Here is a 57,671-nt window from a genome sequence, read left to right on the forward strand (position 1 = left end):
CACAGCCTACCCTCTGAGCGGGTAACCGCCCAGATGCCGCAGACCGGGACCCCACCGGACGGGGACTACTCCACGTAGCCGCGTGCGGAGTAGCGGGTACCGCGCTCGGGACGCTCGGGGCGGTCCCGGTGTCCGGAGCGGTCACCATGGCCGACAGCACCGGCGCCTCGGCGGAGTGCGGCACGGTCCTTGGACACGCTCCGCAGGGTCGCGGACAGCGATTCCTCGAACTCGGCGAGCTTCGTGTCGACGAAGGCATCACACTCGCTGCGCAGCCGGTTGGAGTCGGCGTGCGCGGAGTCGATGATCCGGTGAGCCTCTTCGTTCGCCCGGCGGACCACCTCGGAGTCGCTGACCAGGCGGTGCTGTTCCGCGAGGCCCTCGTCGACGCTGCGCTGGTACGTCTCGTTTCCTTTGGCCACGAGACGTTCCGCCTCGGCATTGGCGCGGTCGACAGTCGCTTCCGCCTCGCGTTGCGCATCGCTCACTAGGCGCTCGGCTTCCTCCTCGGCGCGGGCGACAAGGAGGTTTGCGTGGTTCTCCGCGTCGGCGACCATGGCATCGGCGTCCGTGCGTGCCGTGGAGACGAGCGCGGAGGCTTCATTCTCCGCTTCGGTGACCAGGAACTCTGCCTGCTCTTCGGCACCGCGGATCAGCTCATCACGCTTGTCCAGGACATCCTGGGCGTCGTCGACCTCCTGCGGCAGGGCCTCACGCAGGTCGTCGAGGAGCCGGAGCACCTCCGTCCGGGGCACGAGACAGTTCGAGGACATCGGCACGCCGTAAGCCTGCTCCACGGTGGCGTTGAGCTCGTCAAGGGATTCAAATACGCGGTACATGCCCCTTACGGTACCCAACAATCGTCGCCGTGGCGTGAGGACACAGTACGAATTCTGCAGCCCGGACAGTCGCAGACGCACGACGACCCTGTTCCCGGGTCTTCCCACCATCACTGGCGGGTCGGGGAACAGGGTCGTCGTGGTGATCACGCGCGTGATCTTGACGGAGGGCCGTGGACTAGATGATGCCCTGGGCGATCATCGCGTCGGCGACCTTCTTGAAGCCAGCGATGTTGGCGCCGATGACATAGTCGCCCTCGTGGCCGTACTCCCTAGCGGTCTCGTCGCAGAGACGGAAGATGTTGCTCATGATCTCATGCAGACGCTTGTCGGTGTACTCGAAGGTCCAGGAGTCGCGGCAGGCGTTCTGCTGCATCTCCAGTGCGGAGGTGGCGACGCCACCGGCGTTGGCGGCCTTACCGGGGCCGAAGTGGACACCGCGCTCACGGTAGACCTCGACGGCGTCCGCGGTGGAGGGCATGTTGGCGCCCTCGGCGACGAACTTGCAGCCGTTGTCGGCGAGCTTGATGGCGTGCTCGCCGTCCAGCTCGTTCTGGGTGGCACAGGGTAGGGCAACGTCGCACGGGAGATCCCAGATGGAGCCGTCGGTGTGCAGGGTCGCGCCCTCGACCTCGTCAACATAAGCGGAGATCCGCTCGCGGCGGGTTTCCTTGACGTCCTTCAGCTTGGCGACATCGACACCGTTGGGGGTCTCGACCCAGCCGGAGGAATCGGAGAAGGCGATGACGGTCGCGCCGAGTTCCTGAGCCTTCTCGATGGCGTAGATGGCAACGTTTCCGGAACCGGAGACGATGACCTTCTTGCCATCGAAGGACTCACCGTGTGCGGCGAGCATCTCCTTGGTGAAGTACACCAGGCCGTAGCCCGTGGCCTCGGTGCGGACGAGCGACCCGCCCCAGTTCAGTCCCTTGCCGGTGAGGACACCGGACTCGTGCTGGTTGGCGAGGCGACGGTACTGACCGAAGAGGTAGCCGATCTCCCGGCCGCCAACCCCGATGTCACCGGCGGGGACATCGCGGTACTCCCCGATGTGGCGGTGCAGCTCAGTCATGAAGGACTGGCAGAAGCGCATGATCTCGGCGTCGGACTTGCCCTTGGGGTCGAAGTCGGAGCCGCCCTTGCCGCCGCCGATGGGCAGACCGGTCAGGGAGTTCTTGAAGATCTGCTCGAAGCCAAGGAACTTGATGATTCCGACGTTGACCGACGGGTGGAACCGCAGGCCGCCCTTGTATGGGCCGAGCGCCGAGTTGAACTGGACACGGAAACCGCGGTTGACGCGCACCTTGCCCTCGTCATCGGTCCACGGCACACGGAAGATGAGCTGACGCTCGGGCTCGCAGAGCCGCTCGATGAGGCCTTCTGCGGCGTAGTGCGGATCCTTCTCCAGGATGATCTTCAGGGAGTCGAGGACCTCGGCGACAGCCTGGTGGAACTCAGCCTCGCCGGGGTTTCGGTTGAGCACCGTGTTGTAGTACTGGGAAACCTGTTCGTCAACGTTCATGTGGCTATATTCCTTGTCTCCGCGACCCGGTTACGACAGGGGACGGGCGGTGCCGTCCCAAAACCGGCGTCCCCCGTCCCACGCTGGGGCGGGTCGGGGCTATCCGGGACCCCGTGGGCCGCGGTGCTGCGACGGGGTTTACTCCAGTCTTGACTGGCAATACCTGTCATGCAACTCAAAATTGTGTGTCATAGATCACAGCTTCCCTGTTATGTGGCACACCCTGCAGTTTTCCGAGGTTCGTCTGTAACACGACGGTCCCAATTCCGGTCCCAAGTGGCACCGGACCGCACGAAATCTCCCCCTCCCCACCCCCGGCCTGCCAATCGACCAACAGGTATTTGACGAGAGCCACCACGGTGGGGTTGTACGGCATGAGCATGTGCCCGCCGAGATTCTCCGGACAAAGGTCCTGCAGCACGATGTTCCGTACCCGCTCCCCATGGATCGGCTGCAGGTCTGACCGCCACATCATCTCATCGAACCGCGTGGACACCGTCACATACGCGGGACCGGGGACCGTCTCCCCCGCAGCGTTGAAATCCATCAGGAACCGCGAGCCGACGAGGAGATCCTGCAGCGACGGGGAGAACACTGCATCCCGGAAGGGCTGCGGGACCGTTTGTACCAGACCAGTCAGGCCGTCCGGCCCACCACCACGGGTGGGAGAAGCCAGTCCGATCCAGGTCGCGGTGTATTTGCCGCCGTCAATGACGTTCGTCCAGTAACGCGCGACGGTCGCCCCCTGCGAGAACCCGATCAGAGACACCTCCCGGGCGCCGGAGGATCGGAGCGCTGCGGTGACCGTGGCATCCAGCTCGGCCGCCGACTCCGCGATCGTCCGCCACCCGAACCCATCATCCGGCCCCGGGCCACGTCCATAATCCATGCCGTAGACGCACCACCCGTCATCGGCCAGTTCCGCACCGAGCAACGAATAGTCCGCGTAGAGCGTCGAGTCCGTACCGTGGACGAGGACGACGGCCCGTTCCCGCCCCGGGGACACCCGGCACCCGGGGTCATTGACGCCCTCCGGCACCAGCGGCGGATAACCCATCGTCCGTTCCACCACCCGGGCTCCGGCGAGATCCATGTTCCGTGGCCCGGTGACTCCGTTACCGCCGAAGGACGCTGCGGGCGCCACCGCGCTTCCGACTACTCCACCCACTACACTGACTACACCGGCGATCAGTGCCGCGGTGGCCATCCTTGACCCGGTTGACCCCCATCTGATTCCCATAGCCCCACAGTAGCGTCCGGATACGCCGGACCGGACTGATCCGAAGAGGTAGACAACGTCGTGACCGCACCGAACACACCTGACGCCAGAACCTCGGGCCCCACCGTGGTCCTCGCACCCGACTCCTTCAAGGGCACTGCAACCGGGCCCCAGGCCGCAGAATGGATCGGCGCCGGATTCACCGAGGTCTGTCCCGACGCCGAGATCATCCTCGTTCCGATGGCCGACGGAGGTGAGGGCACCGCATCCTGCTTCAGCGGCGAGGTGTGCACGCTCCCGACGGTCACCGCCGCCGGTCGGCTCACCGAGGCCTCCTACGTCTTCGACGCCACCGGCGGCGGAACGGGCGTCCCGCAGGCCTACATCGACGTCGCCGCCGCATCCGGGCTTCCCGCGGTCGCCGACACACCGGTCCCCGGAACCGGTGACACCTTCGGAACGGGAGTTCTCATCGCGGATGCGGTCTCCCGCGGCGCGGCCCACATCGTCCTCGGGCTCGGTGGGTCCGCGACCGTCGACGGCGGAACGGGAATTCTCATCGCCCTCGGAGCACAGCCCCTCGACGCCACGGGACGGGCGCTGCCTCAGGGGGGCGAGCACCTAGCGGAGCTGGCGGACATCGACACCGCGCAGCTGAACGTGCGGGCCGCGGCTGCCGAATGGACCCTCCTCGCCGATGTCACCGCCCCCGTCACCGGCGCCGAGGGAGCCGCCGCGGTCTTCGGCCCGCAGAAAGGCGCGGATCCGGAGCTGATCAGACGCCTGGACGCCGGGCTGGACCACTTCTGTTCCTTCGCCGGGATCGACCCGCGCACACCCGGCTACGGCGCCTCAGGGGCAGTGCCCGTGGGCCTGCACTGGCTGAGTTCCGTCGTCACCGGCGGGGCACCACGCCTCCACCTGCGACCGGGGGCGCGCACCGTCGCAGAGGCGGTCGGGTTGCCCAACTTCGCAGCCGACGCCGATCTCGTCGTGACCGGCGAGGGCAGAGTCGACGGACAGAGTTTCACCGGGAAGGTCGTGGGCACTGTTCTCGACATCGCGCGCACAGCCGGGGTCCCGGCTGCTGTCGTCGCCGGGGAGATCCGGACAGAACTACCCGACGGGGTGATCGGCATCGAGCTCAGTCCACGCGGCGACGCCGCTGCTCCGCACCGGACCGAGACCCAGCTGCGTGAGGCCGGGCGGCGCTTGGCGGAACGTCACCTCGAAACCTGCACCGCCCAGGGATAGGTCGCGGGCAGTTCATACAGAGCCTCCTGTTCCAGCAGCACTCGATCCCGCGGCAGAACCGCGGGCGGCGTCAACAGCCGGGACAGCGTCATCGCCAGCTGGTTCACGGATCCGCGAACCCCGGCCAACTCGATCCGGTAGCGGCACACCGAGGCATCGGCCATCTCGACGTCCGCATGTTCCACACGGTAGATCCTCCGGAGTTCCACCTCCAGATCCGGATTCACGCGCGGGGACGCATCGAAGACGACGTCGGCGGCCTCGATGTCACCGGCCTCGACGAGTTCGTCGGTCGCACGGCTGAAGCGCTCGGACAAGCCTGCGGCCTCGATGTCGGGAACCAGGCAATCAAAAACTATCGTGGGCATGCCGCCACACTAGCGAATAATCTGGAGAATTATGAGCCCCTATTTTTCCACCCGACAGACGCCGCTCACGACAATGGCCGACGGGACGATCAAGCAGGTCAACCCGTTCACCGGCACGGAGGTGTGGACGGTCCCCGGACGCGGAAACCGGCCCCTGTCAGTTCCCGCGACCACCACGACCCCCCTCGTGGAGATCGACACCGACCGCCACTGCGCGTTCTGCCCCGGCAACCTGCTGCTGACTCCCCCAGAGAAGGCACGCATGGTACGTACCGGGGGTATGCACACGGGGCACAATTCCGGCAACGACGGGTGGGAGATCATCACCGGTCTGCTCCCCCACCAGCTGCACGACACCACCGCCGAGTTCCGCCGCGTGCCCAACCTCTTCGAGATCGTCTCCTACGACTATTGGCGGGCGAACTACGGATTCATCATGGATTCCGCGACGTCCGCACGCATGGCCGCTTACATCGCGGACGCCGAGGGCCGGGAACACGTGCGCCGGACCGTCGAGACCAGGCTCCGCGCATCAGGTGTCCTCGCCGCGGACGAGGTCGCCGATCTCACGGAATCCGACCTCCTCGAACGGGCCGGCGGTTTCTTCGCAGGAGGACACGACGTCATCATCGCCCGTAACCACTTCGCACCCGGAGCCACCGACTCCGGCCAGCTCGCGTCCTCCGGAACGCTCAGCCCCGAGGAACACGCCGCGCTGATCCGCTTCACCATCGCATCCACCGCAGATCTCTACGCCCGGAACCGTTACACGCCGTACGTGGCGGTATTCCAGAACTGGCTCAAACCCGCGGGAGCCTCGTTCGACCACCTGCACAAGCAGCTCGTCGCCATCGACGAGCGCGGGGTCCAGGCGGACACGGAGATCGCGCAGCTGCGTGCCAACCCGAACATGTACAACGAGTTGGCGGTGGACTACGCCGCCTACCATAACCTGACCATCGCCGAGAACGACCACGCGATCTGCTTCGCGGGAATCGGACACCGGTACCCGACGCTGGAGATCTACTCGAAGTCCGCCACACCGGAGCCCTGGCTGCAGTCCGACGAGGAGGTCCGGGCGATGAGCGACCTCATCCACGCCTGTCACGCCGCCGCCGGCCCCGGCGTCCCGTGCAACGAGGAGTGGCACCACAAGCCCATAGACCTGGATATGCCGATGCCGTGGCGCGTCGTTATCAAGTGGCGGGTGTCTACCCTCGCGGGATTCGAGGGCGGCACGAAAATCTACCTCAACACTATTTCTCCCCAGTCGATCAGGGACCGGATGGTGGCGGCGATGTATCGCCTGCGCGATGACGGCGCCATCGCTCCGGGCCTCAGGATCGCCACCGAGTGCCGGCTGGAACGCAACAGTCTCCGGTACAACCCCTTCCTCAGCAGGCACTGAACGAGCCCCACCCACCAGCCGGTAGGCAGCGGATATCATTCGCGAGCTGCATCCCGGTGTCGCCGGAAGTCCGGTACGGACGGTAAAACATACCGCTCCGGACCCGTTCTTCCGGTATATCTGGACTACTGGGTACCGTCACGATATTCGGCACGGTACCCCCCTAGTGACCATTTCCGGTATCCGGCCCAACCCGGGATGACCGTTCCCTGTTCCCACGGGAATCGTCACCTGTTCCCGGAACCAACGAAAACTTCGATAGGAGTACTCCACACATGGCGGAGAATACGGAGACAGATTTCCCTACCACCACCGCAGCGCCGGCCTCGGTCGCGGCGCTCCTCGCGGCCCACGGTAGTGACCTGTCCTGGCAGCGTGACTTCTACCGAGAGATGCACGCCCATCCCGAGCTCTCCGGACACGAGAAGGAGACCGCCGAACGCATCGCCACCCAACTGACTCGCTTCGACGCGGAAGTGACCACCCACATCGGCGGCTACGGTATCGTCGCCGTCTTCACGAACGGCGAGGGGCCCTGTGTGCTCATGCGCGCGGACTTCGACGGGCTCCCCGTCAAGGAGGAGACCGGTGTCGAGTTCGCCTCGACCGACATCCACACGCAGGACAACGGCTACGTCAGCCCGGTGATGCACGCATGCGGACACGACATGCATACCACGGCTCTGCTGGGTACCTGTCAGGTCCTCGACGAGCACCGCGACGCGTGGCGCGGTACCTTCATCGCCTTGTTCCAGCCCGCGGAGGAGAACTCCAACGGTGCGATCGCCATGGTCAACGACGGGCTCATGGAGATCATCCCCCGCCCCCAGGTGTGCCTGGGACAGCACATCGTCCCGGGTCCCGCAGGCACAGTCATGTCGATGCCCGGTGCAGCTCTGGCCGCCTGCGACACGATCACGGTGACGATCCACGGCCGCAGTGCACACGGTTCCATGCCGCACAACTCAATCGACCCGACGTTCATCGCGGCGATGGTCGTGGTGCGACTCCAGGGCATCGTCGGCCGGGAGGTCTCCCCGGAAGATTTCGCGGTGATCACCGTGGGCACGTTGAGTTCCGGACACTCGAACAACACGATTCCGGAAACTGCGACGCTGGTGCTCAACTGCCGGTTCTACGACAACGACGTGAAGCACCGGGTGCACCGGGCCATCGAGCGGGTGGTGCGCGCCGAGTGTATGGCGAGCGGATGCGAGCGGGAACCTGAGTTCGCCTACTCGGCGCACGGAGACCTCACCGATAACGATCCGGCGGTGTTCCGGCGTGTCCGGGCGACCTTCGACGCGGTGTTCGGTGCAGATTCCGTCGACGCCCGACGGTGGACGGCTTCCGAAGACTTCTGCGATATCCCGAACGCGTTCAAGGTCCCCTACCTGTTCTGGACGGTCGGTGCGACCCCCCGTGAACAGTGGGCCGCTGCGGCCGCCGCGGGCCGGATCAACCAGGACATCCCGACGAACCACTCCGGCACGTTCCTGCCCGACTACGCCCCCACGGTCGACGCCTCAACCCGGGCCGCCGCGGCGGCAGTACTGAGTTATCTCGGACGCTGACCGATAGCGGGCACAACACAGAACGGCGCCCCACGACCTTCTCCGGTTCATCCGGACAGGGCCGTGGGGCGCCGTCGCCTGTACCGCGCGTATGCACTCACCTGCGGCACGGCGGGTCGATCAAGCGTGGTAGGTGATCCGACCAAGTTCCGCGGGGCTGACGAGCAGCGGGTGGGAAGGGATCACACGGGCAGTGAAGCCGACGTCCCCGGGCCGATCGCTGGGCAGCGTGACGGTGTACCCGCCATCCGCGGGCGCCATGTCGAACACCTCGGTGGGCTCGAGTGTATCGACCGGCGTGCGGTGCCCCTTCACCAGCTGCACGGTCACGTCCTCCGGCGTCAGGCCACCGAGATCGGCGGAGACGGTGAACGTCATCGGGTCACCGGCCAGGACCTTACCCTCCGACTGCGCGGGAACACCGTTGACCCTGAGATCGCGCAGCTGGACGGAGTTCCAGTTCCCACGGACTCGCTCCATCCAGTCGACGAACGCCGCAGCGTCGCCGTCGTTCGCCATGATGAGGCGGGCGGAAGCGTCGGCCGGACGGTAGTACCCCTCCGTGTAGTCCCTGACCATGCGGAAGGAGGTGACCATCGGGGACAGGGTGGTCAGCGAGCGGCGGACCATCTCAAGCCAGCGACGCGGGATGCCCTCGTCGTCACGGTCGTAGAACAGCGGGGCGATCTCGTACTCGAGCAGGTCGTAGAGGGCCTGGGCCTCGAGGTTGTCCCGGTAGTCGAAGTCCTGGGTGTGCACCGTCGGGATCGTCCAGCCGTAGCCCTCCTGCGGCATCTCGTCCCACCAGCCGTCGGACACCGACAGGGTGAGGCAACCATTCATGACGGCCTTCATTCCGGAGGTACCGGAGGCCTCCTGCGGGCGGACCGGGTTGTTCAGCCAGATGTCCGCACCGGAGATCAGGTAGCCTGCGAGTCCGATGTCGTAGTCGGGCAGGAAGATGAACTTGTCCCGCAGCCCCGCGTCATCAGCGAACTGGATGACCTGCTGCATGAGCTGCTTGCCGCCCTCGTCGTGTGGGTGTGCCTTGCCTGCGATGACGAACTGGACGGGACGCTCCGGGTTCGTCAGGATCCGCCGCAGCCGTTCCGGGTTGCGGAGCATCAAGGTGAGCCGCTTGTAGGTGGACACGCGACGCGCGAAACCGACGGTGAGAACCTCGGGGTCGAGGACATTGCGGGTCCAGTACAGCTGGGCTTCCTGCTGCCCACGGATCAGGCAGGAGGAGTGGACGGCTTCCCGGGCGACGGCGACGAGATCGTGACGCAGGCCGTTGCGCGCGGACCACAGCTCTTCGTCACTCACCGCGTCCGGGTGTTCCCAGACGTCGGTGGAGGTGAGATCGGCCTCGCCGGATATCTTCGCGATGATCTCCGCCATCTCGGGCTTGACCCAGGTCGGGAGGTGGACGCCGTTGGTCACGGAACCGATCGGCACCTCGTCGCCGTGCCAGCCCGGATAGAGGGAGGCGAACATCCCGCGGGAGACCTCACCGTGCAGCTTCGCCACGCCGTTCGCGTGCTGCGACAGCCGCAAGCCGAGGTGCGCCATGTTGAACAATCCTGGGGTCGCTTCCGCACCGAGCTCCAGCGCTCGATCTATCGGGACACCCGGGCACAGGTGCCGGGAGGGATCCTGTCCGTCACCGAGGTAGCGGCGCACGAGATCGATGGAGAATCGGTCGATACCAGCCGGAACCGGAGTGTGGGTGGTGAAGATGTTAGCCGCCCGGACCTGAGCGAGAGCGGCGTCGAAGGACTGACCCTCCTCCATGCGTTCCCGGATCCGCTCGAGGCCCAGGAATCCGGCGTGGCCCTCGTTGAGGTGCGCGACGCGGGGGCGTTCGAGCCCACGGGCATCGCAGAAGACGTTGACGGCGCGGATTCCGCCGACACCGAGTACGAGTTCCTGCTTGATCCGATGCTCGCTGTCGCCGCCGTAGAGGCGGTCGGTGACTTCCTGCATTCCGGGCGGGTTGTCGTCGATGTTCGTGTCCAACAGCAGTAGCGGGATCCGCCCCACATGGGCGATCCACAGAGCGATGACGATGTCGCGACCATCGGGGTAGGCGACGGTCACCTTGATCTGTTCACCGTCGGCGTCCGTGACCCGCTCGATGGGCAGGTCCTCGGGGTTGTGGTACTCGTAGCGCTCCTGCTGCCAGCCGTCGGCGGACAATGACTGAGTGAAGTAGCCGAAGGAGTACAGCAGGCCGACGCCGATCAGAGGCACGCCGAGGTCGGAGGCAGACTTCATGTGGTCTCCCGCGAGAACACCGAGACCGCCCGAATAGATGGGCAGTGAGGGGTGGATGCCGAACTCCATAGAGAAGTAGGCCGCCACGGGGTCAGTGGACGTCGAGGATGCTTCGGCGGAGTGGGTCTTCTGGTACCAGAAGTCACCGCCCAGGTAGTTGTCGAGGTCCTCGACCTCGGCCTTCATCTGTTCGATGAAGGCCTTGTCGGCGGCGAGTTCCTGCAACCGGGAGTGGCTCACACGGTGCAGCATCATCTTGGGGTTCTCCCCCAGTTCCTCCCAGAGGAGGGGATCGATGGACTCGAAGAGCTCGCGCGTGGAATCGCGCCAGGACCAGCGCAGATTCAGTGCGAGACGACGCAGGGGCAGCAGCGCCGTCGGGGTGTTGTGGGATATATGGACGTTTCCTGATGAAATCACTTGGTCAACCTTACGTTAGCGTTCGCGTTTCCATGCACGACCGGGGGGCGAGGGTGTACCCGGTGTGCTTTTTCCACCCCTTGTGACAACGAGAACCCGGCTCGCGGTCCGCGGGCCGGGTTCTCGTAGTTGAGCAGAGATGGCTTTCGATCGGTCAGGATTTGGTGACGGCGTTCTCGCCGAGCAGGTGAACCTGGATCATGTTGGTGTTGCCGCGGATTCCGGGCGGGGTTCCCGCGACAACGACCATCACGTCGTCACGCTTGTACTCGGGCATCGCCAGGAGAGCCTTGTCAACCTCCCGCATCATGCCGTCGGTGTCCTCGACCTGCGGGCAGAGGAATGTCTCAGCGCCCCAGGTAAGTGCCAGCTGCGAGCGGACAGCCGGGTCCGGGGTGAACACCAGCAGCGGCAGCTGCGAATGGAGCCGGGCGACCCGTTTGGCGGTGTCACCGGAGGATGTGAACGCCACGAGGGCCTTTGCGTTGAGGCGTTCGGCGATGTCGCGGGCGGAGTAGCTGATCACGCCGCGTTTGGTGCGCGGAATGTGGCTGAGCGGCGGGACGCTGCCCGCAGATTCCGCAGTCCGCACGATCCGGGCCATGGTGCGCACGGTGTTCTGCGGATCGCGGCCGACGGAGGTCTCACCGGAGAGCATGACGGCGTCCGCACCGTCGAGGACGGCGTTGGCGACGTCGGAGGCTTCTGCGCGGGTTGGACGAGAGTTCTCGATCATGGAATCGAGCATCTGGGTGGCCACGATGACGGGCTTGGCGTTCTCGCGGGCGATCTGGATGGCACGCTTCTGCATAAGCGGCACCTCCTCCAGCGGTACCTCGACGCCGAGGTCACCGCGGGCGACCATGATCGCGTCGAAGGCGAGAATGATGGATTCAAGGGCGTCGATCGCCTCGGGCTTCTCGAGCTTCGCGATGACGGGTACGCGGCGTCCGATCTCGTCCATCACCTCGTGCACGAGCTCGATGTCGGCCGGGGAACGCACGAAGGAAAGCGCGATGAAGTCGACACCGAGTTTCAGCGCGAACTTGAGGTCCGCGATGTCCTTCTCGGAGAGCGCCGGGACGGAGATGTCCATGCCGGGCAGCGAGACACCCTTGTTGTTGGACACCTCACCGCCCTCGATGACCTCGCAGACGACGTCGTTGCCGTCGACCTCGACGCAGACGAGTCCGACCTTGCCGTCATCCACCAGGAGCCGGTCACCCGGCTGGGCATCATTGGCAAGGTTCTTGTAGGTGGTGGATACGCGGTCGTGTGTGCCGACCACATCGTCGACCGTGATGCGCACGGTTTCGCCGGTTGCCCACATCTGCGGGCCGTCAGCGAAGCGGCCGAGACGGATCTTCGGCCCCTGTAGGTCAGCGAGGATACCGATGGCGCGCCCGGAGGCGTCGGTCGCTTCGCGAACCCACTTGTAGTTCTGTTCATGGTCTGGGTAATCGCCGTGCGAGAAGTTGAGGCGGGCGACATTCATGCCAGCTTCAACCAGGGATTCGATCCCTTCTTTGCTCGCGACAGCAGGTCCGAGGGTGCATACAATCTTGGTTCTTCTATCCACGTCCCCGACTGTAGTCCCCCGTGTCCGAAAACGTCGCCGGTGGAAGCCTGTTGGTCACCTCCTTCGCACGTCACCGACTGTCTGTGAGGCCCAACACAGCACCCTGTGGACCCGCCCGATACTCTCCCAACCAGGCACAAACAGACACGTTCGGGCGCAAACAGTCGGCAATGGCGGGCTGTCACCCGATGCCCGCGATACTGCTCACACCGCGTCGCCAGGGCGAAAAATTCATCGTGTCGTTGCTGGTCCGTCACCCTCCGGCATGAATCCCGACACACGGGAGCCGCCGCTCCGGTCGTCGGTGCCCGTGCCGCCGATGCCGGTCACCGAGTCGACCCGGCCAGCGTCGGTCTCCGCCACACGGGATCCGTCTCCTCTTGGATCAACAATCTCCGGATCCTCGCGTCTGCCCCGCAGCAACAGCAGGAACAGGACTCCACCGATAAAGAGCAAGGTCGACGTCACGGTGTTCACCCGGAACCCGAGAATGTGGTTGGCCGGATCCGACCGCATGAGCTCAACCCAGAACCGACCCGCTGCATACGCGGCGACGTAGAGCGCGAACACCCGCCCGTGTCCCATCCGGAAGCGTCGGTCCGCCCAGAGCAACAGTACGACCACCCCGAGGTTCCACAGCAGCTCGTACAGGAACGTCGGATGCACCACAGTGAGTACCTCCCCCGTGGAACGCCCGGTGAGGGGGGCAACGGCACCGGTTTCGTCGACCCGGCGGTAGATCTCAAGTCCCCACGGAACATCGGTCGGGCGCCCGTAGAGCTCCTGGTTGAACCAGTTTCCGAGCCTACCGACAGCCTGGGCGAGAATGATGCCCGGGGCCGCGGCATCTGCCAGCGGGGCGAAGGGCAGACCCTTGCGCCGCATCATGATCCAGACGCCAAGCGCACCGAGCGTGACCGCCCCCATGATCCCGAGGCCGCCATTGGTGACCATGAACACCTCGAGCGGGTCGCAGTCGGAGCAAAAGTAGGAGTCGTAGTCGGTGATGACGTGGTAGAGCCTGCCTCCGATGATCCCGAGGATGACGGAGACGACCGCGGCGTCCATGACGATCTCGGGGTTGCCACCCCTCGCCGCGTAGCGAGCACGCGTGACGAAGATGGCGGCGACGATGCCTGCGACGATGCACAGTGCGTAGGCCCTGATCGGGAGGAATCCGAGGTACCAGACACCCTGTGGCGGTGAGGGGATAGTGGCGAGAAGTGTGGTGGACATGAGATGAGAACCTGTCTGCCGGTGCGGTGACTGTGGCGACGGGTCACTACCGGGTGGACCGGTTCCCGTCGAACTGACCAGCCCAGTGTGCCCTACTGGGACCCGACCGCCCAAGAAGAACGGGGCACACCCCTGTGGGTGCGCCCCGTTCACGGCCGATCATCCGTCCGTCACTAGCCTGGTTACCGGGCTACTGCTCCGGCGTTTCCTGTCCGGGGAATCCCGGATCCGGAATCTCCGGAGCCTGACCCTCCGAGGCCTCCCCCGCGTTCTCGACGTCCGACATTCCCGGAGCCTGCTCCGGCGCCGCCGCATCCTGCCGGGCGATGAGTTCCTCGACGGTCGCATTGTTCGGCGGCGGCACCATCCGGACCGCGCGGGACGACGCGGTGCCAGACTCGAGTGCCGCACTGATCAGGGCGTAGAAGCTGTCCTCACTGGGGTTTTCAGCCATCTCCGCCGCGGCATCCGCCGCCGCGCGGTAGGTCTCGGCGAGCTTCGGGCGGTGCCAGACCAGCGGATCAAGGGCACGACGCTCCGCGTCCGTCACATCCTCCGGAATCTTCCAATCATCGAAGCCGTCCGCGATTTCACCGATCGCTTCGGCGATCACGCGGTAGTCGTCGGCGCTGATGGCGGGGAGTTCCGTGCCCGGCAGCGGCGGGTTCTCCAGCGGGAGAATCTCGATGACACGGCCGAAATCCTCGTTGTCGCGGATGATCTCACCCTGGGCCAGATTCATGAAGTCGACGTAGGCGGTAACGACTCGGTCCTCGGACACCTCCACCTTGGAATCGAAGGCGCCGCACACCGGAACGGCGTCGAACTGCTCCCGCTGCTCGCCTTCGAGCCCCTCGACGTAGTTGAAGAAGCTCTCAACCCCCTCGGAGCCACCTTCAATCGCCATCGGCGGAACCTCGGCATCGGTGGTCAGCCGCTCCTGGATGGTCGTGTCCGGGGTGGTTTCGACGGCGGCGTTGATGAGCTTCGTCGCGGTCTCGTACTGTTCGAGGGCGTCGCCCTCAGCGTCTCCCTCAACCGCACGCAGTTTGTCCTGAGCCGTGACCAAGTAGGCGTGTGTGCCCGCCAGCAGGGGTCCGTTGCCTGCATCGGTCTGTGCCGCCGCAAGGCTGTAGAACGCGTTGCACAGCGCACCGATGACGGTGTCGTCCTTTTCGTCGTTCGTCGAGGAACAGCCGGTCAGAACCAGGGCCGCTGCGGAGAGGGCGGCAACGGAGGTTCGGAGCACCGTACCGCACCGACGCGGGGGAGATTTGGGTTTTACAGGTGAGATGTCCATAGGGTCCAGTGTGACTGTCCCCGGGGCGGGCGGCAACTTCAGGTGTGTCTCAGGGCCACCATGCAGACGGACAAGCCGGGTGCTGGCCAGCGGCGACGAGTTTGCGACACATCCCCGCCGGGTCCTCCGCTGTGACCAATTCCTCGCCGATGACCACGGCATCAGCTCCGGAGCCTGCATAGCTCATCAGGTCACGGGTCGTCCGGACGCCGGACAATGCGACACGGATCGTACCCCGGGGGAGCCCGGGGGCAATCTCGGCGAAGGCCTCCCGGTTGATGGTCAGCGTCCGGAGATCCCGGGCGTTGACACCGATCACCCGCGCACCGGCATGGATCGCCCGGGACGCCTCCTGAGGCGTACGGACCTCAACCATCGCGGTCATTCCCAACGACTGCACACGGTCGAGCAGTGATTCCAGACGCGGCTGGTCGAGAGCGCTGACGAGGAGGGGCACCATGTCGACCCCGTAGTAGCGAGCCTCATGGATCTGGTACGGATCGAGAATGAAGTCCCGGCACATCACGGGGACGGTGACTGCACTGCGTACCGCGCGAATATCCTCAAGGGACCCGTGGAAGCGTCGGCGTTCCGTCTGGCATCCGATCAACCGGGCACCACCCGCCTCGAAGGCACACGCCAGTTCCGCCGGAGACTCGATGAGCGCGATCGGGCCGCGGACGGGGTTCGCTCGTTTCAGCTCAGCGATCACTCCACACCCTGGGCGGGTGAGCGCCGCGATGGCATCCCGTGCCGGTTCGACGTCACGGGAGCGGGCCTTCATCTCCTTGAACGGCACGACAGCCTCCCGCGCGGCGACGTCCTCAACGACGCCGGCGATGATCTGGTCGAAAACCGTGGTCATGTTTAATCCGTCCGCGTCCGTTACCCCGGCGGGTAGCCCGCCGGTGTTCAGCCATAAGGCTAACGGCTTTCCGGGTATCCGGCGAAATTGTCCCGGCGCCCGACGGCGGTCTCATACCCCCAAACTATCCCCTTCAGTACAAGGGGAAGTCACGATAACACCGTTCTACGGTACCCCCGAGATCCTCCCCTTAATCATCCGTGGGATCGATGTCCGCATCGAGCGCATCCCAGAGAACCCGCCCCGAATCGGGCGACTGTTCAAGATCCTCCTCCAGCCGCGCCTGCCGGGCGCCCGGCGTGACATATCTACTGGATGCCTGCTGTGCAGCGGCGCCGGGCCGCAGGACGAGCAACACCCCACCGACCAACGCCAGCGCACACCCCACGAAAGCGACGACGGGTCCGGTGATGTGGACATCCAAGCCGGTGACCGTCGCCCAGTCACTCAACGTCACGGGCGAATTGGCCCTCTGCGTCGCGGCACCCGAGGTGAGCAGCATGCGGGCCCGCTCGGGATCCGGGGATCCGGCGAGCAGAGACAGTGGTGCCCAGCTGGCTCCGACGGCCGCGAGGGCGGTCAGGGCTCCGATACCCCTCCGTACGGCCCCACGCAGTGCGAATGCCCCCAGTGTGCCTGCGAGGAGAACGAGGGCGATCACGGTGACCTCCGAGGCCCACACGGCACCGGGTAGTTCGCGGACCGCATCACCGGATTTGTCATCGAATGCGGAGACCGTTACCCAGACCAACCGGGAGGAAAGCCACAGGGATACCGCCCCGGCACCGACGATGAGTGCCGCGGACCGAGACCATCGTGCGGTATTCACAGCAGCTCATCCGCATCGAAGCAGGTGTGGTCCCCGGTGTGGCACGCGCCGCCGGTTTGCCGGACAGTGAGCAGAATCGTATCCCCGTCGCAGTCGAGCCGCGCACCGGTGACCTCCTGGACGTTCCCCGAGGTCAGTCCCTTGATCCAGTACTCACCGCGGGAACGGGAGTAGTAGGTACCGCGGCGGGTTGCAAGGGTGTAGGCCAATGCATGGGTATCCATCCACGCGAGCATCAGCACGTCCCCGGTCCCGTCCTCCTGGACCACGGCAGGCACGAGTCCCGCATCGTTGAATTTCAGTCGCCCAGCGATGGCCGGATCCAGTGCATACCGGGAGGGATCATCCTGTCGGGAGCCGGCGGAAGGGTTGACGGTCATCGCCGAACCTCGAATCCCGCGTCAGCGAGAGCATCCTTGACCTCACCGATGGTGATCTCCCGGAAGTGGAAGATCGTGGCGGCGAGCACGGCGTCGGCACCGGCTGCGACCGCCGGTGGGAAGTGTTCCACGGCGCCGGCCCCGCCGGAGGCGATCACTGGAACCGATACCGCAGCCCGGACGGCCTGAAGGAGCTCGAGGTCAAATCCGTCCCTGGTGCCGTCACCGTCCATGGAATTCAGCAGGATCTCCCCCACTCCGAGTTCCTCACCGCGCCGGGCCCACTCGATCGCGTCGATACCCGCGGACCGGGAGCCCCCGTGGGTGGTCACCTCGAAACCGGAGGGCTGGGGAGTTCCTCCCTCAGGTACCCGGCGGGCGTCGACAGACAGCACGATGCACTGCGCACCGAAGCGTTCGGACAGTTCGCGGAGGAGCTCCGGCCGGGCGATCGCCGAGGTATTCACGCTGACCTTGTCCGCCCCCGCGCGCAGCAGTTGGTCGACGTCCTCGACGGACCGGACACCGCCGCCGACGGTCAGGGGAATGAATACCTGTTCAGCGGTCCTCCGGACGACATCGAGCATCGTCCCCCGCCCGTCCTTCGACGCCGAGACGTCCAGGAACGTCAGCTCGTCGGCGCCCTCCGCGTCATAACGGGCGGCGAGTTCCACCGGGTCTCCCGCGTCACGTAGGTTGGCGAAGTTGACGCCTTTGACGACGCGGCCGTCAGCCACGTCCAGGCAGGGAATGATACGGACAGCTACGGACAAGTTCCGTCCGCCTCCTTCTCAGATCGGGTGAAGCGTTTTCAACGGTCGGTGCCGAGGGTCTCACTGATCGTACCGAGGATGACGTCGTGCACACCTTTCACCCCGGCGACCACACCGAAGGAGTCCGGACGCCACTCCTCCCCCGCGAGATCGGTGACGACTCCCCCGGCGGCGCGGACGAGCAGGACTCCGGCGGCATTGTCCCAGACATACGGGCTGAAGGTGACGGTACCGCCGAATATCCCTGCGGCGGTGAACGCGAGATCGAGTCCGACTGATCCGGTCACCCGGAGCCGGGGGTGTTTCGAACCCAGTCGATCGAGCAGCTCGTGCCTGGCCGACGTCGGAAACGAGGAGTGCACGGGCGAGATGATCGAACCGAAGCCGATGTGGCTCATCCACGGGTCGCGCTCGGTGACCGGTCGCTGGGGCCGCCCGTTCCGCATGAGCGGCGAGCCCGAATACGCGGTGAAACGCTGGCCCGTCGCCGGCTGGGAGGTCAGGGCACACACGGGCTGGCCGTCAACGAGGAGACTCAGCAGGAACGCGCACATCGGATTCCCCGCGGCAAAGTTGGAGGTTCCGTCGACGGGGTCGACAACCCAGACGGCCCCGGCGCTGAGTTCTCCCCCGGCCTCCTCCCCGAAGACAGGGATACCGGTGAGCAGTGTGAGCTGCTGCCGGACGGCCTCCTCGACGGCGAGGTCGACCTCGGTGGCGATGTCCCCCTCTCCCTTTTCCATGACGCGTGCCTGTCCGAGCGACGAGCGGATCATCCGTTCCGCGTCATCGGCGACGGCCTCAGCCACCGCGAGCAGCCCGCGGGCATCCAGATCCCCGGACACGGTCAGTCGCGCCCGGTCAGGTCATCGGTGGTGCCGGCGACGGCGGAGAGCACCTCACGGAGCGTGAAGCGTCCCTCGTAGAGGGCCTTGCCGATGATGACGGAGTCGATCCCCTCGTCCACGTACGGCATGAGACCGGTGACGTCAGAAAGCTCCGCGATACCGCCGGACGCGGTGACGGGTGCATCCGTAGCGGCGGCCACGTCCCGCAGGAGATCGATGTTCGGACCGGTCAGGGTACCGTCCCGGGAGACGTCGGTGACGACGAAGCGACTGCACCCCGCCTGATCGAAGCGCTCGAGGATCTCCCAGAGATCACCGCCGTCGGACACCCATCCGCGACCGCGCGTACGCCACTCGCCGTCGATGAGACGAACATCCAGGCCGATCGCGACGCGGTCACCGTGGGTTCCGATGACCTTCACCGCCCACTCCGGGTTCTCCAGCGCAGCTGTACCGATGTTGACCCGCCGAGCACCCGTCGCGAGCGCCCGGTCGAGTGACGCGTCATCGCGGATACCACCAGTCAGTTCGACGTCGATGTCGAGCCTGCGCACGACCTCCGCCATCATCTCGTGGTTGGAGCCCCGACCGAACGCAGCGTCGAGGTCGACGAAGTGCAGCCACCGGGCCCCCTGGTCCTGCCAGTTCAACGCGGCGTCGAGCGGACTGCCGTAACTCTTCTCACTGCCTGCCTCTCCCTGGTGCAGGCGGACGGCCTTGCCGTCCACGACGTCGACTGCGGGTAGAAGTGTGAGGCTCATGGGGCCAATCCTAGCGGTGCCGGGACGGGGCATGTCACCCCCGTCGGTGGTGGACTGTCAGAGTGTGTCGATCCAGTTGCGCAGGAGCTCGGCGCCCGCGTCCCCGGACTTCTCGGGATGGAACTGGGTGGCCCACAACGGTCCGTTCTCCACAGCGGCGAGGAATCGGTCACCCTCGTGCTCGCCCCAGGTGAGGACCGGCGGGGTGAGCACGTCGTCCCCCGGCATGTCCCAACTCCGGGCGGCGTAGGAGTGGACGAAGTAGAAGCGCTCGTCCGCTATCCCCCGGAACATCCGTGAATCCTCCGGGGCGTCGACGGTGTTCCAACCCATGTGCGGCAGGATGCTCGCCTGTAGCTTCTCCACTATTCCCGGCCACTCGCCGCAGCCTTCCGCTGTGGTTCCGTGCTCCACACCACGTTCGAAAAGGATCTGCATCCCGACGCAGATGCCGAGGACCGGGCGCGACCCGGCGAGCCGTTCACCGATAAGCCGTGCGCCCCGCACGTTGCGCAGGCCCTCCATACACGCGGCGAACGCCCCGACGCCGGGGACGAGGAGCCCATCGGCCGCCAGTACGGTCCTCGGGTCACTGGTGACGGTGACCTCGGCTCCGACGCGCTCAACGGCGCGGTGTGCGGAACGCAGGTTTCCGGAGCCGTAGTCGAGAAGGGCCACGGTGGGGGTCTTGCGGCTGGTCATCTGGTACTCCCTGGGGTATCTGTGTCGGAGTCGGTGGTCGGGTCATCGGGGGTGTGGGAGCCGGTGACCGGATCGCCGGTATCCGACGTCCCGCTCGGTGGTGCAGTCCGTCCGCCATCCCGCGGGGTGAGGTCCACCGGTGTCACCGATGCCTTCTTCGTGGGACGCGCCCACTGTTCCTGGGCGGGGCCGCCCGATGACCGGAGTTCCGCGAGACACCGACGTTCCATCTCCCGGGCTTCCTCCCGGGCGCGTTCGATATGCGCCTGAGCTTCCTTGCGGGCACGCTCGACGTGGGCGCGGGCGGCCGCCCGGATTTCACGGACCTGGGCCCTGTACTCGCGCTGGTCGGATTTCCGCTCGGCTTTCAGGGCGCGCCGCTCGGCGGCCTCGGCACGGAGTTCAGCGTTGAACTCCTCGCGGCTCATGCCCGCCGGGCGTCGCCGGACGTGGGGACGTGGGGTGCTCTTAGCGAGCAGCTCGGCGACGTGCACGGGTTTCATGCCCGCTCGGCCGAGCGCCCGGGCGCTGCGAACCGCAGTCCGGGCCATGGGAACCCGGCGGAGGGTGGCACGTGTGTTGTTGTACTCGGCAATGCGGTGCCGCCCGATGATCCGGTCCGCGAGTACGACGACGAGGCCGAGAATCACCAGACCCGCGGCTGTTCCGAAGGATCCGGAGTAGGCGGCGCGTGCGGCGACGACTCCCAGGACCACGGAACCGAGGCCGGTGCCGGAGTCGAAGGCGATGTTCCACATCGCTGAGGCCTCAGTGACCTTGGACCGGGGCAAGCGGGCGAACATCATCAGCAGCGCCTCGTTCTGAACAGCGCCGAAACCGGCGCCGAACAGCAGTGCGGAGAGGAGGAGCAGCCACGGGTTCATGCCTGCGGCGAGGACGAGCGTCGCCAGCGCCAGACCGACGACCCCGGAGACGAGCGACGGAATGACCAGTCGCCCGGCTTCACCACGACGATCCGCGATGATGCCCGCACCGTAGCGGCTGAGCATCTGGGATCCTCCGACAACCGCGAGAACCAGGCCACCGACCACGGCACCGCTGGCCGGATCGAGTTCCTTCACGGCGGCAGGAAGGAAGGAGGAGATGGCGCCGTAGCCCATGGCGATCGTCGAAATCGCGAGCGCCGGAACGGTGATGAGCTTCCAGGTGGCGACGGAGTAGCCGGTCTCGGTGACCGATCCGGTGCCGCGCAGGGACTCCCGCTTCTCCGGGGAGAGCCGGGGCAGGGACCAGCACAATGCCGTGGCGCCGATCCCGATCACCGACGAGATGATGTACACCGCGGTGAATCCGATGGTCTCCGCAATATAGAGTCCGGCCGGAAGGAACAGCATCTGCAGGAGCCCGACGACGAGCCCCAGCGCCCCGGATGCCTTGCCGAGGAATCTCCGCGCCACGAGTTCCGCCATCAGCGCGGACTGGGCGACCGTCAGTGCACCGAACCCGACGCCACGGACCGCGGAAATCGTGAGCACCGGGATCGCGTCGACGGAGAAGGCGTACAGCGCGGAGGGCACGCACAGGAGGAAAGCCGAGACGACCATCACCGGGATGTAGCCAAACCGGCGAAGTGCCTTCGGGGTGAACATCTGGGTGAGGACGGTCGCCGCCATGAAGACACCGGTGACGGAACCCGCGAGACTGTCGGAGCCACCCGAACTGATCACCGCGAGCGGGACCACCGGGAGCATCAGCGACCAGGAGGCGAAGGCGGCGGCGACGGCGGTCAGCGTCGTCTTCAGCGCCGGGCTGCCCCACATGTTGTCGAGCTTCTCGAGTTCCTCGCGGGACAGCAGCCGCGCCGACGTCTTCACCTATCTAACCCACCTCTCCCAGTAGCCACAGCAGCGCCGCGGCGAACGCCACGGCTGCAGCCAGAGCGCCGATGAATGTCATGACCCGGTTCTCGGCCTGGTACGCCGCCCAGGTCCCACCGACCAGGAGGCCGGCGATGATGAACAGCAGGTAGATGAGCCAGTGTCCGGAGCCTTCCTGCGGTCCGGCTGCCACTTTAACAAGGTCCGGCATCGGTTACAGCGCTCCCTTGGTGGACGGGATTCCCGTGACCCGGGGATCCGGTTCCGTCGCAGCCCTCAGCGCACGGGCAACCGCCTTGAACTCGGCCTCGGTGATGTGGTGCGGGTCGCGGCCGTAGTGGCACCGCACGTGGAGGGCGATCTGTGCGTTGAAGGCGAGCGACTCGAAGAAGTGCCGGTTGATGACGGTGGCGTAGTGTCCGCCGATCACGGCGGTGATCATCTGGTCCGGTTCGCCGTCCATGACGAAGTAGGGACGGCCCGAGACGTCCACGATCGCCTCGCACAGGGTCTCGTCCATCGGCAGCTGGCACGACCCGAAGCGGCGGATGCCGGACTTGTCCCCCAGCGCCTCCCGGATCGCCCCTCCCAACACGATCGCGGTGTCCTCGACGGTGTGGTGCGCATCGACGTCGGTGTCCCCCGAGGCGTGGACGGTGAGGTCGAAGCTGCCGTGGGTACCGAATGCGGTGAGCATGTGGTCGAAGAACGGCAGTCCGGTGGTGATCTCGCAGTTGCCGGTGCCATCCAGGTCAATCTCCACCGCGATGGTCGACTCACGGGTGGCGCGTTCCACTCGGGCCCGACGGCTTGCGTCGGTGCCCTCGAATTCGTTGCTGGTGGTGTGGTTCAGGTCAGCCATGGCTTGTCGTCTCGTTCCTCGTGACTCGGTGGCGGGTGCTGTGGGCTTCTATGTGGTGGACGTGCCACCGGTGGTGATACCGGCTGCGTCGGCGATATCCCGAGCGGCGGCGATGAATGCGTCGTTCTCCACGTCAAGACCGATCGTGGCGCGCAACCGGTGCGGGACGCCGACGTCACGGATGAGCACCCCGGCGTCGAGGAATCGGCGCCACACGGCGGCGGCGTCATCGAAGTGACCGAAGAAGATGAAATTCGACCGGCTCGGCACGACGTCGTAGCCGATCTGCTCCAGTGCGGCGACCACGCGGTCACGTTCGGCGGCTATCCGGGCGACCGTCGCCAGGGTGTCCCCCGAGTGCTTGAGTGCCACGATCGCCGCGGCCTGGGACAGGGTGGAGAGGTGGTACGGCAAGCGCACGAGCATGACCGCGTCGATGAATGCGGGCGCCGCGACGAAGTAGCCGAGACGTCCTCCGGCGAAGTCGAAGGCTTTGCTCATCGTCCTAGACACCACCAGTCGGGACGGGAACTCCTCGATGAGTTCCACTGCGGAGGGACCGTCGTTGAACTCGGCGTAGGCCTCGTCGACGATGACGATGCCCGGCGCAGCTTCCGCGATCCGGCGGATGTCGTCGAGGGAGGTCACATCACCGGTGGGATTGTTCGGGGTGGTCACGAACACCACATCGGGCTGGAGCCGCTCGATCTCGGCGAGGGTGCGGTCCATATCGATGCGGAAGTCGGAGCCCCGTTCGCAGCGGAGGAACTCGGTATGTGTGCCGGTGGCGAGGATGGGGTGCATGGAGTAGCTGGGGACGAAGCCCAGGGCCGTACGTCCCGGACCGCCAAAGGCCTGGAGCAGCTGCTGGAGCACCTCGTTGGACCCGTTCGCCGCCCAGAGGTTATCCCGGGTCACGGCGACACCGGTCTGCACCGAGATGTACGCGGCCAGGTGTTCCCGCAGTTCGATGCAGTCGCGCTCGGGGTACCGGTTCAGCTCGCCCGCGAGCCGACGCACGGTGTCTACGAGTTCCTCGACGAGCGCGTCCGACGGCGGGTACGGGTTCTCGTTGGTGTTCAGCCGGACGGGAACGTCGAGCTGCGGTGCGCCGTAGGCGTGTTCGCCACGCAATGCGTCCCGGAGGGGAAGATCCGCGAGCGTAGTGTCCGCTGCGAGCGGTGTCGTGGCGTCGGTCATCGGTTGTCCTCGGTGGTGGAGTCGGTGGGCAGGTTCTCGAAGCGGGCGCGGATCGCCTCGCCGTGAGCAGGCAGGTCCTCGGCGTCGGCGAGGGCGACGACGGTGTCCGCGACCCCCTTGAGCGCGGTTTCGTCGTATTCGATGAGGTGGACGGCCTTGAGGAAGGTGCGGGTGTTAAGCCCCGACGAATGGCGGGCCGTCCCGGAGGTGGGTAGGACGTGGTTGGAGCCTGCGGAGTAGTCGCCGAGCGGGACCGGCGCGTACGGGCCGACGAAAATGGCGCCGGCGTTCCGGATGCGGCGGGCAACGTCCGCGGCGTTGTCGGTGTGGATCTCCAGGTGCTCGGCGCCGTAGGCGTCGACAACGCGGATGCCGGTCTCCAGGTCGTCGACGAGGATGATGCCGGACTGGGTTCCGGTCAGCGCCTGTGCGACCCGCTCGGAGTTCCGGGTCACCCCGTAGCGCGCCGCGACCTCACGGTCGACCGCGTCGGCGAGTTCCCGGGAGTCGGTGACCAGGACGCTGGCGGCCATGACGTCGTGTTCCGCCTGGCTGATCAGGTCATAGGCGACGTGCACGGGGTCTGCGGTGTTATCCGCGAGGATGGCGATCTCCGTCGGGCCGGCCTCCGAGTCGATACCGACGACCGAGCGGCACAGTCGCTTCGCAGCGGTGACGAAGATGTTGCCGGGGCCGGTGATCATGTCCACCGGGGCCAGGTCGGCTCCATCCTCGTCGCCGTACGCGAGCAACGCGACCGCCTGCGCACCACCGACGGCCCACACCTCGTCGACTCCGAGCAGGGAGCAGGCAGCCAGGATCGTGGGGTGCGGCCAGCCGCCGTGCGCGGCCTGGGGTGGCGAAGCGACGACGAGGGTGTCCACGCCGGCTTCCTGCGCGGGGATCACGTTCATGAGGACGCTGGACGGGTAGACGGCATTTCCACCGGGGACGTAGAGCCCGACCCGTTCGACGGGTATGAATCTCTCCTCGACGGTTCCCCCGGGGGTGAGTTCGACGGTGTGCCCCTCCGGGACCTGGGCGCGGTGGACCCGTCGTATCCTGGTGATGGATTCCTCCAGCGCAGTCTTGACCTGCGGATCGAGGGTGTCGACAGCGGCGCGGACAATCTCAGCGGGAACCCGGACGCTATCCGGCGTGATCCCGTCGAATTTCTGTCCGTAGGCCAGTGCTGCGGCGGCGCCGTTATCACGGACGTCGGCGACCAGCGGCGCGACGACGTCGAGGACCGAGTCAACGTCCGTTCCGCCCCGCGGCAGGGTCCGCCGCAGATGACTGGCGGTCGGATTCTGGCCGGTGAGGTCGGTGAGCGTGAGCATGGGCATTCCTGCATCATCCCGTCATGTGTCTGCGTGGGTGGTGGCGCCACAGTACCCCGGGTAGGACGGTGGGAGACAGTGGCGCTGTCTGCGGTCATTGTATTCGGCCCCACTTCCAGGGACAGCACGGGGACACCGGAAGCGGGGCCGAATCCCCGGCCCCGCGTATATTGGCGGAGAGGTTCGATGACCACACGGTGAGGAGTGAAGCAGATCATGGGCGACCGCACCGGGGGACACACGGGACCGACGAAAATCGGTCTGGAGGACGTGGCGGCAGCTGTCGGCGCATGCGACTACCGGTTCCTGCACGGTAGTGAACGCCTGTTGCTGCCGTGGGAGACACACCGCGTGTTCGTCTACATCGGGCGGATCGATGCCCCGGTCCTTATCGCCGAGGGCGAGCTCCGTCGCACGCTCGATCTCTCCGACATCAACGCCCTGGCACACAGCATCACCGACTGGAACATGAAGCGGATCAACCCGACAGTGATGCTGAGTATCACCGACGATGGAGAGGTGTCGGTTCGCTTCCGGACGTCGCTGCCCATCGGTGCGGGAGCAACCGACGAACAGCTGCGCACATTCATCCGCACCGCGATGCAGTCCACGGAACTCGCGGTCGATCACATGCTCACGGAGTTCGCACATCTGAAACCTGTCGAACAGACGCCTTCCCCGAGGGATGCGCTCGACACGGATGCCCTCCACGGAGAACTCCGGTTCCGGTCCGCTCCGGAGGGCAGCACACACCACGGAAAAGAGGGAACAGCGACCATGAGTGAACAGGAGGACCGGGACGACGACCGCGACATCAGCGACGGGGTCAACTCCGACGCCGGCGGCGACCCCGATCTCCCGAGCCCGGATTCCCCGGTCCCGGTCGATCTCGCCCGCCTCGAGTCCACGCTGTCGGATCTCGGCATCCGCGGTATGCACAGGGGGGCGAGTTGGCTCGCGACCAAGGTCAACAGTATTCTCATCGGATTCCACCTCGACAACGGACCCTCCCTCATTCTCCGAGGCATGTGGGATCCCAACCTCGATCCGGACCGGGACTTCATGCGGATATTTCTCTGTTGCAACACCTGGAACGAGAAATCTGCACTGACGAAAGCCTACTGTCACACCGATGATGATGGACTCCAGGTTCGGGTGGAGATGTCCATTCCGACCGCCGCCGGACTGACGTCCACTCAGCTCCGACACACCCTCTCCCTCGGGCTCCGGCGGATTCTGCTGGCCATCGGGTCCATCAGCGAGGATGTCACTGGGGTGTCGGTAGTGGAATGGCCGGAGGACTGACCCCGTGGCGTCTTCTCCCGCCGACCATGAACCAGAGTCAACGACCGGCGGTATTCCGGACGACCCATCCAGCCTGTTCTCCGTCGACTATGACACGGTATTCACCGGCGGCACACCACCGGGCAGGCTCAACCGGGGTCTGCGGCTGACTCTCCTGCGGTTACTCGGACCGGCACCGTTTCGGGCATTCCGCCGACAGCGGGAGCGTTCCGGTGAGCCGACCAAGCCGCTGACCTTCGATATGGTCCGGGAGGCACTGGACGCGCTCCGGGTGTCTCACTCGTCGTTCCGTGACCGGATCACCATCGCTTGGCCGAGTGTCCGCGGTGAGCTTCTCGTGGTCAGGGACAACGGTGGACTGCACCTCGTTCTCCAGGGACGGCTCCGGGGGCGGACTGGGGTGGAACAGCTCCCCGTCCTGCAGGACTCCCTGGCACTGGGAGGGGAACGTTCGCTACCCGTCTGCTTCTACCCTTCCGTTGCGGCGGACGGAACCCTCAGCGTCCGGTTCCACACGTCACTGTGCGTCGAGTCGGGGATCACCGACGCACAGCTGCGCACGTTCCTCGAGCGTGGTCTTGTACTCGTGATAACCGGATGCCTCGCTCTCATCCATGAAATTCCGCAGCTGGCCGGGCCGCGGGTCGATCCCCCGGAGCTGCTCCGCGCCGATGCGGTGGAGGCGACCCAGCCGGTAGCGGGCGCCGTCATTCCTTCTCCTGACGCGGACTCCGCACTCCCGGCAGTTCCCACACCACTCGACATGTACCGGCTCCGGCTCATCCTGGAGCGGATCCGCGGGGATGCGGAACCCCACCCGAAGTTCCGCGCCCTGGCGCTGACGGTCGATGAGGTCGAGGTGCAGGTGACGATCGGTACCGACGGGACGGGCGCAGCGGGCGATCTCATCGTCATCTCGCGGTGGGAGGTGCCCGTCGAGGGAGCTGCGACCGCTGTGTTCGGGGAGGCTGCGCTGGCGTGCGCCGCATTTGACCGTCGCTGCTCGACGGTCAACGCCCGTGCGGCCCTCGTGGAGGCGGATGCCGGAAACGGCCCCGAACGCGTGGTGGTCTGCGCGGTGGCGATGTTCCCGGTCACGGTCGGAGCCACCGACGCCCAATTGGTGGCCGCGCTCGAATGCGGCATCACGGGCGTCGTTGAAGCGATTACCGTGATCCGGGAGGTGTTGCCATAGAGCAGCCGGGCACAACCGGGCACCGAAGGGATGTGGGCTCAGCCATCATCGGCAGGTGTCCGGCCCGGCCGGACGAGGACGGCGGCCGACCAGTAGGTCAACAATGCTAGGTACGGGGCGATGATCACACCCCAGTGCAGGGTTACCTGGGGGACGAAGGCGTAGTCCTCCCCAATCTGCAGTGCCTCCTGGGCGGGTGCCGGATGCACGAGATGCGCCGCAACGTCGCTGATACCGACGATGGTGAAGGCACCGATGAGCGAACACAACGCCACCCAACCGAGCATCTTTGGGCCGAGAAGCTCCGGCGCACCGAAGAACGCGATCAAAGCGACGATGATTCCGAGGATCGAACTGCCGGTGATCATCCCCAGCCACGTGTCGAACTCCTGGGATCCCGGTGCCACGAGTATGACTGTCGCGTCCTCGAGCACCCGTCCGGTGTACACGGGGCGGAACACTCCGGAAAGGATGCCCGCTGCCAGCGCGAGAATGAGCGAGAGCGCAAGGATCCCGGCGTACGATCCAGTGGCCCGGCTGACTCGGGGCAGCATCGAGTGGAGCCGCGACCGATCGCCTGGTGCGGAAACCGCGTCACCGGCACATACGTCAACGGTCTCTGGCGTGTCAGATGGTTCGCCAACGGGATCAGGATGGTTCATGGACGTCCAATCTACGCGGAGACCTCCACCGTCACCTAGCTACCGGGGATACCGGATGGGGACGAATCAACGCTGTCCGAGGTAAGCGGAATCGACGCGGCCATGCCGGGAGCACGACGCGTCCCATCCGTCCGGCCGGATCTGGACGACCATCCGGCGACCACAGAGCTGGCAGTAGCGTGGCGCCTCCAACCCGGCACGCGCCGAGGGCGACAACCGGATGTCCTCCCCCTCGGCGATGCACTGACCGGTATTCGGATGATACACCGGTGCAGCGCCCGTGATCAGTGCCTCGAGGAGATCGTTGTTGTCCGCGATGCGGGCCATGAGTCCAGGTCTCCGGATTCTCTAGCAGGTGGAGTTGAGTGCCTTGATGGGCAGTCGAAGTTTACCCATCATCTCGAGGTCCTGCTCCTGCGGCCGCCCAAGGGTCGTGAGATAGTTGCCGACGATGATCGCGTTGATGCCACCGAGGAGGCCCTGCTCGGCCCCGAGGTCACCGAGGGTCAATTCCCGACCTCCGGCGAAGCGGAGGATCGTCTTCGGCAGCGCGAGCCGGAACGCTCCGATCGCGCGCAGTGCATCCTGGGCGGGCATGACCTCGTAATCCGCGAACGGGGTCCCGGGGCGCGGGTCGAGGAAGTTCATCGGAACCTCGGTCGGATCGAGGGCGGCCAGATCCTGGGCGAACTCGGCACGCTGTTCAAGGGTCTCCCCCATGCCGAGGATGCCACCACAGCACACCTCCATGCCCGCTTCCTTGACCATCCGGAGTGTGTCCCTGCGGGTTTCCCAGGAGTGGGTGGTGACGACCTGGGGGAAATAGGAGCGGGCGGTCTCCAGATTGTGGTTGTACCGGTGCACACCGGCAGCAGCGAGGCGGTCCACCTGTTCCTGGGTCAGGATGCCAACGGACGCCGCGACTTCGATGTCGACCTCGGACTTGATCGCCGCAACGGCCTGTTCCAGCTGCGATAGAAGACGCTCATCCGGCCCCTTGACCGCGGCGACGATGCAGAACTCGGTTGCGCCGGTCTTCTGGGTCTGCTTCGCAGCGTCGACGAGTGCGGGAATGTCGAGCCACGCCGAACGGACGGGGGACTCGAAGAGACCGGACTGCGAGCAGAAGTGGCAGTCCTCGGGACACCCACCGGTCTTCAGGGAGATGATTCCCTCCATCTCCACCTCTTCGCCGCACCATTTCAGACGGACCTCATGGGCCAATTCGAGCAACTCCGGGAGACGATCGTCCGGCAGATTCAGTACGGCGAGAGTCTCCTCCTTGTCCAGGCCGACTCCGCCCTCTAGGACCTTCTTCCGGGCGACCGCGAGGATGTCGTCCTGCGCTCGCTCAGACACATCACTGTCGATGGTTGCCTTGGTCATTTTTCGGTCCTCCTGGGGATCGGGCTCCGGGATCAGTCTCCGGACACCGATAAAGGGCGGGCTGGTGGTCATTGGAAAACAAGGATACCGACTCGGTTGAACGCTGTTCAAAAAATGGACCACACCAATCACCGACTAACCCGATCCGGGGGGAGCTGCAGGAGAGCTGCATAAATGTCAAAACCCCGCCCGGGGACCCTGTTGAGGTTTCCGGACGGGATTTCAATTTTGCCTGTCGTCACCGGCTTCAGCACCGGTGACGGACTCCGATCAGTCGCAGAGCTTCCAGACGCCATCCTCCTTGAGGAACCGCATGGTGCCGGTCTCGACCTTGTCGCCTGAGTTGGCGGTTACCGTGGCGGAGGCGGTGTTACCCTCAACCATGATGTCGGTCACACTCTGCACTTCAGCCTTGCGGCCCTGCAGCTCGGGAATGAGTTCCATCGGAACATCCGGGATCTGGTTCAGGTCGTAGGCCTCGCGACCACCATTGGCCTGAAGCACGGAATTGCAGGTGTTGTCGAGAATGCCACCCAGGTAGCCCTTCAGGGTGGGGGCCCAAGCAACACGCCGGGTCAGATCCTCGATGGCCCGCGCCTCCTCTGGGGTCGCCGGGCGGCCCCCCTGGACCGGCGCCGCAGGTTTCGGGGACGGGAGATTCGCGGCTGCGGCCGCGACCGCGGCCGCAGCCTCCTGATCCGGCACCGGCGCCTGAGTGGCGGTTTCCTCCGACGTGGAGGGCTCCTCGGAATCGGTAGTTGTGGTGCTGCTCGTGGTCGAAGTGGAGGTCTCGGTCGAGGTCGACGTCGAGGTCGACGCGGACGTGGAGGTAGATGACGTGGCATCGGCCGAGTCATCTCCGCTCGAGCTACACGACACCATGGTCATGGAGAGCGGGGCGATCAGTGCGGCTGCTGCAATGGTCTTCTTCGCGAGACTAAGACTCGGCACGGGTGGTACTCCTGACTAATTCTGTGGACGGCACGGAAATCCGCACCCTGATCTGAAGTTTCACAATTTCTGGCTCCTCCACCCTAACAACCATGCCCCAGATTCCTCGTTATTTTTCCTTAAACTTGGACAATCTTTGACTGACCGTCAGGTGTGCGGCATCCACTGCACAAACTCCATGGTCCGCAAATCTACTGCACTCCCCCCTTCCGATCCACCGCCCACCCACACGCTGCGAGAAAACTCCCCGACCGACGACGTCGACGGCTATCGTGGCGGTGTGCAGTTGACCCGAGAGTCCATCATCACCGCCAGCCTCGATATTGCAGACACCTACGGGCTGGCGGACATGACCATGCGCCGCGTGGCGCGACAGCTCGGCGTCGCCCCCGGCGCCCTCTACTGGCACTTTCCCAGCAAGCAGGCGCTCATCGCAGCCATCGGACAGACCATCTGTGCTCCGGTCCTCGATGACGCCGCCACTGTCACCGGTACCACATGGACGGAGGCGACCTTAGCGATGTGCGCGCGCCTCCGGGCCGCGCTCCTCGACCACCGCGACGGGGCGGAAATCGTCTCCGCTGCCCTGTCCGACGCCACCCTGCACACCCAACTCACTGCCACCATTTCTGCAGCTCTCGGCGTCGGAGACGAGTTGAGCCGGGGCCACCGTGAGACCGGCGCCGTGACCCTCCTGCACTTCATCATGGGTGAGACTCTCCACGAGCAGTCGGTGGCGGCCATCCGCATCGCCGAGGGCGCGGCCCTACCCACGGAGGCGTCTGAATGCGGGGAAACCACGTTCCGACGGGGAGTGGCAGTCGTGCTGAGGGGACTTGGCGCACCGTGCGATATATGATTGCTCACCATGACTAGTTCCACCGCAGACGCCCACCAGATTTGGCCCGGCGACGCCTACCCGCTCGGCTCCACATACGACGGAGCCGGCACCAATTTCGCCCTCTTCTCCGACGTCGCGGAAAAGGTCGAGCTGTGCCTGCTCGACGAGAACAACAACGAGACCCGCATCCCGATCGAGGAGGTCGACGCCCACACCTGGCACTGCTACCTCCCCGGGGTACAACCCGGACAGCGTTACGGCTACCGGGTCTACGGCCCCTACGACCCGGCCAACGGTCACAGGTGCGACCCCAACAAGCTTCTCGTTGACCCCTACGCCAAGGCCTTCGACGGCGAGTTCGACGGGCACCCCTCCCTGTTCTCCTACGACATCAACGATCCCGAGGACCTGAGCAAGCGCAACACCGAGGACTCTCTCGGCCACACGATGACCTCCGTCGTCATCAACCCGTTCTTCGACTGGGCGAACGACCGCGCCCCGAAGACCCCCTACCACGAGACGGTCATCTACGAGGCCCACGTCAAGGGCATGACGATGACCCACCCGGATGTCCCGGAGAACCTCCGAGGCACCTACGCCGGACTGGCGCATCCCTCGATCATCGAGTACCTGCAGGACCTCGGTGTAACCGCCATCGAGCTAATGCCGGTCCACCAGTTCCTCCAGGACGACCGGCTCCGTGAACTCGGACTGCGCAACTACTGGGGGTACAACACCTTCGGGTTCCTCGCCCCGCACCAGGATTACGCCGCAGCGACGAAACCGGGCGGCGCCGTGAGCGAGTTCAAGGGAATGGTCCGGGCGTTCCACGACGCCGGGATCGAGGTCATCCTCGACGTGGTCTACAACCACACCGCCGAGGGCAACCACATGGGGCCGACCATCGTGTTCCGCGGAATCGACAATGCCGCCTACTACCGGCTCGTCGAGGACGACAAGCGGCACTACATGGACTACACGGGTACGGGCAATAGTCTGAACGTCCGGCACCCGCACACCCTGCAGCTGATCATGGACTCATTGCGCTACTGGGTCACCGAGATGCACGTCGACGGTTTCCGCTTCGACCTCGCTTCGACTCTTGCCCGTGAGCTCCATGACGTGGACCGACTATCCGCGTTCTTCGATCTCGTCCAGCAGGACCCGGTGGTCAGCCAGGTCAAGCTCATCGCCGAGCCCTGGGACATCGGTGAGGGCGGATACCAGGTGGGTAACTTCCCGCCACTGTGGACCGAATGGAACGGCAAGTACCGGGACACCGTTCGCGACTTCTGGCGCGGCGAACCCGCGACTCTCGGTGAATTCGCCTCCCGGCTGACCGGGTCGTCGGACCTCTACGCCAACAACGGCCGCCGCCCCACTGCATCGATCAACTTCGTCACCGCCCACGACGGCTTCACGCTCAACGATCTGGTGAGCTACAACGAGAAGCACAACGACGCCAACGGAGAGGACGGACGTGACGGCGAAAGCCACAACCGGTCCTGGAACTGCGGTGTCGAAGGCCCGAGCTCCGATCCGCAGGTCCGGCAGCTCCGCGCGCAGCAGCGCCGGAACTTCCTGACCACGCTCCTGCTCAGCCAGGGAACCCCGATGATCGCCCACGGTGATGAGATGGGGCGCACCCAGGAGGGCAACAACAACGTCTACTGCCAGGACTCCGAGCTGTCCTGGATCGACTGGGAGCAGGCGGAGGATAACAAGACACTGGTGAACTTCACCCGCCGACTGCTGCGCATTCGGGCCAACCACCCGGTCTTCCGCCGCCGTCGGTTCCTCGCCGGTGGCCCGCTCGGCGACGATGATCTCCGCCAGCGCGACATCGCCTGGCTCGTGCCGTCGGGAAAGCTGATGACCCAGGCTGACTGGGACTTCACCTTCGGTAAGTCCCTGATGGTCTACCTCAACGGCGACGCCATCGCGGAGCCCGGTGACCGCGGCGAGAGGATCACCGATGACTCCTTCATCATGTGTTTTAACGCCTACCACGAGCCGCTGGAGTTCACCCTGCCCAGCAGGCGGTTCGGTGTGCGTTGGCGCCTGATCGTCGACACTGTCGAGGAGACGGGGTATCCACTGGAGGAGGAGGTCATCGAGGCCGGTGGCAAGATCACCGTCCCCGCGCGCTCGACGATGATCCTCAAGCAGGTGGAACCTCCGGCGAAGGACCTGGACGATGAGACCGCATCCGATCGCACCACCCCCGGCTGTGTCCACGGAACGGACGACGAAATGCCCGAATCGAAGGCACCCGCGGCCGGCCCCCGGCGCACGGGTGCCGCCGAGGACGACTACCGCGACCGGACCGGAGACTACGTCTGATCCGAGTATGAATCGGGCCCGTCGCGGCCCCCAGCATCGAGAGGTGAACCCGACGTGATCGCAGCCCACGGCAGCACGGTCACCGTCACTCCGCAGCAGGTGACGGTGCACAACGACCCGCTGTTGACGGCGCTCCGGGGCTCCGGGCCGCAGATCCCGCTGGACCGGGTCACCGGCGTCACAGTCATCCCCGGTGACCCGGTCACCTGCGGTCGCGTGCTCCTGGTGGGACCGGACGCGGAGATCGTGTTCAGTCCCAACCAGACGGCCGAGATGCAGCAGTTCGTCGCCGCCCTCGATGTGGCACGCAGCGGCGACGCCCCCGCCGTCGAGATCCCCGGACTCGATTTCATCGCCCTCCACGTCGATCACGACGCCTCTTGGGACACGGTCACCGGAATCGCCGCCGCACGGGTCAGGGACGGCCTTGTCATCGACAACACGTCCTGGGGGAATCCGGGGAACCCCGACGGAGGTACAGACACCGCTGATCTTGTCGGTGTGCTCGCCGACTACATCGGTGACGATGCCGAGATTCTGGTCGCCCACAATGTCTACCGGCAGGTCACCGCCCTCCTCCGCACGGTCCGCGGATCAGGTACGTCCATACTTCCCGAGCTCTCCCTCGGGTGTACGCTCGCACTCGCACGAAGGGAACGGCCCGGCGACGACGACCACTCCCTCGCAGCGCTCTGCGGCACGTTCGGCCTCCCCGCACCAGACTCCCCCACTCTCGCCGCGGAGGCCACCGCCAGGCTCCTCGTCCTCCTGAACGGGGACACCACCACCCGGGACACGGTCGGCAAGGTTCTCACCGCATCCGGTTTCGATCTCGGCCGAATTGATCACGAACGGGTGTGGCCAGTGCTGGACATGGTCCCCAAGGCCCCGACACGCCCTGCCCCAGCTGGTTCCGAGGGGGGAAAGCGGAAGTCCCCCCGAACCGTCCCCTGGGCCAAGGTCGCCGTTCCGGACACCATCCCGGACCCGAACCCCGACGCCGATCCCGACGGTCTGCTCTACGGTCAGAATGTGACCCTGTCCGGCGATTTCGGCCCCTTCGACAAGGGACGGCTCTGGCACGAGATCGCCGACGCTGGGGCGACCATCGGCAAGAACGTGACGAAGAAAACCACCATCCTCGTCTGCGGTGAGTGGGGGAAGCCGACCTCCAAGCAGAAACGCGCGGAGGAGCTCATCGCCAAGGGACAGGACATATCACTCTGGTCCGCCGAGCAGCTCTTCATCACCCTGGGGCTGGATCCCGACGGGGAAGAGGATCTTCAGCCGCCGTTCTGAGGGGCCGGGAACCCGGTCGGTGTCGACCCGGGTCAGATCGGGTATGCGAACCACCACCTTCCCCGACGGATCGGGCGTGCATGTCTCTACGAACCTCGCGCACCCGCTGAATCTCCGGCTACTGCCTTTCCCGGTGTCGCGGTTTCCCCCGACCGGGCACGTGGGTATCGCGCTATCAGCGGGATTCGCCGCAGGCATCTGCGCCGGGGACCGGCTCCTGACAGAGGGGGATCTGCTGCGTTCCGGGATACCGGTCCGCACCGCCTGGGACCGGGCCGCAGCTGGAGCCCTCGAGGCCGCGCGCACCAGTGACGGGGTGCGGGTGTACGTCCGCACCCGCCCCGTGCCTGGATACCCGGGCAGTATCCTTCAGGTGGCGGTCCCCGGTCGTCCGACGACTGACTGGCTGGCGCATCCCGAGACATTCACCACCATCGACAGGCATCTCACCACGGTCTTCGGCAAGAACCCTGTGTGGTTCGCACCACGAGTCGGTGAGCTGTACGCGACCACCGGGGACCACGCTGCGTTGCAGGCGTGGGCCACCAGGCGATTCCACGACTCGGGGCTCGACGCCATCTGCCCCGAGCCCATCCACTGCACGGATGGCTTTCCCGTCGTGGAACGGCCCGCACAGGTCCAGGACAACAGCTGACGCCCGGACACCCGACTCCGGTTCAGGCCGTGATTCCGACCCCTGCAGCAGTTTCGCCACGCTTGTTCCGGACACCACGCGGGCTACAGTAGTGAACGCACGGGTCCGATGCCCACCTCAATGACCAACCCAGGAGAATCATGAGCCGCCGCCCCATCACCGCCACCTACCGTCTGCAGCTGCGTGGACCCGAGGCCGATCCCTCAGGCAGGGCATTCGGCTTCGCCGAGGCGGAGGCGGTTGTCCCTTATCTGGCGAAACTGGGCGTCAGCCACCTCTATCTCTCTCCCATACTCACCGCACCGGCAGATTCGGCCCACTCCTATGACGTGATCGACCCCACCGAGGTCAATCCGGCGTTCGGGGGTATCTCCGGGCTGCGGAGCCTCGCGGAAACCGCCCGAGACCATGGCCTCGGAATCATCATCGACATCGTCCCGAATCACCTCGGTGTCGAGGATCCCCGCCAGAACCCGTGGTGGTGGGATGTGCTGAAACTCGGCCAGGACAGTGAGTACGAGAGCTACTTCGACATCGACTGGCACGACGACAACGGTGCCGGTGGGAAACTCGGATTGCCGGTTCTCGGTGCGGAGGATGACGAGGAGAAACTCACCCTCGACGAGATCGACGGCGAGCCCGTCCTCCGCTACTACGACAGTGTCTTCCCTGTCCGCCCCGGAACCGAGGACGCCGACGACCCGGTGGCCGTCCACGACGCCCAAAGCTACCGGCTGATGTACTGGAAATCCGGCGTAATCGGCTACCGGCGTTTCTTCTCGGTCAACGGGCTGGCTGGTATCAGGCAGGAGGACCCGGTGGTCTTCGAACACACCCACCGGGTGCTGTCCCGACTGATCGCCGAGGACCTCATCGACGGGGTCCGGGTCGACCACCCCGACGGACTATCGGATCCCTTTTCCTATCTCGGACGACTCCGTGCTCTCATCGGGGACGACCGGTGGCTCGTCGTCGAGAAGATCCTCGGTGTGGACGAGCCCCTCGATCCGCGCCTCGCGGTTGACGGTACGACCGGATACGACGCGCTGCGGGAGTTAGATGGTGTGTTCATCTCGCGCGATGCGGAGGACACCCTATCCATGCTCGCGATGCAGCAGTCGGGGTCCGCCTGGGATGACGCCGCCGTCACAGCCACCGAGCACGCACTGAAGCGTTCCGTCGCGGCCGACGAACTCGCCGCAGAGGTGCGCCGACTGGCCAGGGCTGTGCGCCGCGACAACTTCTCCACCGCCGGTGACGGGGTGAGTGAGCGGATGCTGACGGACACGATCGTCGAGCTCGTCGCCGCGATGCCCGTCTACCGCGCCGACTACATCTCCCTGTCCCGCGTCACCGCCACGGTCGTCGCGGAGATGACCCGCCGCTTCCCGTCCAGGCGGGACGCCCTCGACCTCATCACCGCCGGACTCCTCGCCGACGGAGAAGCGGCCGTCCGATTCGCCCAGGTCTGTGGTGCTGTGATGGCCAAGGGCGTCGAGGACACGACGTTCTACCGGGCGTGCCGACTGGTCGCCCTCCAGGAGGTGGGTGGCGCACCGGGGCGTTTCGGTGTCGGCCCCGCCGAGTTCCACTTGCTCCAGCAGGAACGCAGTGTGCTGTGGCCGCGGACGATGACGACTCTGTCCACCCACGACACGAAGCGCAGCGAGGACGTCCGGGCCCGGATCATCGAGGTCACCGACATCCCCGGTGACTTCGCCGAGATGGTCCGCGAGGTCACCGCGATCACCCCTCCCCCGGATGGCGCCACCGGACACTTCCTGCTGCAGAATCTCATCGGTGTGTGGCCCGCCAACGGCCCGATGACCGATTCCGTCCGGGAGCGTTTCCACGCTTACGCCACGAAGGCGGTCCGCGAGGCGGGTACGCACACGACCTGGACCGACGTCGACGAGGGCTTCGAACAGTCCGTGTCGGATTGGATCGATGCACTCTGTTCCGGCCCCGCCACCGAACGGATCGCCGCGTATGTCGAACCCGTCGCCGCCGCCGCTGTTCAGATAACTCTGGGGCGGAAACTCCTGCACCTGATCGGCCCGGGTATCCCCGATATCTACCAGGGAACCGAGTTCGTCGACGATTCGCTGGTGGACCCGGATAACCGGCGTTTCATCGACTACACGGCCCGGAGTCAGACTCTCGAGCTTCTGTCGGCGGCCCCGAACCCGGTCGCCGCGGTCTGTGAGTCGGCGATTGCCGCCGGCGTCGCGGTCCCCGCACACGCCGGCGAAACCGATCTCGAACTCACCCCGGAGGAAGCCGAGGACACGTATCCGCATCTGCGGATACGGGCGGACATGGCGAAACAGGCGGTCGTCCACGCGGCGCTCGACGTCCGCCGGGACGAACCGGATTCCTTCGTGGGCGGTGACTATCAGGCGGTGTTCGCGGTGGGGCCAGCGGAATCGCATGTGGTCGGCATCGCGCGCGGACCGGAGGAACGCGACGTCCACGTGATCGCCCTCGCGGTGCGTCGCCCGCTCCGGCTGGCCGCCGACGGGGGCTGGCAGGACACGACGGTCACCCTTCCGGAGGGCACCTGGACGGATCGTTTGACCGGGAGGACGTTCTCCGGGGTCCAGCAGGCCGCTGTCCTGTTCGCGTTCCTCCCCGCTGCGCTGCTCGTCCGGGTGGCAGAGGAGGGCTGATGGGCGAACCGAACAGGCGGATCTCCGTGCTCGGACAGCGGTACGCGGAATGGGTGCGCGCCCATCCCCGGGCGGCGGGCGAATTCCGCGACGTCATCGAGGAGCTGCTCGCAGAGTCGGGTGTCACCTATGACCGGGTATCCGTGCGGGTCAAGGAGTGGCGTTCGCTAAAGGCGAAGGCCTATAAGACCGACGAGACGGGGAGACCCGTCTACCCCGACCCGTGGGACGACATCCACGACATCCTCGGTGTCCGGGTCACGGTGTACCACTCCACGGAGATCCCCCAGGTGATCAGTGTTCTGCGGGAGGCGTTCACCGTCCACCGATCGGTGGACAAGACCGCAGAGACCCGGGTGTCGGGTTCCTTCGGGTACGGCTCCCACCACCTGATCGTCGGTGTCGAGGGAACCAGTGACGCAACAGCTGAGCTCGCCGACTATGCGGGACTCCGCTTCGAGGTCCAGGTCCGCACGGTACTGCAGCACGCTTGGGCCGAGTTCGAACACGACATCCGGTACAAGGGTGGCGGGAAGACCCTCGATCCGCGGGTCGACCGGGCGTTCACACTGACAGCGGGGTTGATCGAGCTCGCCGACCAGCAGTTCGACCTCATCGCCTCGATCCAGGGGGATGCACCGGGAGATGCAGGCGAGGTCGAGCTGTCCGCTGAGACCCTCCCCGGCGTCCTCGCAGTTCTCGTGGGAAACCGTTTCCCCAGGTCCAAGTTCGAGTACTACGTGTGGTTGGAGGAGATTCTCGCCGCAAACGGCATCACCACCGTCGGGGAGCTGAAGAGCCTGCTCGACGACGCCGACATCGACGCAGTCCAGAGGTCCATGCGATACCAATTCACCCCGGGACAGGTACGAATCATCGACGATCTACTGCTCCGCCGTTTTGGCAGGGAACACATCGAGCGAACAAAAAAGACGGGTATCCGCGCGGCGAGCCGGGCCGCGCGTCTCAAGCAACGGCTTAAGGTAATGGAAGCTGATCACATCATCAGCTGACACCGGGCCCAACGCCAGAACGAGACCGCAGAAACCTGCGGCATCGGATACAAGGAGTAGATGAAAAACATGAGTTCCATCCAGAATTTCCCCGACCTCGCCGACGCCATCCACGTGTGGGCACTGTCCGTCGCAGATTTCTTCCGCGGATTCGGCGCCAACTTCCCGCCCGCAGGCTCCAGCATGTGATCTGCTGCGTGAGGTGATCAGGGTGCCCGACCGAGCAGCCGGTCCGTCTCCCGCCGTTCCCGTTTGGTCGGTCGCCCCGCCCCGCGATCCCGCCGAGGTACCGACGCGAGTATTTCCTTTGGAGGTGGCGGTGGCGAGTGGTCGATGTAGCACGTCCTGGCGACCGCGGCGCCGACGCGTTTCCGGATCGTCCGAGTCACCTCCACCTCGTGCAGCCGATGGTTCACCCACACCCGGACACGGTCACCAGGCACGATCTGCTGGGCGGGTTTCACCGCTCCACCGTTGACCTTCACATGCCCCGCCTTACACGCCTGACCGGCAGCCTGGCGGGTTTTCAGTAGCCGGACCGCCCAGACCCACGCGTCGACGCGAACCGGACCGATCTCTTCCACGGACTGCGTGCCACCAGCCATCGTCAGTTGTTGTCCCGGTGACCCGTGATCGCCTGGATACGCCGCCAGTTGTAGAAACCACCAGCGACCGCGGCGACGAGCCCCAGAATCAACCAGAACCAGCTCGACGCGACGAGCGCCAGCACGATGCCTCCGACGACGCCACCGCCGACGCAGACCACACCGGCCCTCGCGTGCTTCCGGACCGCGTGTTTCCGCTGTTCGATCGGGTTCCTCGGATATTTTTCAATGCTCATGGGAAACCAGTCTATCGGGGCGAGGCGATCAGGGAAGTTCAATCCACTCCGTGCCCAGCCGCTCCGGCTCCACGGTCCCCTGCGTCACGGACGCCAGAGTTCCGGTCAAGTCGGCACCGCCACCGGGTTCCACCGCGACGTGGATCGTCGCCTGCGCCGCGTAGTCGGTCCCCGTCACCTCGATCCCCCGGTTGCGCAGCTCCGATTCCAGGCGACCCGCGTCGGCGTGCCCGACCGTAACCGCGTACAACTCACGCCGCGCCCGGGTCACCACCGGAACCCGCTCCAGCGCACCGGACACCGCGTCCGAGTAGGCGCGCACCAATCCACCGGTGCCGAGTTTGACGCCGCCGAAGTACCGGACGACGATCACTGCGACGTCGAGAAGCCCCGATCCCCGCAGCACCTCGAGCATCGGTGCACCCGCGGTTCCCGAGGGCTCCCCGTCGTCACTGGAGCGCTCCACCGGATTCGCGGCATCCACGTGGTAGATGTAGGCGCTGCAGTGGTGGCGGGCATCCGGGTAGGTGCCCCGCACCTCGGCGATGAACGCCCGCGCTTGGTCCTCATCCGCTGCCCTGGTGACCAGGGTGATGAACCGGGACCGCTTGATCTCGAGTTCTGTCGTGGTGACGACGTCGGGCGCGGGAAGGCGGTACATGAACACCATTGTGCCGGAAGTCGCGTCCTCGCCTAGCCTTGGGTGCATGCGACATTTCTCAGTCTGGGCACCCAACGCCGATGACCTCCAGTTGATCGTCGATGACACCACCCACGCCATGCGGCAGCTCGATGACGGGTGGTGGACACCGGAGACACCCCTGACCCCGGAACCCGGTATGCGCTACGGATACCGGATCCGAAAGGACAGCGAGTGGGTCGGCCCGTGGCCGGATCCGCGTTCCGCGGAGCAGCCGGACGGTATCCACGGTCTATCCCGGGTCCCGGAGGACACCTACCCGTGGTCCGACGGAGACTGGACCGGCCGTGACCTTCCCGGGCAGGTGATCTACGAACTCCACGTGGGCACCTTCTCCCCCTCCGGTGACTTCGCGGGAGTCGTCGACCGGCTCGACCACCTCGTCGACCTGGGCGTGACCACCATCGAACTCATGCCGGTCCAGCCTTTCGGCGGCAACCGCAACTGGGGCTACGACGGCGTGCTGTGGCACGCGGTCCATGCGGGCTACGGCGGTCCCGAGGGCCTAAAGAAACTCGTGGATGCCGCTCACGCCCGCGGCGTCGCCATCATCCTCGACGTCGTCTACAACCACTTCGGTCCGGACGGAAACTACAACGGATTCTTCGGCCCCTACACCGCCGGCGGATCCACCGGATGGGGTGATGTGGTCAACCTCAACGGACCCGACAGCAACGAGGTTCGCCGGTACATCATCGACGCCGCGCGCGGCTGGTTCGAGGACTTCCACGTCGACGGGCTGCGCCTCGACGCGGTGCAGGCCTACCACGATCCCGGTGCACTGCACCTGTTGGAGGAACTGCAGATCATGGCCACCGAGGTGTCCGCGGCGACAGGTGTACCGCGCAGCCTCATCGCGGAGTCGGACCAGAACGACCCCCGACTGGTGACCGCCCGCCAGGCAGGTGGCTACGGTGTCGCCGGCCAGTGGGACGACGACATCCACCACGCACTGCACACCCTCGTCTCCGGTGAGCGGCACGCCTACTACGCGGACTTCGGTTCCACGGAGGTTCTGGCGAAGACCCTCCGCGAGGTGTTCCTCCACGACGGCACGATGTCGACGTTCCGGGGCAAGCGTCACGGCCGCCCCGTGAACCGGGAGTTCACCCCGGCCAGCAGCTTCGTCACCTACACCACCACACATGACCAGGTGGGCAACCGGGCGACCGGTGACCGCCCGAGCATGAACCTCTCCCCCGCCCAGCAGGTGCTCAAGGCGGCGACGATCCTCACCTCGCCGTACACCCCGATGCTGTTCATGGGGGAGGAATTCGGTGCGACGACGCCGTTCGCGTTCTTCTGCTCCCACACCGACGATGAGCTGAACCGACTCACCGGTGAGGGCCGCAAGCGGGAGTTCACCCGCTGGGGCTGGGACGAGCAGGAGATCCCGGAGCCCTCCGATCCCGCCACGTTCGAGGCCTCGAAGCTGGACTGGGACTTCACCGACGGGCAGCAGGACATTCTCGACGCCTACCGCTCGCTGCTCCAGTTACGCCGGGAGCACCGTCTCGCGCGTCCGTGGCTGTACGACATCGACGTCACCCACGGTGAGCGGTGGGTGGCGGTGGACCGGGGCGACGTGGTGTTCGTCGGCAACTATTCCGACGAGCCCGTCAGGGTCGATTTCGGTGGCGAGCTGATCTACTCGTTCACCGATCCCGAGGTCGGTGCGGATGCGACGACGCTGGATCCCTGGGGCTTCGCACTGATCCGGCGCTGATTCCCTGGTCCGCCCGGGTGCCGTTCAGTCCCGGGTGCTCAGGGTCCGGTTCGCGACGAGAACGGTCAAGAGCGCCACGAGCGCGGCGACCGCGCTGGCGGCGACGACCCCGTGCCGGAACGCCAGGTCCGCGGCGGCGATGAGGTCGGTGTTCCCGCCCGCCAGCTGGTGGGCGCGCACGAGGGAGTCTCCGGCGGCCTCGGGGAGATCGGTCGTCGCGGCCAGCCGGTGGCCGAACACCCCCATCACCGTCGCGCCGAGCACCGCGGTACCGAACGCCCCACCGAGCTCGTAGCCGGTCTCGGACAGCGAGGCGGCGGCACCGGCGCGCCTCGGGGGCGCCGCGGTGAGGATGTAGTCGTTGCTGACGGGGTCGATCATGCCGCAGCCGACTCCGAGGACGGTGAACCCGACGGCGAGCCACGGGCCCGAGCCGCCGAGGTGCTCCCCCATGCCGAGGGCGTCGGCGGCGAAGATGACACTCGCCACGGCGGCGAGGATCAGTGCGGCGACGAGCAGGGGGCGGGGCGGGATCCGCACCATGAGCCGGCCGGTGACCAGCGTCGCGACGACCGAGGCGATCAGCCCGGGGAACATGAGCAGGCCTGCGGCGAGCGGGGTGTACCCGAGCACGGTCTGCAGGTACTGGGAGAGGTAGAAGAGCACTCCGATGTAGAGGAACATCGACACCCCATTGATGACGACGACCGTCGCGTAGACGCGGTTGCGGAGGAGCTCGACGTCGATCAGCGGTGTCTCCGTGGTCCGTAGGTGCCGGACGAGCAGACGGGCGGAGACGACGCACACTGCCGCGCACGCGATGACCCAGGCGTCGATTCCCTCGACGGGCACGACCTTCACCACGTAGACGAGGGTGAACAGCGCGAGAATACTCAACACGGCGCCGGGGCCGTCGAATGCCGCTCCGCTCTTGCCCGCGGACGCCGGGAGCGTCACCAGTCCCCCGACGATGATCACGGCGACGAGTGGCACGTTGATGAGGAACACGGAACCCCAGTGGAAGTGCCCGAGCAGATAGCCGCCCAGCACGGGGCCGATGGCGGCACCCACGGCGTACACCGACACCCACACCGATACGGCCCGTGCCCGTTCCCGGGAGTCGGTGAACATCTCCCGGATGAGCGACAGCGTCGACGGCATGAGCGTCGCCCCGGCGGCACCCTGGAGTGCACGCCCGACGATCAACCATTCGGGCGTCTGGGCCGTGGCGGCGAGCACCGAGGCCGCACCGAACAGTCCCGCGCCGATGAGCAGCACCTTCCGGCGTCCCACCCGGTCGCCGAGCGTCCCCATCGTGATGAGGAGCGCGGCCAGCACGAAGGCGTAGACGTCGATGATCCACAGCAGCTGCGTCGCGGACGGGTCAAGGTCCGCGGCAATCGCCGGTACGGCGAAGTTGAGTACGGTGGTGTCGATCGCCAGAACAGCGATGGCGAAGCAGAGGACGGTGAGTCCCCACCAGCGTCGCGGGTGGGCCTGAGGGGTATCTGTCACGGGTTCTTCCGGGGTCGGTCCGAGTGTGCTTACCTAGTTCAGATAACACGACCGCTTCCGACCTCGACAAACCGGTGGAGCGCTACGTGAGGAAGTGGTACTCCGGGGTTCCGGGCTGCAACTGGCGGCACCCGATCCGCGACTGTGCCATTCGTGCGAGCAGCGGGTCCAGATCCGTGGCAGCCCCCAGTTGCAGGCCGACGAGCGCGGTTCCGGTCTCCCGGTTGTTGCGCTTGAGGTACTCGAACAGCGTGATGTCATCATCAGGCCCGAGGATCTCCTCGAGGAACATGCGCAGTTGCCCCGGTTCCTGCGGGAAATCAACCAGGAAATAGTGCTTGAGCCCACGGTGAACGAGCGAACGTTCCACGATCTCGTTGTAGCGCAGCACATCATTGTTACCGCCTGAGATGATGCACACCACGACATCCCCCTTACGGGGGCGGAACTCCTTGAGCCCCGCGACGGAGAGCGCCCCGGCGGGCTCCGCTACGATCCCCTCATTCTGGTACAGACCAAGCATTTCCGTACAGACCGCGCCCTCGCTGACACTCATCATGTGCACCCGGGAACGGTTCCGGTCGATCACCTCGTAGTTAAGATCACCGATCCGTTTGACAGCGGCACCGTCAACAAAGGGGTCGATGGAGTCGAGCGCCACGGGACCGTCAGATGCAAGCGCAGCCTGCATGGATGCAGCACCGGCGGGTTCGACGCCGACGACAGCGGTCCGGGGAGCCATGTCTGCGAGATAACTCGTGACACCTGCGATGAGCCCACCGCCACCGACCGGCACGAGGATGCTGTCAGCGGTCTTCCCCAGGGACGTGAGCTGGGAGAGGATCTCTGCAGCCACTGTTCCCTGGCCGATGATGGTGTTCCGCGCGTCGAAAGGTTCCACGACGGTCGCACCGGATTCCGCGGCCGCGGCCCGTGCCGCGGCGGAGGCCTCGTCGAAGTTGTGGCCGGTCACGACGACCTCAATGCGGTCCCCACCGTGGACGCGGATCCGGTCAAGTTTCTGCTTCGGAGTCTGGTCCGGCACGAAAATCCGACCGTCGATCCCGAGAGTCCGGCACACATACGCAACTCCCTGTGCGTGATTACCGGCGGATGCGGCGACGATCCCGGCCGCCCGCTGTTCCTCGGTAAGCTGAGCCACGTTGTTGTAGGCCCCCCGGATCTTGTACGAGCGGACATCCTGCAGGTCCTCGCGCTTGAGGTACACCTCGGCGCCGGATTCCTCACTCAACCGGGGACAGTACTGGAGCGGGGTCGGGCCGATCACCGTGGAAATTCGCGCCTGTGCCATCTGGATGTCTGCAGCATGAATCGGCATGGTCGCCGTCGATACAGGGTCGGATGAGACAGAATTGGTTCGATGATCGGTCATGACCGTTGATTGTAGTGGTCGGCACGACACGCAAGTCTGTCTGGGTCCCGGCCCCCGGAACACGTCACACGGATTTCAGGCCCTGTTGACCCGACCGCCACTTTCCGTGCACCACGATGCAGTACAAGTGGTACTACCCGACCCAGCCACAGGAGATCATCGTGTTCCGACGCTCATCGCACCACCGAAGTGCTCTTGCCCTCTGCGTGACGACGGCCCTCACCGCCGCAGCCCTCACCACGCCGACCTCAGGGGCGGTGATCGTCGAGAATCAGATCAGCGCGCAGGCCCCCGGCGCGGCGCTGTCCCTGACGCCCCTGGGAACGTACGAGAGTGGCCGGATCGGTGAATCAGCCGCCGAGATCACCGTCTACCACGCGGCGAGTAAGCGCCTGCTCACCGTCAACGCCCACGCCGGGGCCGTCGACGTGATCGACATCGCCGACCCGGCGAATCCCGTCAAGCTGTTCTCCATTAGCGCCGGGGCGGATGTCACCATCAACTCCGTCGCCGTCCGAGCGGACGGCCTCGCCGTTGCCGCGGTCGAGGCACCGACCGCCACAGACCCGGGAACCGCCGTGTTCTTCGACGCCGCCAGCGACGGAGCGATCCTCGGTTCCGTCGGTGTCGGTGCACTGCCCGACATGGTGACCATCACCGACGATGGTCGTTACGCCCTCGTCGCCAACGAGGGCGAACCGAACAAGGACCACACCGTCGACCCCGAGGGCAGTGTCAGCGTCATTACGCTGCCGGGCACGATCGCCGCGGCCATCGACGCGGATGTCCGGACCGCGTATTTCACCAGATTCACCGAGGGCGACCTCCCGGAGGGCGTGCGGGTCTTCACCCCGGAGGGTGTCCCTGGCACCGTAGCGCAGAATCTCGAACCGGAGTACATCACAACCCACGGGGACACCGCCTGGGTGAGCCTGCAGGAGAACAACGCGCTGGCGGTCATCGACATCCCATCCGCAACCGTTACCGACCTTCTACCGCTCGGAACCGTCGACTTCCGTGAAGTACCGACTGACGTCTCCGACAAGGACGGCGAACTGAAGCTCGGCAACTGGCCGCTGAAGGGACTCCTCCAACCCGACGCGATCGCTTCCTATGAGGTGTCCGGCACCCCGTACATCGTCACCGCGAACGAGGGGGACGCCCGCGATTTCGAGGAGGCCAGGGTCGGCGATCTCACGCTGTGCCCCGGGTTCGAGGGCCTCGACGCAAAGGCGATCGGTGACCTGCAGAAGAAGAAGCGGATGGGTCGCCTCAAGGTGACCACCACCCTCGGGTACAACTCCGACGACTCCTGCTACGACGAGCTGTTCGCCTTCGGCGGTCGTGGATTCAGCATCGTCACCGCCGACGGAACCCGGATCTACAACTCCAACGATGATTTTCTCCGCATCGTCTCCCAGTTCCCGGAGCTCGCCGCCGACATCGACGGCCGTTCCGATGACAAGGGCACCGAACCTGAAGGGATCACCCTCGGGCAGATCGGGGGACGCACCTACGCCTTCATCGGACTGGAGCGCGCCGGCGGGATCATGGTCTACGACATCACCGACCCCCGATCCCCCGCATTCGTCAGCTATGTGAACAACCGCGATTATGGGCATCCGTTCGACAGCCCGGCAGCGGGCGATGTCGGACCCGAGGGACTGGCGTTCATCCCGGCAGCCGAGTCACCGAACGGCCAGAACCTGCTGGCCGTGGCCAACGAGGTGTCGGGTACCACGACGATCTGGGAGATCACCGCAGAGAGCGACGGGAACGACGACGGAGATCAGCTTCCCGTACCCGACGGATCCTCCCACGGTTCGATCACCGGTGGGGTCATCGCGGCAATCCTCGGGACTCTCGGCGCGGTGTTCGCTGAGATCCCGGTCATCGGTGGGTACCTGCACGCTGCGCTCCAGTCGCTCCAGAACCTGCTGCTGCGCGAGCAGTAGAGCGGAGAACGCACTGGAACAACCGATGCCGGGCCGGTGGGAACCGGGGGTTAGAAACCGATCCGGCCACGGTCGATGTCGCGCGGGTCATCCTGCGCGGAACGACGTACCCCGGGGTCGTGGTCGTCCATCTTCCCGTTCAGTCTGGCCCGAGCCACCTGTATCGGTATAACGACCACAGCGACGGCCACCAGCACGAGGAACCAGACCATGACGTCCCCTTCCCTCGTCCAACGTGGTGTGTCCCACCACGCCCCGGTGCGGGGTCCCGCCTGGTGCACCGATCCTGCAACGCGGGATAGCGGGTGGTCGGCATCCGCTACAGAACAGTGATGGCTCAGTTGCCGACGGTCCCGTGATCTACAGTCACAGTGTGCCCGCTTTTTCGGGTCACCTGTGGACGGTGACGGATCCAGGGCGCCGCCGACGGTGATCAGGATCGGGGTCACGATCCAGGTCGGCTCCCACCGTCGGTCGACCGGTTCGGGTTCTGTCGGTCCCCACCGTCCGAGCAGGAGTCGGTCAACCTCGGGCAGGCTCCGGTCGAGTTCCCGGCCTCTACGGGACCGCTCACCGATCTTCTCGCTCTGCTCCTCGCGCCACCGCCGACCCGAAAGTCGACGGCAGGCCGCACCGCCGAGGACCACGGTCTCCGGAGCACCGGAGTGCAGGGTTTCAGTACGCGACGGCGGCACCATCAGCCGAATCCGCGTCTCCGCTCCCCCGGTTCAGGGCCCAGGTCTCGGATTCGCGGAGCATCGCCCACAGTTGGGCGTATGCCCCACCTGCCGCCAACAGCTCCCGGTGAGTTCCCCGCTGGACGCACTGACCGCCCTCGAGGACGACGATGTCATCAGCCCTGACGATGGTGGACAGTCGGTGTGTGACAATGATCGCCGTCCGTTCCCGGCACAGCTCGTCGAGCGCACGGAGAACGGCAGCTTCACTCACCGGGTCGAGGGAGGCCGTCGCCTCATCGAGAAGGACGACGGGCGCGTCACTGACGACAGCCCGCGCGATGGACAGTCGTTGACGCTGCCCACCGGACAGTCCTGCACCGTCTTCCCCTAGGACGGTGTCGTACCCGTCATCGAGTGAGGTGATGAACCGGTGGGCCTGCGCGGTGCGGGCGGCGGCGATGATCTGGTCCCGCGAGGCCCCCGGGTTGCCGACCGCTATATTGTCCGCAACGGTGCCCGGGAACAGATGGATGTCCTGGAACACCTGGGTGATCGTCTTGCACCGGGTGGCTGTGTCCATGTCTCTGACATCGACTCCGCCGATCAGGACCACGCCTTCCCCGGGGTCGTCCCCTCTGTCGATCAGGGACAGCAGGGTCGATTTGCCACTACCTGAGCGTCCGACGAGGGCGGTGGTCGTTCCCGGGGCAACACGGAAGCTCACCTCCCGGAGGGCCGGGACACCGTCTGTGTAGGTGTAGCTCACCCCGGAGAGTTCCACACCGTTGTCGGAGGGCTGTCGGGGTTGCCGGGGTGCGGGGAGCGGCGGGAGCCGCAGAACGTCCACCGCCCGCCTGATCGCAGCCTGGGTGAGTTGCCAGGATTCGCCGGCGGCCAGCACCCCGTGCACCGGCTGGTAGACGCCGACCGCGAATGTCGCCACCACTGCGACAACAACACGGGTGTCGGTCACCTCCCCGTGGGTCAGCCGCCAACCTCCAACCGCGAGGATCAGGGGAAGACCGGTCTGGACGACGAGCCCGGCGGCACCGGAGGGCACGACCAATCGGTGCACCATTTTCACGGACACCTCACGAAAGGCGTTCACCGCACGGCCGTAGTAGGACAAGCTCCGCTGTTCACCCGCGTAGAGCCACAGCGCCGGTGCCGAGGCCACGAGATCAATCATCGCCGAAGCCGCATGAGCTTGTTTCCCCTGTCGCTCATCACCGAGCTCGGCGAGCCGCCTGCCGCTCACTGCCATGACGGGCCAGACAGCGATGATCGGCGCGGCGAGCGCCAGTGCGAGAACCGGGTCGTGGAACAACACGACGACGATCACCGCCAGCGGAAAGCCGAGCACCTGCCCGGTGCGGGGTAGCGCATCGGAGAGGAACTCCTCGACGGTCTGGGTGTCACTGGTCACCAGGGCGGAAATGTCCGCGCGTGTACGACCGCCGAGTGAAGTCTGTGGGAGGGTCACGATATGGTTGAGTACCGCGATCCGCAGTTCGGCGACCACCTCGTAGGCCGCAAGCCACGACAATCGTGCGGCGAGCCACCCCATAACCAGTTGCCCGGACAATGAGAGGATTGAGAGCACCGCGACCTGCGTCACGTGATCACCATGCATGATCCCACCGGTGGCGAGAACCATGATGACTGTGACCGCCGCATAGAACCCGAGGGCCAGGAACAGCGACTGCGCGATTCGGGCTGTAACTCCACCGAGCACCCGCCACCTGGCGCCACCGGCGTGCCTCCAGAGAATCGCCACCCCGTTCACAGCTGATCCTCCCGGCGCATACCTGCGCCGTGGTCCGGGCGTGTCGTTCCGGCGCGCCCGGCTGCGACATCGGCCGGAACGGTGTGTGCGCCCCACAGGACGGCGTATCTACCGCCACGCGCGATGAGTTCATCGTGGGTGCCCTGTTCCGCGACGGTGCCCCCGTCGAGGACGATGACGTTGTCCGCGTGGCGGATCGTGTGTAGCCGGTGTGCGACAACGATGACGGTGCGCCCACGGGTGAGCTCGTTCAGACCACGGTGCACGGCGGCCTCGTTGTCCGGGTCGGTGGCCGCCGTCGCCTCATCCAGAAGGAGTACGGGTCGGTCGGCGAGCAGTGCGCGGGCGATGGCGATGCGTTGGCGTTGTCCCCCGGATAGCCCGGCACCTGATTCACCGAGTACGGTCTCCAACCCCTCCGGCAGGCCTTCCACGAATCCGTCGACGGCGGCAGCATGTGCCACCGCGGCGACGGTGGCGTCGTCGGCATCGGGCCGGGCGAGGCAGATATTGTCGCGGATGGAACCGGCGATGAGGTACGGCTTCTGGAACACCGCCGCGACATGGCGCGACAGTTCGCCGGGTTCCATCTCGTCGACTGCGCGGCCACCTAGTCGGATCTTTCCGGAATCCGGGGTGTGGAAGCCCGCTATCATCTCGATGACCGTAGATTTTCCGGCTCCGGAGTCACCGACGATGGCGGTGACCGAACCTGCGGGAACGTGGAATGAGAGATTGTGGAGCACCTCCAATCCGGGTTCGTGAGAGAAGGACACCGAATCGAAGTCGACGGCGATTGGCCGGAGGTCTCCCGGCACCCGGGTTCGGGTCCCTGTGGCGCGGTGGCTGCCGGTGTCCGGGTCGGCGGCGAATTCGGTTTCTATGGCGGTCGCACCGGCGGCGAGCATCGGCAGCGCGACCATGCGTTGGAAGACTGTGACGAGTGGGACCGGGTAGGCCGGTCCGATGACGACGAACAGCAGAAACCCGGAGACGGTGAGGTCGCCGGTGTACAACAGCCACGTTCCCACCGGGGTGATGACCAGGACGGTGGATGCCACGAGACTCGAGAACGGGGATCCCCACCTGACGAAGGCGGCCCCCACTCGGACTGCAGCCGGGCGTTTTCACGGACTGTGTCTGTGGTCCGGCGGTGTTCCGCCCCAGTCCTGTTGAATACCCTGATGACGGGCAGTGCGGTCAGCAGGTCCAGCACCGCGGCCTCCATTGCGGTTCTCGCCTCGAGCCACCGGCCCATGCGGTGTCCATTGCCGCGGATCGCCCGCAACATCGTCGCGAAGGCCACGGGTACGAGCGCCACCGCAGCCACGGTCATCCGCCAGTCGACAGTGAACAGCCACACGGTCACACTGATCCACACGGTCACGGCCGCAGCAGTCTCTGGAATGACGTGGGCGATGAACAACTCCATTTTCTCGCAGCTGTCCAGCGCGAGGGTTTTGGCCGTCGAAGAGTGCCTCCGTTGGAGCTCACCGACCGGACGCCTCACCCACGCTCCGCCCAGGGCGAGCCTGATTTCGGCGATCGTATGGAACGCCACCAGGTGTGCCAGAGCTGTCGCAGCGGAGTAGGCCACCGCCCGCCCCAGGACCCCGACCCCGCATAGCACCACGTGACGCCACACGGTCGCCGGGTCCCCGTCACCGTCGACGATGACGACCACGACCCGCCAGATCGCCCACACCGAGAGCAGTTCACCGAATCCCGCGGCGATCCCCAGCGCGACCGCGCCGAGAAGCTGAGCGGTCCGCCCGGCGAGGTACCGGGCGAGAAGCAGGGGCGCAGCCCAGAAGTCGAGTCCACCCTGTTGTCGCCGCCGGGGGACTGATCTTTCTCGATACTCATGACGTCATGCTCTTTTCGTGTGTTCCATGTCGTTCTTCGTGTTTGTCCCCGTGGCGATAGCAACCAGCGCCGGACCTCCCGGCCGGATGCCGCTACTCCGGTTACCCCAAACGCCAACCACGGATTAACTGATGGATTTTGCGAAACCTAGTTGAAAATCCCTACCACCAACTAATGGTAATGTATTCCAACACCACCCGTCGTGAGATCAGGCCCGCCCATAGCCAAGCCTCGACTGAGCTAGGCGTGCCGTGTGTCCCCATCCGCCACGGAGCCGGAAAAACACCCGATCACGGAGCCGGAGCCACCTGCATTCCTCTGTCTCTCCGTCACACTCTTCAATGTCAGGAGCCCCCGATGAACACACCGTCCCGTCCCCGTCCCTCCGCGGACCACCACACCGAGGTCGCGGTCGTCGGGGCCGGAGCCGCCGGACTCGAAGCCGCGCTGGTGCTGGGCCGGCAACGTCGACGCGTCCTCCTCATCGACTCAGGTGACTACCGCAACGCCCGCTCCACCGGGGCACACATGTTGCTCGGACTCGACGGCACCCCACCGACGGAGATCCGTGACCGAGCGCTCGCCGACATCTCCGGCCTAGACACCGTCATCTACCTCCGTTCAACCGTCACAGCGGCACACCTCGACACGGAAGACGGCGAGGGTCGCACGGAGCCCACGGTGTCGCTGACACTCTCCGACGGCCGACGGATCACCGCACGACGCCTCATCATCGCGACCGGCCAACGGGACGTCACCCGGGACGCCGACGGCGTCCCCCTGATCAATGGCCTCGACCGAGGACACGGTATCTGGACCAGCCACTGCCCCTACTGCCACGGATGGGAGAACAGGGACACGAACATACTGGTGGTGCCGGTTCCGGGAGTCCCGGTCATCCGGACCGTCTACCAGGCCCTGTACCTGCGGGACCGGATATCTGATCGTGTCCGGATCATCGTCGACGCCGCGGAAGTGCCGGACGTATTCCGAGAGGCGTTGGCAGATGGCGGGGTAGGCCTCATCGATGACACCGTCAGCACGATGAGTGGTGACTCGGATGCGGTAAGCGTGCGAACGACGGGTGGGCACACCATCCGCGCCGACACGATTTTCGCCACACCACCGACGACAGCCGGATCCCCGCTCGGGGAAATGCTGGGTTTGCAGATGCAGGGACCGTGCATCCTCACCGACGCCCATCAACGGTCCTCGGTCCCACAGGTGTTCGCCGCAGGCGACGGCGCTGTGCGCCGAGGCGAACCCGAGCCGATGACCTTCGTCACCCAGGCAGCCGCACAGGGACAGCTCGCGGCGATCTGGGCCGACCAGGACCTGTTCTTCGCCAGACCCAGTATCCCGGCCCCTCCCGTCCTCCCTGAGACATCTCTCACCCTCCCGACAGCCACTGGCGAAATTCCCCTCATCCTCCGCGACTCCACCGAATGACCTCCCTCCGACGACCCGATCCACAAGGAGAATCACGTGCACAGACGTACCTTCCTCAAGTTTCTCGCCACAGCGACGGCGACCGCCACAACCAGTTTCTGGCTCGCCGGATGCTCGGACAACGGCAACAACGCCAACGGTGGCGCTTCGACAGATTCCAGCGCAACCGGTGAGGCTGTCCTGAAGACCCTGCGGGTCGCTGCGACAGGTGGCCCCGGTGAAGAAGTCCACCCGAGCAAGGCACTGCAGACCGCGACCTGGGCCGCGATCTACGCGGTGTTCGAGTCCCTGGTGATCCACACGGATTCCGACGCGCGGTACCAGCTCGCCGACACCGTCAAGTCAAACGATGACGCCACCGAGTGGACCGTGACAATCCGCGAAGGCGCGACTTTCTCCGACGGCAGCCCCGTCACCGCAGATGACGTGATGAAATCCGTGGCATTCACCACCCGAGACCCGATGAAGGCAGCGATCATCGCGGACATCGACACAGAAGCCTCCACGATCGTCGATGACCGGACGGTCACATTCAGACTGGCCCGCCCGCGCGCTGATTTCATCGAGTCGGTGCTCGGGATGGCAAGCCTCGTGTTCAAAGACGGCGACCCCGGCACCGGTATCGGTTCCGGTCCGTATGTTCTCGGCGCCGGGGATTCCGCGCAGGGATGGACACTCGACGCCAACCCACACTTCCCCGCCGACAGACGGGTGTCGGAAACCCTCGAGATACAGGTCATCGCGGATCCGGCGGCACGCACGCGGGCCGTCGAGTCCGGTGCGGTGGACATGGCTCTGAACCTTCCGCCCACCGCGGCACGCACACTCGACGAAAGCATGGTCTGGATACCCGGCCCATACGATTCGCGTCCGCTCCTGGTCGTGCTCAACACCCGCGTGGCCCCCTTCAACGACCCCGAGGTGCGGCATGCCGTGAAGATCGCGATCGACCGTGAGGAACTCGTCGCGCAGGCACTCGACGGCGCCGGTGAACCGGGCGCCGACGTTCCGGGTCTGGGCTTCGCGGATTACCCGGAGAAACTCACCCCGCCGAAGCGGGACGTCGGCAAAGCCGCCGCCATATTCGCGGAGAAAGGCATCCGTGAGCTGACGCTATTCACCGCGGACCTGGTTCCCGGAATGAACGACGGAGCCGATCTCATCGCCCGTCAGCTCGGGGACGCCGGTGTTACCGTCACCGTCGACAAACGTGATCCCGTCTCCTACTACGCCGACGTACCTGCGCTGCAGGAGCTCCCCATGTTCGCGAGCTACCTCGTCAACCGTTCCGTCCTCGCATCCCTCACGTTCATCACCGGCTCTCGGGCGGTGTTCAACCTGTCCGGGTTCGGGACCGACGGAGAGTGGGATGAAAGACTCTCGGCGACACTCGCGGAGACCGATGAGTCGGAGCGCCAGCGAATGCTGACGACCCTGGCCACAACAGTCAGTCGGGAAGGCGGCGACCTTATCTGGGCGTTCGCCAACTCCGTCAACGGTCTCGGGGAGGGGGTCCCGCCCGTGCCGGTGTCCTACTCAGTTCCCGTATTCACGGCGTGATCCGGCGACTACCCACTGCGGTACGCACCGTAATCCGATTCGCCACTGTGGTTCTGTGTTCCGGGTCAGTCGTTTTCCTGATCATGGTATGGCTACCGGGAGATGCGGCGACGGTCGCGGTGCACACACCGGACCCCGAACGGATCGCGGAATTACGCGCACAGATGGGAATCGACCAACCGGCAATCCACCAGCTCCTTTCCTGGTGGGGGGGACTGCTGCACGGTGAGGGCGGGACACTCCACGGGTCCGGGCGCTCAGTGTGGTCTGCGATCGAAATCCCCGTCCGCAACTCGGCGATTCTCGTGGCGTTCGCCTGGCCACTGCTTGTCATCCTGGGATGCACCCTGGGCATCGCTGCAGGGACAGCGGCCAGATCAGCCAGGGACATGGGGCTGTCCACGGGTGCACAGGCGACACTCGCGGTACCAGAGTTCGCCACCACGACCCTTCTCCTCGTCATCCTGTCGGGCATCCTGCATCTTGTCCCCGCCGTATCGCTGGTGCCACCGGGCGGGACCCCGTTGGACAGGCCCGAGGGACTGTTCGTGCCGGCACTGGGTATCGCCGTCACCGGCGGCGCCTGGCTGCAGCGCATGGTCCGCGCTGCGGTCGCCGACGCGCACGTGCTCCCCCACGTCGCCGCGGCACGGCTCTCCGGTATGCACCCACTCGCAGTGTTGATGCGGCACACGCTGCCCGCGGCGTCCGCACCGGTGGCCCAAGCCTGCGCGGCGACCATTCCGTACGCGGTGACGGGGACCGTCGTGGTAGAGAACGTGGTCGGATTCCCGGGAATCGGAACGCTGGTGGCGAACCTCATAGCGAACCGGGAGGCCGAAGCCACAGCAACCGTGACCGTGCTCCTCGCGGTGATCACGATGGCCGCTTTCCTGGTCGCGGACCAGAAAATCACGGATGTAGGGTCACCATGAGATCACCGGTGCCGTACGGTCCCCGCAGAGCTGACCGCCGGACCGCCACGGTGATGTTCTCCGTGCTCCTGCTGACAGTCTGGGCGGGTGCGGTGCTCACCGCGCTCGCCGGTCCTCTGATTGCCCATGTTCTCGGGCTTCCTGATCCCGCGGAGCCCGTCGCCCGCCCCTTCACCGCCCCGGGACCGGGTCATCCGTTGGGTACCGACCGTGTGGGCAGAGATGTCCTCGCACGACTCTGCATGGGCAATATGGTCCTGGTGATTCCCCCTGCCCTGGCTGCAGCGGCGTCGACCATCTCAGGCACCGCGGTCGGGCTAACGGCCGCTCTGTGCCCCCGGCTGAGACCCTGGATCAGATTCCTGACAGACACGCTGCTCGTCGTCCCGCCGATGATCATGCTCCTGGCAGTCATCTCGGCGAACGGAGTCGGACTTCCCGGTGTCACCCTCATGGCCGTAATCCTCTCTCTTCCCCTGTCCTCACGGTATCTGGAAGCCGCGGCGAAACCCGTCGTCTCATCCGGGTATGTCGAAGTCCGGCGAGCCACAGGGGTACCGTTTCCTGTGGTCGTCATCGGTGACGTCCTCCCCGCGATGCGTCGCGCCCTGTTCGCCGATCTCGGCATCCGTTACGTGGGCGTGGTGTTCCTGACGGCGACCGCAGCATTCCTCGGTGCGACGGTCGGTACCGGCACCCGAACCTGGGCCTCGATGGTTCCGGAAGCCCTGTCCGGGCTGGCGTTGAACCCGTGGGCGGCGGCAGCCCCGGTCCTGCTGATCATCGCTCTCACCACCCCACCGGCGATCCTGATCGACATCATCACCGGAAGTGGACGCTGATGGACATCATCGTTTCCGGGCTGACTGTCAGCGCACGGGCAAGCACGGTGCTCGACGGGGTGGACCTCCGGATGGACGCAGGGGAAATCACGGCGCTGCTCGGTGGATCAGGGACTGGAAAGACAACACTCGCCCACGCACTTCTCGGGCACATACCCCGGGGACTGACCGTGACAGCCGGTGACATCTCCTGTGGCGGCACGAACCCCCTGAAACTGTCCGGACGCAATCGGCGGGCTTTCCTACGACGTGCCGCTTACGTTGACCAGGACCCGGGGGCGGCACTCCCTCCCACGATGTCCGTCCGCGACATCATCAGCCAACGACGTGCATTGGGAGCTGGAAGCGCCCGCCCGGGAGACGACCGGATCCGCGAACTGCTGTCCGACATGGGACTCGGCGACACCGCGGAGATCCTCGACCGGACACCCGGCCAGCTATCGGGTGGACAACGGCGCCGGGTGGGGGTGGCCGCGGGAATAGCCTCCGGACCTGAACTGCTCATCGTCGATGAACCCACCGCCGGCGTCGACACGGCCTCCGTTGCCGCCGTCATCGACACCATCCGGAGGGCCGTCGCCTGCACCGGAGCCACGTCACTGATCATCACCCACGACACCGAGGTGGCCGCGGCACTGGCGGACCGCACGGTGCACCTCGAACGGGGCATCATCCGCGCCGGGCCAGCATCTCCAGCCATCACATCCACC

General features: G+C 65.8%; 50 protein-coding genes and 2 pseudogenes (1 of these 52 cut by a window edge). 19 read left to right on the forward strand and 33 right to left on the reverse strand.

All coding sequences use genetic code 11. The annotated features are described in order from the left end of the window. Nucleotides 1-65: 65 nt before the first annotated feature. The 3 genes from JDV76_RS07405 to JDV76_RS07415 form a co-directional block, all read right to left on the reverse strand. Nucleotides 66-839 (reverse strand): DivIVA domain-containing protein, encoded by a 774-nt coding sequence (locus JDV76_RS07405; RefSeq protein WP_232958957.1) that lies wholly within the window; start codon nucleotides 837-839, stop codon nucleotides 66-68. A gap of 178 nt (nucleotides 840-1,017) precedes the next feature. Then, nucleotides 1,018-2,361 carry an NADP-specific glutamate dehydrogenase gene (gene gdhA / locus JDV76_RS07410; protein WP_198736208.1) on the reverse strand — a complete coding sequence of 448 codons (1,344 nt, stop codon included), beginning with the start codon at nucleotides 2,359-2,361 and terminating at the stop codon, nucleotides 1,018-1,020. 175 nt (nucleotides 2,362-2,536) lie between these two features. Further along, on the reverse strand, nucleotides 2,537-3,601 hold the full coding sequence (locus tag JDV76_RS07415; RefSeq protein WP_198736209.1) for an esterase/lipase family protein: 1,065 nt from the start codon (nucleotides 3,599-3,601) through the stop codon (nucleotides 2,537-2,539). A 60-nt stretch (nucleotides 3,602-3,661) separates the two neighbouring features. Here JDV76_RS07415 and JDV76_RS07420 point away from each other — a divergent pair, with 60 nt between their 5' ends. Beyond that, nucleotides 3,662-4,834 (forward strand): glycerate kinase, encoded by a 1,173-nt coding sequence (locus JDV76_RS07420; RefSeq protein WP_198736210.1) that lies wholly within the window; start codon nucleotides 3,662-3,664, stop codon nucleotides 4,832-4,834. Here JDV76_RS07420 and JDV76_RS07425 read toward each other — a convergent pair. Then, on the reverse strand, nucleotides 4,804-5,202 hold the full coding sequence (locus tag JDV76_RS07425) for a hypothetical protein (protein WP_198736211.1): 399 nt from the start codon (nucleotides 5,200-5,202) through the stop codon (nucleotides 4,804-4,806). The two genes, JDV76_RS07420 and JDV76_RS07425, sit on opposite strands and share 31 nt — an antisense overlap. A gap of 31 nt (nucleotides 5,203-5,233) precedes the next feature. Here JDV76_RS07425 and JDV76_RS07430 point away from each other — a divergent pair, with 31 nt between their 5' ends. After that, nucleotides 5,234-6,610 (forward strand): DUF4921 family protein, encoded by a 1,377-nt coding sequence (locus JDV76_RS07430; RefSeq protein WP_198736212.1) that lies wholly within the window; start codon nucleotides 5,234-5,236, stop codon nucleotides 6,608-6,610. 275 nt (nucleotides 6,611-6,885) lie between these two features. After that, nucleotides 6,886-8,184: an amidohydrolase gene (locus JDV76_RS07435; protein ID WP_198736213.1), complete on the forward strand. Its 1,299-nt coding sequence runs from the start codon at nucleotides 6,886-6,888 to the stop codon at nucleotides 8,182-8,184. Between the two features lie 120 nt (nucleotides 8,185-8,304). Here the strand turns inward: JDV76_RS07435 and glgP are convergent, their stop codons facing one another. The 16 genes and pseudogenes from glgP to hisD form a co-directional block, all read right to left on the reverse strand. Beyond that, entirely contained in the window at nucleotides 8,305-10,878 is a 2,574-nt protein-coding gene (gene glgP, locus JDV76_RS07440; RefSeq protein ID WP_248140835.1) for an alpha-glucan family phosphorylase, read from the reverse strand. A gap of 157 nt (nucleotides 10,879-11,035) precedes the next feature. After that, nucleotides 11,036-12,460: a pyruvate kinase gene (gene pyk, locus JDV76_RS07445; protein WP_198736214.1), complete on the reverse strand. Its 1,425-nt coding sequence runs from the start codon at nucleotides 12,458-12,460 to the stop codon at nucleotides 11,036-11,038. 231 nt (nucleotides 12,461-12,691) lie between these two features. After that, nucleotides 12,692-13,696, reverse strand: coding sequence for a prolipoprotein diacylglyceryl transferase (gene lgt / locus JDV76_RS07450; protein WP_198736215.1), 1,005 nt, complete (start codon nucleotides 13,694-13,696; stop codon nucleotides 12,692-12,694). Nucleotides 13,697-13,886: 190 nt separating this feature from the next. Further along, on the reverse strand, nucleotides 13,887-14,996 hold the full coding sequence (locus tag JDV76_RS07455; protein ID WP_232958959.1) for a hypothetical protein: 1,110 nt from the start codon (nucleotides 14,994-14,996) through the stop codon (nucleotides 13,887-13,889). Nucleotides 14,997-15,045: 49 nt separating this feature from the next. Continuing rightward, on the reverse strand, nucleotides 15,046-15,861 hold the full coding sequence (gene trpC / locus JDV76_RS07460; RefSeq protein WP_198736217.1) for an indole-3-glycerol phosphate synthase TrpC: 816 nt from the start codon (nucleotides 15,859-15,861) through the stop codon (nucleotides 15,046-15,048). 190 nt (nucleotides 15,862-16,051) lie between these two features. Continuing rightward, complete coding sequence (locus JDV76_RS07465; RefSeq protein WP_198736218.1) at nucleotides 16,052-16,690, reverse strand: TIGR02234 family membrane protein; 639 nt, start codon at nucleotides 16,688-16,690, stop codon at nucleotides 16,052-16,054. Next, nucleotides 16,687-17,070, reverse strand: a complete 384-nt coding sequence (hisI, locus tag JDV76_RS07470) for a phosphoribosyl-AMP cyclohydrolase (RefSeq protein WP_198736219.1) — start codon at nucleotides 17,068-17,070, stop codon at nucleotides 16,687-16,689. Before hisI ends, JDV76_RS07465 begins: the two co-directional genes overlap by 4 nt. Continuing rightward, nucleotides 17,067-17,843: an imidazole glycerol phosphate synthase subunit HisF gene (hisF, locus tag JDV76_RS07475; protein WP_198736220.1), complete on the reverse strand. Its 777-nt coding sequence runs from the start codon at nucleotides 17,841-17,843 to the stop codon at nucleotides 17,067-17,069. The genes hisI and hisF overlap by 4 nt, the downstream gene beginning before the upstream one ends. Nucleotides 17,844-17,881: 38 nt before the next feature. After that, nucleotides 17,882-18,676 carry an inositol monophosphatase family protein gene (locus JDV76_RS07480; RefSeq protein WP_198736458.1) on the reverse strand — a complete coding sequence of 265 codons (795 nt, stop codon included), beginning with the start codon at nucleotides 18,674-18,676 and terminating at the stop codon, nucleotides 17,882-17,884. Between the two features lie 14 nt (nucleotides 18,677-18,690). Then, nucleotides 18,691-19,452: a bifunctional 1-(5-phosphoribosyl)-5-((5-phosphoribosylamino)methylideneamino)imidazole-4-carboxamide isomerase/phosphoribosylanthranilate isomerase PriA gene (gene priA / locus JDV76_RS07485; RefSeq protein ID WP_198736221.1), complete on the reverse strand. Its 762-nt coding sequence runs from the start codon at nucleotides 19,450-19,452 to the stop codon at nucleotides 18,691-18,693. 57 nt (nucleotides 19,453-19,509) lie between these two features. Beyond that, the gene (gene hisH / locus JDV76_RS07490; protein WP_198736222.1) at nucleotides 19,510-20,154 is read right to left on the reverse strand and encodes an imidazole glycerol phosphate synthase subunit HisH; all 645 of its coding nucleotides are present in this window, start codon (nucleotides 20,152-20,154) and stop codon (nucleotides 19,510-19,512) included. A 521-nt stretch (nucleotides 20,155-20,675) separates the two neighbouring features. Then, nucleotides 20,676-21,935: pseudogene (locus tag JDV76_RS07495) on the reverse strand (MFS transporter); the annotation flags it as partial. A gap of 58 nt (nucleotides 21,936-21,993) precedes the next feature. Next, entirely contained in the window at nucleotides 21,994-22,203 is a 210-nt protein-coding gene (locus JDV76_RS07500; RefSeq protein WP_198736223.1) for a hypothetical protein, read from the reverse strand. A gap of 3 nt (nucleotides 22,204-22,206) precedes the next feature. Then, entirely contained in the window at nucleotides 22,207-22,854 is a 648-nt protein-coding gene (gene hisB / locus JDV76_RS07505) for an imidazoleglycerol-phosphate dehydratase HisB (RefSeq protein WP_198736224.1), read from the reverse strand. 48 nt (nucleotides 22,855-22,902) lie between these two features. Then, complete coding sequence (locus JDV76_RS07510) at nucleotides 22,903-24,054, reverse strand: histidinol-phosphate transaminase (RefSeq protein WP_198736225.1); 1,152 nt, start codon at nucleotides 24,052-24,054, stop codon at nucleotides 22,903-22,905. Next, nucleotides 24,051-25,394: a histidinol dehydrogenase gene (gene hisD / locus JDV76_RS07515; RefSeq protein WP_198736226.1), complete on the reverse strand. Its 1,344-nt coding sequence runs from the start codon at nucleotides 25,392-25,394 to the stop codon at nucleotides 24,051-24,053. Before hisD ends, JDV76_RS07510 begins: the two co-directional genes overlap by 4 nt. Before the next feature lie 216 nt (nucleotides 25,395-25,610). Here hisD and JDV76_RS07520 point away from each other — a divergent pair, with 216 nt between their 5' ends. Then, nucleotides 25,611-26,699, forward strand: a complete 1,089-nt coding sequence (locus JDV76_RS07520) for a YbjN domain-containing protein (protein ID WP_198736227.1) — start codon at nucleotides 25,611-25,613, stop codon at nucleotides 26,697-26,699. A gap of 4 nt (nucleotides 26,700-26,703) precedes the next feature. Beyond that, on the forward strand, nucleotides 26,704-27,894 hold the full coding sequence (locus JDV76_RS07525) for a hypothetical protein (protein ID WP_198736228.1): 1,191 nt from the start codon (nucleotides 26,704-26,706) through the stop codon (nucleotides 27,892-27,894). Between the two features lie 38 nt (nucleotides 27,895-27,932). Here JDV76_RS07525 and JDV76_RS07530 read toward each other — a convergent pair whose 3' ends face one another. The 4 genes from JDV76_RS07530 to JDV76_RS07545 all read right to left on the reverse strand — a co-directional run bounded on the left by JDV76_RS07530 (nucleotide 27,933) and on the right by JDV76_RS07545 (nucleotide 30,893). Next, the gene (locus JDV76_RS07530; protein WP_198736229.1) at nucleotides 27,933-28,556 is read right to left on the reverse strand and encodes a hypothetical protein; all 624 of its coding nucleotides are present in this window, start codon (nucleotides 28,554-28,556) and stop codon (nucleotides 27,933-27,935) included. A gap of 66 nt (nucleotides 28,557-28,622) precedes the next feature. Then, the gene (gene bsaP / locus JDV76_RS07535) at nucleotides 28,623-28,883 is read right to left on the reverse strand and encodes a biotin synthase auxiliary protein BsaP (RefSeq protein ID WP_198736230.1); all 261 of its coding nucleotides are present in this window, start codon (nucleotides 28,881-28,883) and stop codon (nucleotides 28,623-28,625) included. A 21-nt stretch (nucleotides 28,884-28,904) separates the two neighbouring features. After that, a complete protein-coding gene (gene bioB, locus JDV76_RS07540) occupies nucleotides 28,905-29,942 on the reverse strand; it encodes a biotin synthase BioB (RefSeq protein WP_198736231.1) in 1,038 nt (345 codons plus the stop codon). Between the two features lie 270 nt (nucleotides 29,943-30,212). Next, nucleotides 30,213-30,893: a hypothetical protein gene (locus JDV76_RS07545; RefSeq protein ID WP_198736232.1), complete on the reverse strand. Its 681-nt coding sequence runs from the start codon at nucleotides 30,891-30,893 to the stop codon at nucleotides 30,213-30,215. Between the two features lie 280 nt (nucleotides 30,894-31,173). Between JDV76_RS07545 and JDV76_RS07550 the strand changes: the two genes are divergently transcribed. From JDV76_RS07550 to JDV76_RS07575, 6 genes are all read left to right on the forward strand, one after another. Beyond that, on the forward strand, nucleotides 31,174-31,752 hold the full coding sequence (locus JDV76_RS07550; protein WP_198736460.1) for a TetR family transcriptional regulator: 579 nt from the start codon (nucleotides 31,174-31,176) through the stop codon (nucleotides 31,750-31,752). A gap of 9 nt (nucleotides 31,753-31,761) precedes the next feature. Then, a complete protein-coding gene (glgX, locus tag JDV76_RS07555; protein ID WP_198736233.1) occupies nucleotides 31,762-34,077 on the forward strand; it encodes a glycogen debranching protein GlgX in 2,316 nt (771 codons plus the stop codon). A gap of 54 nt (nucleotides 34,078-34,131) precedes the next feature. Next, a complete protein-coding gene (locus tag JDV76_RS07560) occupies nucleotides 34,132-35,376 on the forward strand; it encodes a hypothetical protein (RefSeq protein WP_198736234.1) in 1,245 nt (414 codons plus the stop codon). Nucleotides 35,377-35,419: 43 nt separating this feature from the next. Further along, nucleotides 35,420-36,031: a hypothetical protein gene (locus tag JDV76_RS07565; RefSeq protein WP_198736235.1), complete on the forward strand. Its 612-nt coding sequence runs from the start codon at nucleotides 35,420-35,422 to the stop codon at nucleotides 36,029-36,031. 140 nt (nucleotides 36,032-36,171) lie between these two features. After that, the gene (gene treY, locus JDV76_RS07570) at nucleotides 36,172-38,700 is read left to right on the forward strand and encodes a malto-oligosyltrehalose synthase (protein ID WP_198736236.1); all 2,529 of its coding nucleotides are present in this window, start codon (nucleotides 36,172-36,174) and stop codon (nucleotides 38,698-38,700) included. Beyond that, nucleotides 38,700-39,713, forward strand: a complete 1,014-nt coding sequence (locus JDV76_RS07575) for a GTP pyrophosphokinase (protein WP_198736237.1) — start codon at nucleotides 38,700-38,702, stop codon at nucleotides 39,711-39,713. Before treY ends, JDV76_RS07575 begins: the two co-directional genes overlap by 1 nt. Nucleotides 39,714-39,919: 206 nt before the next feature. Here JDV76_RS07575 and JDV76_RS07580 read toward each other — a convergent pair whose 3' ends face one another. From JDV76_RS07580 to JDV76_RS07590, 3 genes are read right to left on the reverse strand one after another with little or no spacing between them, the layout of a single operon-like run. Beyond that, complete coding sequence (locus JDV76_RS07580) at nucleotides 39,920-40,318, reverse strand: RNA-binding S4 domain-containing protein (RefSeq protein ID WP_198736238.1); 399 nt, start codon at nucleotides 40,316-40,318, stop codon at nucleotides 39,920-39,922. A gap of 2 nt (nucleotides 40,319-40,320) precedes the next feature. Beyond that, on the reverse strand, nucleotides 40,321-40,554 hold the full coding sequence (locus tag JDV76_RS07585) for a hypothetical protein (RefSeq protein WP_198736239.1): 234 nt from the start codon (nucleotides 40,552-40,554) through the stop codon (nucleotides 40,321-40,323). A gap of 28 nt (nucleotides 40,555-40,582) precedes the next feature. Further along, complete coding sequence (locus JDV76_RS07590) at nucleotides 40,583-41,224, reverse strand: IMPACT family protein (RefSeq protein WP_376992953.1); 642 nt, start codon at nucleotides 41,222-41,224, stop codon at nucleotides 40,583-40,585. 37 nt (nucleotides 41,225-41,261) lie between these two features. On the opposite strand from JDV76_RS07590, the gene treZ reads away from it, so the two are divergent. Then, the gene (treZ, locus tag JDV76_RS07595) at nucleotides 41,262-42,980 is read left to right on the forward strand and encodes a malto-oligosyltrehalose trehalohydrolase (protein WP_232958963.1); all 1,719 of its coding nucleotides are present in this window, start codon (nucleotides 41,262-41,264) and stop codon (nucleotides 42,978-42,980) included. A gap of 24 nt (nucleotides 42,981-43,004) precedes the next feature. Here treZ and JDV76_RS07600 read toward each other — a convergent pair whose 3' ends face one another. Continuing rightward, on the reverse strand, nucleotides 43,005-44,495 hold the full coding sequence (locus tag JDV76_RS07600) for an MFS transporter (protein ID WP_198736242.1): 1,491 nt from the start codon (nucleotides 44,493-44,495) through the stop codon (nucleotides 43,005-43,007). 82 nt (nucleotides 44,496-44,577) lie between these two features. Continuing rightward, nucleotides 44,578-45,888: a threonine ammonia-lyase IlvA gene (gene ilvA / locus JDV76_RS07605; RefSeq protein ID WP_198736243.1), complete on the reverse strand. Its 1,311-nt coding sequence runs from the start codon at nucleotides 45,886-45,888 to the stop codon at nucleotides 44,578-44,580. Nucleotides 45,889-46,004: 116 nt separating this feature from the next. Between ilvA and JDV76_RS07610 the strand changes: the two genes are divergently transcribed. Further along, nucleotides 46,005-47,843, forward strand: a complete 1,839-nt coding sequence (locus JDV76_RS07610) for a choice-of-anchor I family protein (RefSeq protein WP_198736244.1) — start codon at nucleotides 46,005-46,007, stop codon at nucleotides 47,841-47,843. Between the two features lie 50 nt (nucleotides 47,844-47,893). Here the strand turns inward: JDV76_RS07610 and JDV76_RS07615 are convergent, their stop codons facing one another. From JDV76_RS07615 to JDV76_RS12920, 4 genes and pseudogenes are all read right to left on the reverse strand, one after another. Continuing rightward, nucleotides 47,894-48,541 (reverse strand): hypothetical protein, encoded by a 648-nt coding sequence (locus JDV76_RS07615; protein ID WP_198736245.1) that lies wholly within the window; start codon nucleotides 48,539-48,541, stop codon nucleotides 47,894-47,896. After that, a complete protein-coding gene (locus JDV76_RS07620; protein WP_248140795.1) occupies nucleotides 48,519-50,300 on the reverse strand; it encodes an ABC transporter ATP-binding protein in 1,782 nt (593 codons plus the stop codon). The genes JDV76_RS07615 and JDV76_RS07620 overlap by 23 nt, the downstream gene beginning before the upstream one ends. Nucleotides 50,301-50,305: 5 nt before the next feature. After that, entirely contained in the window at nucleotides 50,306-51,370 is a 1,065-nt protein-coding gene (locus JDV76_RS12585; protein WP_248140793.1) for an ABC transporter ATP-binding protein, read from the reverse strand. A gap of 122 nt (nucleotides 51,371-51,492) precedes the next feature. Then, a pseudogene (locus JDV76_RS12920) lies at nucleotides 51,493-52,014 on the reverse strand (ABC transporter transmembrane domain-containing protein); the annotation flags it as partial. Here JDV76_RS12920 and JDV76_RS12595 point away from each other — a divergent pair. The 6 genes from JDV76_RS12595 to JDV76_RS07650 all read left to right on the forward strand — a co-directional run. Next, nucleotides 51,943-52,158, forward strand: coding sequence for a hypothetical protein (locus JDV76_RS12595; protein ID WP_232958965.1), 216 nt, complete (start codon nucleotides 51,943-51,945; stop codon nucleotides 52,156-52,158). The pseudogene JDV76_RS12920 and the gene JDV76_RS12595 sit on opposite strands and share 72 nt — an antisense overlap. 374 nt (nucleotides 52,159-52,532) lie before the next feature. Next, on the forward strand, nucleotides 52,533-53,624 hold the full coding sequence (locus JDV76_RS07630; RefSeq protein ID WP_198736247.1) for an FAD-dependent oxidoreductase: 1,092 nt from the start codon (nucleotides 52,533-52,535) through the stop codon (nucleotides 53,622-53,624). Nucleotides 53,625-53,660: 36 nt separating this feature from the next. Beyond that, nucleotides 53,661-55,184, forward strand: a complete 1,524-nt coding sequence (locus tag JDV76_RS07635; RefSeq protein WP_198736248.1) for an ABC transporter substrate-binding protein — start codon at nucleotides 53,661-53,663, stop codon at nucleotides 55,182-55,184. After that, a complete protein-coding gene (locus tag JDV76_RS07640) occupies nucleotides 55,181-56,119 on the forward strand; it encodes an ABC transporter permease (RefSeq protein WP_267173631.1) in 939 nt (312 codons plus the stop codon). Before JDV76_RS07635 ends, JDV76_RS07640 begins: the two co-directional genes overlap by 4 nt. Continuing rightward, nucleotides 56,116-56,961, forward strand: coding sequence for an ABC transporter permease (locus JDV76_RS07645; protein ID WP_232958967.1), 846 nt, complete (start codon nucleotides 56,116-56,118; stop codon nucleotides 56,959-56,961). Before JDV76_RS07640 ends, JDV76_RS07645 begins: the two co-directional genes overlap by 4 nt. Further along, nucleotides 56,961-57,671 carry the 5' portion of an ABC transporter ATP-binding protein gene (locus JDV76_RS07650; RefSeq protein WP_198736249.1) on the forward strand. Its footprint extends 714 nt past the window's final position, so 711 of the gene's 1,425 nt are visible here — the first part of the coding sequence; the start codon lies at nucleotides 56,961-56,963; the stop codon falls past the right edge of the window. Before JDV76_RS07645 ends, JDV76_RS07650 begins: the two co-directional genes overlap by 1 nt.

Origin of the sequence: Corynebacterium marambiense (assembly GCF_016342275.1) — a bacterium.
Taxonomy (GTDB): Bacteria; Actinomycetota; Actinomycetes; order Mycobacteriales; family Mycobacteriaceae; genus Corynebacterium; species Corynebacterium marambiense.

What these genes read in the sequence shown, in the direction of transcription:
- JDV76_RS07630 (WP_198736247.1), top strand. Translation starts at nt 52,533, where the DNA reads ATGAACACACCGTCCCGTCCCCGTCCCTCCGCGGACCACCACACCGAG.
- gdhA (WP_198736208.1), bottom strand. Translation starts at nt 2,361, where the DNA reads ATGAACGTTGACGAACAGGTTTCCCAGTACTACAACACGGTGCTCAAC.
- JDV76_RS07585 (WP_198736239.1), bottom strand. Translation starts at nt 40,554, where the DNA reads ATGAGCATTGAAAAATATCCGAGGAACCCGATCGAACAGCGGAAACAC.
- JDV76_RS07610 (WP_198736244.1), top strand. Translation starts at nt 46,005, where the DNA reads ATGCAGTACAAGTGGTACTACCCGACCCAGCCACAGGAGATCATCGTG.
- JDV76_RS07425 (WP_198736211.1), bottom strand. Translation starts at nt 5,202, where the DNA reads ATGCCCACGATAGTTTTTGATTGCCTGGTTCCCGACATCGAGGCCGCA.
- JDV76_RS07415 (WP_198736209.1), bottom strand. Translation starts at nt 3,601, where the DNA reads ATGGGAATCAGATGGGGGTCAACCGGGTCAAGGATGGCCACCGCGGCA.
- priA (WP_198736221.1), bottom strand. Translation starts at nt 19,452, where the DNA reads ATGAGCCTCACACTTCTACCCGCAGTCGACGTCGTGGACGGCAAGGCC.
- JDV76_RS07615 (WP_198736245.1), bottom strand. Translation starts at nt 48,541, where the DNA reads ATGGTGCCGCCGTCGCGTACTGAAACCCTGCACTCCGGTGCTCCGGAG.
- JDV76_RS07510 (WP_198736225.1), bottom strand. Translation starts at nt 24,054, where the DNA reads ATGACCGACGCCACGACACCGCTCGCAGCGGACACTACGCTCGCGGAT.
- JDV76_RS07405 (WP_232958957.1), bottom strand. Translation starts at nt 839, where the DNA reads ATGTACCGCGTATTTGAATCCCTTGACGAGCTCAACGCCACCGTGGAG.
- bsaP (WP_198736230.1), bottom strand. Translation starts at nt 28,883, where the DNA reads ATGGCCCGCATCGCGGACAACAACGATCTCCTCGAGGCACTGATCACG.
- hisI (WP_198736219.1), bottom strand. Translation starts at nt 17,070, where the DNA reads ATGACCGTCAACCCTTCCGCCGGCTCCCGACAGGATGATCCCTCCCGG.
- JDV76_RS07645 (WP_232958967.1), top strand. Translation starts at nt 56,116, where the DNA reads ATGAGATCACCGGTGCCGTACGGTCCCCGCAGAGCTGACCGCCGGACC.
- hisH (WP_198736222.1), bottom strand. Translation starts at nt 20,154, where the DNA reads ATGACCAGCCGCAAGACCCCCACCGTGGCCCTTCTCGACTACGGCTCC.
- hisB (WP_198736224.1), bottom strand. Translation starts at nt 22,854, where the DNA reads ATGGCTGACCTGAACCACACCACCAGCAACGAATTCGAGGGCACCGAC.
- treY (WP_198736236.1), top strand. Translation starts at nt 36,172, where the DNA reads ATGAGCCGCCGCCCCATCACCGCCACCTACCGTCTGCAGCTGCGTGGA.
- glgX (WP_198736233.1), top strand. Translation starts at nt 31,762, where the DNA reads ATGACTAGTTCCACCGCAGACGCCCACCAGATTTGGCCCGGCGACGCC.
- JDV76_RS07455 (WP_232958959.1), bottom strand. Translation starts at nt 14,996, where the DNA reads ATGGACATCTCACCTGTAAAACCCAAATCTCCCCCGCGTCGGTGCGGT.
- JDV76_RS07575 (WP_198736237.1), top strand. Translation starts at nt 38,700, where the DNA reads ATGGGCGAACCGAACAGGCGGATCTCCGTGCTCGGACAGCGGTACGCG.
- JDV76_RS07530 (WP_198736229.1), bottom strand. Translation starts at nt 28,556, where the DNA reads ATGAACCATCCTGATCCCGTTGGCGAACCATCTGACACGCCAGAGACC.
- JDV76_RS07590 (WP_376992953.1), bottom strand. Translation starts at nt 41,224, where the DNA reads ATGGTGTTCATGTACCGCCTTCCCGCGCCCGACGTCGTCACCACGACA.
- bioB (WP_198736231.1), bottom strand. Translation starts at nt 29,942, where the DNA reads ATGACCAAGGCAACCATCGACAGTGATGTGTCTGAGCGAGCGCAGGAC.
- JDV76_RS07430 (WP_198736212.1), top strand. Translation starts at nt 5,234, where the DNA reads ATGAGCCCCTATTTTTCCACCCGACAGACGCCGCTCACGACAATGGCC.
- lgt (WP_198736215.1), bottom strand. Translation starts at nt 13,696, where the DNA reads ATGTCCACCACACTTCTCGCCACTATCCCCTCACCGCCACAGGGTGTC.
- treZ (WP_232958963.1), top strand. Translation starts at nt 41,262, where the DNA reads ATGCGACATTTCTCAGTCTGGGCACCCAACGCCGATGACCTCCAGTTG.
- trpC (WP_198736217.1), bottom strand. Translation starts at nt 15,861, where the DNA reads ATGACCACGGTTTTCGACCAGATCATCGCCGGCGTCGTTGAGGACGTC.
- JDV76_RS07435 (WP_198736213.1), top strand. Translation starts at nt 6,886, where the DNA reads ATGGCGGAGAATACGGAGACAGATTTCCCTACCACCACCGCAGCGCCG.
- JDV76_RS07580 (WP_198736238.1), bottom strand. Translation starts at nt 40,318, where the DNA reads ATGGCTGGTGGCACGCAGTCCGTGGAAGAGATCGGTCCGGTTCGCGTC.
- hisD (WP_198736226.1), bottom strand. Translation starts at nt 25,394, where the DNA reads ATGCTCACGCTCACCGACCTCACCGGCCAGAATCCGACCGCCAGTCAT.
- JDV76_RS07500 (WP_198736223.1), bottom strand. Translation starts at nt 22,203, where the DNA reads ATGCCGGACCTTGTTAAAGTGGCAGCCGGACCGCAGGAAGGCTCCGGA.
- JDV76_RS07565 (WP_198736235.1), top strand. Translation starts at nt 35,420, where the DNA reads ATGCGAACCACCACCTTCCCCGACGGATCGGGCGTGCATGTCTCTACG.
- JDV76_RS07520 (WP_198736227.1), top strand. Translation starts at nt 25,611, where the DNA reads ATGGGCGACCGCACCGGGGGACACACGGGACCGACGAAAATCGGTCTG.
- ilvA (WP_198736243.1), bottom strand. Translation starts at nt 45,888, where the DNA reads ATGACCGATCATCGAACCAATTCTGTCTCATCCGACCCTGTATCGACG.